This window comes from Shewanella sp. 5S214, from assembly GCF_041439795.1.
Classification (GTDB): Bacteria; Pseudomonadota; Gammaproteobacteria; order Enterobacterales; family Shewanellaceae; genus Shewanella; species Shewanella vesiculosa.
The window spans coordinates 1-49670 of sequence record NZ_JBGOOV010000034.1 but is presented as its reverse complement, the minus strand read 5'-3'; the positions used below and the strand labels follow the sequence as shown (position 1 = coordinate 49670).

At 40.4% G+C, this 49670-nt stretch carries 43 protein-coding genes and 1 other annotated feature; of the genes, 14 read left to right on the top strand and 29 right to left on the bottom strand.

The genetic code is table 11. The features are described from left to right. Positions 1-186 precede the first annotated feature (186 nt). From ACED29_RS18560 to murJ, 12 genes are all read right to left on the bottom strand, one after another. The gene (locus ACED29_RS18560) at positions 187-504 is read right to left on the bottom strand and encodes a TapY2 family type IVa secretion system protein (RefSeq protein WP_273057703.1); all 318 of its coding nucleotides are present in this window, start codon (positions 502-504) and stop codon (positions 187-189) included. Continuing rightward, positions 504-908 (bottom strand): type IV pilin protein, encoded by a 405-nt coding sequence (locus ACED29_RS18555; protein ID WP_273057702.1) that lies wholly within the window; start codon positions 906-908, stop codon positions 504-506. The genes ACED29_RS18560 and ACED29_RS18555 overlap by 1 nt, the downstream gene beginning before the upstream one ends. A gap of 1 nt (position 909) precedes the next feature. Then, positions 910-4428: a pilus assembly protein gene (locus ACED29_RS18550; RefSeq protein WP_371698353.1), complete on the bottom strand. Its 3519-nt coding sequence runs from the start codon at positions 4426-4428 to the stop codon at positions 910-912. 2 nt (positions 4429-4430) lie between these two features. Continuing rightward, positions 4431-4865: a PilX N-terminal domain-containing pilus assembly protein gene (locus ACED29_RS18545; RefSeq protein ID WP_371698352.1), complete on the bottom strand. Its 435-nt coding sequence runs from the start codon at positions 4863-4865 to the stop codon at positions 4431-4433. A 62-nt stretch (positions 4866-4927) separates the two neighbouring features. Then, entirely contained in the window at positions 4928-5872 is a 945-nt protein-coding gene (locus tag ACED29_RS18540; RefSeq protein ID WP_371698351.1) for a PilW family protein, read from the bottom strand. After that, positions 5869-6423, bottom strand: coding sequence for a type IV pilus modification protein PilV (gene pilV, locus ACED29_RS18535; protein WP_182722539.1), 555 nt, complete (start codon positions 6421-6423; stop codon positions 5869-5871). The genes ACED29_RS18540 and pilV overlap by 4 nt, the downstream gene beginning before the upstream one ends. Positions 6424-6706: 283 nt before the next feature. Next, entirely contained in the window at positions 6707-7636 is a 930-nt protein-coding gene (gene ispH / locus ACED29_RS18530; RefSeq protein ID WP_182722572.1) for a 4-hydroxy-3-methylbut-2-enyl diphosphate reductase, read from the bottom strand. Positions 7637-7677: 41 nt separating this feature from the next. Beyond that, positions 7678-8121: an FKBP-type peptidyl-prolyl cis-trans isomerase gene (gene fkpB / locus ACED29_RS18525; protein WP_371698350.1), complete on the bottom strand. Its 444-nt coding sequence runs from the start codon at positions 8119-8121 to the stop codon at positions 7678-7680. A gap of 2 nt (positions 8122-8123) precedes the next feature. After that, positions 8124-8627: a signal peptidase II gene (gene lspA, locus ACED29_RS18520; RefSeq protein WP_371698355.1), complete on the bottom strand. Its 504-nt coding sequence runs from the start codon at positions 8625-8627 to the stop codon at positions 8124-8126. Positions 8628-8648: 21 nt separating this feature from the next. Next, the gene (gene ileS / locus ACED29_RS18515; protein WP_371698349.1) at positions 8649-11471 is read right to left on the bottom strand and encodes an isoleucine--tRNA ligase; all 2823 of its coding nucleotides are present in this window, start codon (positions 11469-11471) and stop codon (positions 8649-8651) included. A 33-nt stretch (positions 11472-11504) separates the two neighbouring features. Then, the gene (ribF, locus tag ACED29_RS18510; RefSeq protein WP_371698348.1) at positions 11505-12440 is read right to left on the bottom strand and encodes a bifunctional riboflavin kinase/FAD synthetase; all 936 of its coding nucleotides are present in this window, start codon (positions 12438-12440) and stop codon (positions 11505-11507) included. A 136-nt stretch (positions 12441-12576) separates the two neighbouring features. After that, positions 12577-14136, bottom strand: a complete 1560-nt coding sequence (murJ, locus tag ACED29_RS18505; protein WP_124017145.1) for a murein biosynthesis integral membrane protein MurJ — start codon at positions 14134-14136, stop codon at positions 12577-12579. 258 nt (positions 14137-14394) lie between these two features. Here murJ and rpsT point away from each other — a divergent pair, with 258 nt between their 5' ends. Then, positions 14395-14661, top strand: a complete 267-nt coding sequence (gene rpsT / locus ACED29_RS18500) for a 30S ribosomal protein S20 (protein ID WP_124017144.1) — start codon at positions 14395-14397, stop codon at positions 14659-14661. Between the two features lie 528 nt (positions 14662-15189). Here rpsT and ACED29_RS18495 read toward each other — a convergent pair. Next, on the bottom strand, positions 15190-15486 hold the full coding sequence (locus ACED29_RS18495; RefSeq protein ID WP_124017143.1) for a metalloregulator ArsR/SmtB family transcription factor: 297 nt from the start codon (positions 15484-15486) through the stop codon (positions 15190-15192). A gap of 133 nt (positions 15487-15619) precedes the next feature. Here ACED29_RS18495 and ACED29_RS18490 point away from each other — a divergent pair, with 133 nt between their 5' ends. Further along, positions 15620-17065, top strand: coding sequence for a M28 family metallopeptidase (locus ACED29_RS18490; protein WP_371698347.1), 1446 nt, complete (start codon positions 15620-15622; stop codon positions 17063-17065). Positions 17066-17166: 101 nt separating this feature from the next. On the opposite strand, the gene yaaA is transcribed toward ACED29_RS18490, so the two are convergent. Both yaaA and ACED29_RS18480 read right to left on the bottom strand, forming a co-directional pair. Next, positions 17167-17943 (bottom strand): peroxide stress protein YaaA, encoded by a 777-nt coding sequence (yaaA, locus tag ACED29_RS18485; RefSeq protein ID WP_182698340.1) that lies wholly within the window; start codon positions 17941-17943, stop codon positions 17167-17169. Positions 17944-18059: 116 nt separating this feature from the next. Further along, positions 18060-19496, bottom strand: a complete 1437-nt coding sequence (locus tag ACED29_RS18480; RefSeq protein WP_124017221.1) for a sodium:alanine symporter family protein — start codon at positions 19494-19496, stop codon at positions 18060-18062. 521 nt (positions 19497-20017) lie between these two features. Between ACED29_RS18480 and ACED29_RS18475 the strand changes: the two genes are divergently transcribed. From ACED29_RS18475 to ACED29_RS18455, 5 genes are all read left to right on the top strand, one after another. Next, entirely contained in the window at positions 20018-22384 is a 2367-nt protein-coding gene (locus ACED29_RS18475) for a phosphoketolase family protein (RefSeq protein WP_124017140.1), read from the top strand. 394 nt (positions 22385-22778) lie between these two features. After that, positions 22779-23897, top strand: a complete 1119-nt coding sequence (locus ACED29_RS18470) for an OmpA family protein (RefSeq protein WP_165870136.1) — start codon at positions 22779-22781, stop codon at positions 23895-23897. Positions 23898-24193: 296 nt separating this feature from the next. Then, positions 24194-25147: a transaldolase gene (tal, locus tag ACED29_RS18465; protein WP_124017138.1), complete on the top strand. Its 954-nt coding sequence runs from the start codon at positions 24194-24196 to the stop codon at positions 25145-25147. Positions 25148-25162: 15 nt separating this feature from the next. Then, positions 25163-26800 carry a glucose-6-phosphate isomerase gene (gene pgi / locus ACED29_RS18460; RefSeq protein WP_371698345.1) on the top strand — a complete coding sequence of 546 codons (1638 nt, stop codon included), beginning with the start codon at positions 25163-25165 and terminating at the stop codon, positions 26798-26800. A 254-nt stretch (positions 26801-27054) separates the two neighbouring features. Further along, entirely contained in the window at positions 27055-27240 is a 186-nt protein-coding gene (locus ACED29_RS18455; RefSeq protein ID WP_124017136.1) for a DUF3545 family protein, read from the top strand. A 134-nt stretch (positions 27241-27374) separates the two neighbouring features. On the opposite strand, the gene ACED29_RS18450 is transcribed toward ACED29_RS18455, so the two are convergent. From ACED29_RS18450 to thrA, 4 genes are all read right to left on the bottom strand, one after another. Next, the gene (locus tag ACED29_RS18450) at positions 27375-27917 is read right to left on the bottom strand and encodes a hemerythrin domain-containing protein (RefSeq protein WP_124017135.1); all 543 of its coding nucleotides are present in this window, start codon (positions 27915-27917) and stop codon (positions 27375-27377) included. A 179-nt stretch (positions 27918-28096) separates the two neighbouring features. Then, a complete protein-coding gene (thrC, locus tag ACED29_RS18445; RefSeq protein ID WP_371698343.1) occupies positions 28097-29380 on the bottom strand; it encodes a threonine synthase in 1284 nt (427 codons plus the stop codon). Positions 29381-29428: 48 nt separating this feature from the next. Continuing rightward, positions 29429-30388 carry a homoserine kinase gene (gene thrB, locus ACED29_RS18440; protein ID WP_371698341.1) on the bottom strand — a complete coding sequence of 320 codons (960 nt, stop codon included), beginning with the start codon at positions 30386-30388 and terminating at the stop codon, positions 29429-29431. Next, entirely contained in the window at positions 30385-32853 is a 2469-nt protein-coding gene (gene thrA / locus ACED29_RS18435; RefSeq protein WP_371698339.1) for a bifunctional aspartate kinase/homoserine dehydrogenase I, read from the bottom strand. The genes thrB and thrA overlap by 4 nt, the downstream gene beginning before the upstream one ends. 727 nt (positions 32854-33580) lie before the next feature. Here thrA and slyD point away from each other — a divergent pair. Both slyD and ACED29_RS18425 read left to right on the top strand, forming a co-directional pair. Next, the gene (slyD, locus tag ACED29_RS18430) at positions 33581-34147 is read left to right on the top strand and encodes a peptidylprolyl isomerase (RefSeq protein ID WP_124017131.1); all 567 of its coding nucleotides are present in this window, start codon (positions 33581-33583) and stop codon (positions 34145-34147) included. Between the two features lie 269 nt (positions 34148-34416). Further along, a complete protein-coding gene (locus tag ACED29_RS18425) occupies positions 34417-34794 on the top strand; it encodes a hypothetical protein (RefSeq protein WP_371698337.1) in 378 nt (125 codons plus the stop codon). Positions 34795-35093: 299 nt separating this feature from the next. On the opposite strand, the gene trpR is transcribed toward ACED29_RS18425, so the two are convergent. Then, the gene (gene trpR, locus ACED29_RS18420) at positions 35094-35372 is read right to left on the bottom strand and encodes a trp operon repressor (RefSeq protein ID WP_124017129.1); all 279 of its coding nucleotides are present in this window, start codon (positions 35370-35372) and stop codon (positions 35094-35096) included. Between the two features lie 267 nt (positions 35373-35639). Here trpR and ACED29_RS18415 point away from each other — a divergent pair, with 267 nt between their 5' ends. Further along, positions 35640-36089, top strand: a complete 450-nt coding sequence (locus ACED29_RS18415) for a cytochrome c (protein WP_124017128.1) — start codon at positions 35640-35642, stop codon at positions 36087-36089. Between the two features lie 395 nt (positions 36090-36484). On the opposite strand, the gene ACED29_RS18410 is transcribed toward ACED29_RS18415, so the two are convergent. Next, positions 36485-37150 (bottom strand): cytochrome b/b6 domain-containing protein, encoded by a 666-nt coding sequence (locus ACED29_RS18410; RefSeq protein ID WP_371698335.1) that lies wholly within the window; start codon positions 37148-37150, stop codon positions 36485-36487. A 394-nt stretch (positions 37151-37544) separates the two neighbouring features. Here ACED29_RS18410 and hpf point away from each other — a divergent pair, with 394 nt between their 5' ends. Further along, the gene (gene hpf / locus ACED29_RS18405; protein ID WP_124017126.1) at positions 37545-37898 is read left to right on the top strand and encodes a ribosome hibernation-promoting factor, HPF/YfiA family; all 354 of its coding nucleotides are present in this window, start codon (positions 37545-37547) and stop codon (positions 37896-37898) included. Positions 37899-38022: 124 nt separating this feature from the next. Beyond that, positions 38023-38144: a sequence feature (Phe leader region), on the top strand. Positions 38145-38202: 58 nt separating this feature from the next. Continuing rightward, positions 38203-40149, top strand: coding sequence for a prephenate dehydratase (pheA, locus tag ACED29_RS18400; protein ID WP_182698335.1), 1947 nt, complete (start codon positions 38203-38205; stop codon positions 40147-40149). Positions 40150-40267: 118 nt separating this feature from the next. Here pheA and ACED29_RS18395 read toward each other — a convergent pair whose 3' ends face one another. The 8 genes from ACED29_RS18395 to ffh form a co-directional block, all read right to left on the bottom strand. Further along, complete coding sequence (locus ACED29_RS18395) at positions 40268-40612, bottom strand: hypothetical protein (RefSeq protein ID WP_124017124.1); 345 nt, start codon at positions 40610-40612, stop codon at positions 40268-40270. A 293-nt stretch (positions 40613-40905) separates the two neighbouring features. Continuing rightward, positions 40906-42045 (bottom strand): bifunctional chorismate mutase/prephenate dehydrogenase, encoded by a 1140-nt coding sequence (tyrA, locus tag ACED29_RS18390; RefSeq protein ID WP_371698334.1) that lies wholly within the window; start codon positions 42043-42045, stop codon positions 40906-40908. An 11-nt stretch (positions 42046-42056) separates the two neighbouring features. Then, positions 42057-43148: a 3-deoxy-7-phosphoheptulonate synthase gene (locus ACED29_RS18385; RefSeq protein WP_124017122.1), complete on the bottom strand. Its 1092-nt coding sequence runs from the start codon at positions 43146-43148 to the stop codon at positions 42057-42059. Between the two features lie 377 nt (positions 43149-43525). Continuing rightward, positions 43526-43879, bottom strand: coding sequence for a 50S ribosomal protein L19 (gene rplS, locus ACED29_RS18380; protein WP_011638365.1), 354 nt, complete (start codon positions 43877-43879; stop codon positions 43526-43528). Between the two features lie 33 nt (positions 43880-43912). Further along, entirely contained in the window at positions 43913-44659 is a 747-nt protein-coding gene (gene trmD / locus ACED29_RS18375) for a tRNA (guanosine(37)-N1)-methyltransferase TrmD (protein ID WP_124017121.1), read from the bottom strand. A gap of 15 nt (positions 44660-44674) precedes the next feature. Continuing rightward, positions 44675-45205 carry a ribosome maturation factor RimM gene (gene rimM / locus ACED29_RS18370; RefSeq protein WP_124017120.1) on the bottom strand — a complete coding sequence of 177 codons (531 nt, stop codon included), beginning with the start codon at positions 45203-45205 and terminating at the stop codon, positions 44675-44677. 21 nt (positions 45206-45226) lie between these two features. Further along, positions 45227-45478, bottom strand: coding sequence for a 30S ribosomal protein S16 (gene rpsP / locus ACED29_RS18365; protein WP_124017119.1), 252 nt, complete (start codon positions 45476-45478; stop codon positions 45227-45229). A 229-nt stretch (positions 45479-45707) separates the two neighbouring features. After that, positions 45708-47081 (bottom strand): signal recognition particle protein, encoded by a 1374-nt coding sequence (gene ffh / locus ACED29_RS18360; RefSeq protein ID WP_124017118.1) that lies wholly within the window; start codon positions 47079-47081, stop codon positions 45708-45710. 283 nt (positions 47082-47364) lie between these two features. Here ffh and ACED29_RS18355 point away from each other — a divergent pair, with 283 nt between their 5' ends. Both ACED29_RS18355 and ACED29_RS18350 read left to right on the top strand, forming a co-directional pair. Next, the gene (locus ACED29_RS18355) at positions 47365-48153 is read left to right on the top strand and encodes an inner membrane protein YpjD (protein ID WP_124017117.1); all 789 of its coding nucleotides are present in this window, start codon (positions 47365-47367) and stop codon (positions 48151-48153) included. Positions 48154-48306: 153 nt separating this feature from the next. Then, positions 48307-49587: an HlyC/CorC family transporter gene (locus ACED29_RS18350; protein ID WP_182754364.1), complete on the top strand. Its 1281-nt coding sequence runs from the start codon at positions 48307-48309 to the stop codon at positions 49585-49587. Positions 49588-49670 lie beyond the last annotated feature (83 nt).

The window sequence follows — 49670 nt, the reverse complement described above, 5'->3', positions numbered from 1 at the left end:
ATTAAATGGAATAGCTTTTCCCAGCGTGCATCGGTTAGCATAAGTCTTGGCATGGTTTGAGGTTATAGTTACTTTTGGCGAAGCAAATTATAACGCCTTGCCATGCTGTCTAAAAATCACTCTCGAAAGATCAACAGACCCTAGTAAAGAGGGCTTATAATCGTAAGCCCCCTTCAAACTAAAAAATCAATCGTCTAAGTCAGTTCTTTGTTCATCAAGGTGCCGAACAAACTTATCTTTAAACTTTTTATCTTCTGTAATGCATTCAATAACACGCTTAACCATTAAACGTTCATTAGTTACCGTTGCAACAGAATTTGCGAGTAGTCGGCTTTGTTCTTCTATAAGCAATTTAGGATCCCAACTAAATACAGCAACATTTGGTCCATTAGCCGTTTCAATATGGCATTTAAAAGTCGACAGTGACAAATAAGTACTCTGTTCAGCAGTAGAGTAAAAACTAGTCGATATTAACAAAACAACTAAACCTGTAATTATTTTCATTACCAACACTCCGTAGGTGACTTGGTACCTGTTGAGGTTAACGATATCGTTGCACAAGCGGAATCACGTGTTGCTTGTACACCAACAGCTGTTGCTGTCACGGTGTAATCATCCCCACTCAAAGTTGTATCAACCTTATAATAGGTATTTTCAACAATCCAAGGATCTGCTTTCAGCCCAAGTTTAGTCATATCAGTTGCAAAGCTTCGATGATCTAAATAGTATTGTTCTTGTAAATTAGCTACATGCATAACGCCTGCTAAGCCATCGGCACGCGCCCCCTTAGCAACAAATTGAGTGTAATTAGGGTACGCAATTGAAGCTAAAATACCTACAATCACAACGGTAATCATCACCTCAATTAATGTGAATCCTTGCTGGTATTTCATTACATTTTTACTCATTCTATTCATCTACATGATAATATATTTTATTGACTTTTAAACCGCCACGAACACACTTATTGTCACCATCAGCACATCCATCATCTGGACCTGGTTTAAGCTTAACAAATAACTCACTGCCTGCACCTACCAGATACATATATCCATCCTCACTAGAACTATGGGGCGGAATAATTACCTGCGGAGTATCTGGAATAGTATAGCCAGTTTCATAACTTGTCTGAGAGTATGAACGAGTCCCTTTATGCAAATCAAATCCATAAATACGCCCCTGACCAGTAACTAAACATTGGTTAGTTGATTGTGCTGTACCTGGTTCATAAGAAGTGAAAAACACCCGCCCTTGGATAATAGTGCCTGCGGATAAGCTTTTTTCCCCGGTGCCTGGAAAGCTATAATACCAACCTCTTTTAGTACCAAAAGCAATATTTTGTGCTTCGGTGCTTGGCGGAGTGGTTGTTACATCATAAAGATCATTTATGGTTAATGCAGCGGGGATTTCTTTACCCGTTGCCCCCGTAAATGACTTTGTAAGAATATTTCGATCTTGCAACACAAAAAACTTATCATTTCGAGCTTTGTCTAATGGATGTGGTCTGTGACCAGAGCCTACAACCACAGCATCATATGCAATCTTTTGATAAGCATTTGTTTTTGTGGTTACCCCTGATACGGTTGATGTTACTTCTGATATATTATTAAAATAGGTTTGCACAACCGTCGGTTCCGCAAAGAAACGACGATCAGTTGCCGGAGTATCACCACCTAAGCTGGCAAATTTAAACGCTGTCCACGGATTAGTAGAATCACTTGGGTTTGCTGTTGGTAAGTCCATTCGCCAAATATTGGCTCCAGTATCTGTTGCGTATATACGATCAGTCAATCTGTCATTATTACTATCAAGAACTGCGACACTATTTGGGATACTATCAACAATACCGGCCATTTTTGTCATTCCAGTCCCGCTTGCTGAACCGAATTGATGCACTAATGCACCAGTGTCAGCATTGACAATGAATACTCCACGACCTTTTGCATCATCAGAACCAACAGCAGAGCTATCTTTGGTAGATGGAGAATAACCTGCACCGAAAATAAGCACTGGTGATGCTGTGCTAGCTGAAGTATTACCACTTGGCACACCTGGAATAAAAGTAACAATAGGCTCAGCCCAAGTTTGACCAAGCTCAGCCATACCGGCAGAACTTGAGTCTATTTTCCACTTAAAAGAAGGTGAGTCGGGATTAGTAATATCAAGTGCATAATATGACTGACCACCACGTCTCATCCCGATAAATAAATAAGCTTTTTGTATTGCGCCCGAAGCAGACCGTTTTACATATGTCACAGGTGGTGTATCCATTCCATATACAGAATGAACCCCGGTTGGCACATTTGCCCTAAGCTCACGTAAATTGGGCAATAATTCATAGGGCATAAATCCCCAAGACTCAGTTACGGTATCACCAGCATCCTTAAACATGTGTACAAAGCCAGCGTTAGTTCCAACTATAATCCGTAAATCAGGTGAGCCTGCAGTACCATAATTGATAGCAAGTGGCTTAGAATGTAGAGGATCGCCCATAATATCAACACGCTTATCGATTTTTGAACCATCGGAATCTTCATCATCGACATCGACACCTTTAGCCCAATCAAACAAACCAGATAACTCAGTTTTATCTACACCCATAAATAAAGCTAATTTGTCTTCGTTGCCAATATTTGGAATGTTTATCGCAGTATTCTTTGTGAAATCTGTCAATGCTCCACCACTGCCAAAATTCCCCAAAAGCTTACGATTCGCGGTAACTTGCAGCACTGATGACGCTCCACCAATATCAACATTATTACCATCACCGCCGGAGCTTGTCGCATCACAAATAGATTGTAATGTCCAATATGAGCATGCTGAATTTTTTAAGCTCCCTGTGGCATCAAGTGCTGGATTACCATTTTTATCGACAATATCTCCAGACTTGGTGACTTTGAATTTTTTAAGGTTGCCTAACCAACGGGGGCCCTTGTTCGGTAAAAACATCGCATAGTAAACAGAGTCTAAACTCTGAGTACGGTCAAAGTTATTACTGGCAATAGAGGGAGAGGTAAAACTTGAATTAACTTCTAATATGTTTGAGAAAATCTTTTGTAATGCACCTTGAAGTGCTTGAGCACTTTTTGCAGAATAATAGTCACCGCCACCTCTTTTAGCTGTTTCTTTAAGTATAGGTGCGGCACTATCAGCCCCATCACTAAAACCAATGGTATAAGTAGTAATTAACTGATCACCCGTTATATTTGGATTGACATCATTTTTATGCATCCAACCAGCTAAAGCGGGAAGATAGTTACTAGCGTACCTATCAGATGTTTTCAAACCAGATAGTTTTAACACCTCACTGTCAGCATCGGTATCAGATGTCGGCTCACCGTCAGTAACATAGATAATATAAGCATCATTTTGACATTGTTTACCTACAAAAGGTGAAGTATATTTACCATTCACTTCTATAGTAGTATCTCTCAACGGAATTCGAGTTGGATCATCATTACCATAATAAACACCTCCACCAGCAAAATATCGATAGGCTTCATACAGATTTTCACACAACGGAGTATTACCGCCAGGTGATAATGACGAGATGGTAGTTAATAACCGCTCTTTGGTTGCATTGGTGGTGGTTGAAATACCATAAACAATCCGTCCTCCGTTACGATTGTTGGTGTTATAATTAAATACACTTAAACCAAAATCAACGCCAGGAGTCGTAACAATAGTATCTTCAATTACTCGTTGTGCCACAGACATTCGAGAATAGTTATGCTTACTTTTAGTCGAATTATACCAATTTATATACTTTTCAGTATAAATCGTGATGGGCTGACCAATACCAAAATTGGTCAATTTAGATTTAGCAATCGCGTCATCGATTTCAGACTGAGTTGATGAGTTATTAATTGGGGTATACATAACCGGTGCAGCACTGGTGCCTAAACCATCAACAGGAAAACCATTTTGAACCCCAGGATTTTTGTAACTTTGTTCCGCTATATCTTCATAACAGTCTATGATAGAAATCGCACTACCATCCGTTAATGGTAATTCTTCCCAAGCACCACTCTCACCAGTATATCGATGCTCGCGTAGAAAGCCGGTAAACATCCCATAGTTAATCAAATACTCTTGAGAGGTAGCGCACATATTTACCGAGTTTTTAAATGTTTGTTTACTTGCCGAAGTTGGTATGTTTGTACTGCTTCTTGTATAGAATAGATTGGTATTATTGGTCAGTTTGGTACCATTATTATTCACGTCCTCATTACCTCGAGGATAAGAGTCTTCAGTATAAAAGTTATTCCCCATACTTCCTGATGTATCGAAAATAATCAGTACTTGTGGTCTCGCGCCAGATCTAGCTGAAGCTTCAAATACATATAACTCAGTATCATCAGCAAAACTGATTGATGAGTAAACCAAAATAGCAAATAGTAATGCCGACTGTAATTGTTTAAAAATCATGACTAGTTATCCCCCATCAATTCTTTTTCTACACCAACAACCACAGTAACTTGCCCCATATTACTGCGGCCAAATGTTGCGGCACTTGATATTTCGACTCGACGACAAGAGATACCTTCAGTAGGCGTAATGCTTGGTTGACAACCTGTATCACCATCAGCCAAAGGAGTTAATGTACTTGACACCCCTAAATCATTATCGACAGTGGTTAACACCGCAGTCATTGTAGCCATAACGCCTGAATTGGCTAAAATAGCTTTGTCTTGAGCACCTTGTGCTGATGCCATAGCATCTATACGTTCAGCTCCGGCACCAGCCATTCTTAATGACTGCGTAGAATTAACCGCTAAAGCGACACCAATAATTGTCATCAACACCAATATAATTAAAGAGAAAAATAGCACAATACCTTGCTGTTTTTGATAAGATTTTATCATATTGTCACCTTAAAATTTTTTCACTATTTGGACCATAATATTGGCCCGAATCCATATTTTTACTAGTTATTAAGTATACGGTTTTCTAATACAATCGTTGTTGAAACAATTTTACGACGATAATTATCTTTTAATGGGCCAATTTTTTTATCACCGAGTTGATACGTTGTGTCATTGGTATAACTGCGATCTTTATCACTTGAACGTACTAATAAAAAAACTTTTAAAGAGACGATTTCATTGTCATTATCCCACATTAATGTGGTCACATTTTCTGCGGGCATATAGCTATCTGCAGTTCCGTCAGCATTGCTATCGACACCATACAGTACTCGCATATTTTCGATGCCTTCAACTAGCTGCTCCTCATTATTCATACCATTATTTATCGACAATGTACGTCGTCTTAGTACCGGAATGTCACCATCATCGCGAATAAAATAGACATGATGTTGATATTCCCAATTCCGACTATTTACAAGCCCTGGCGCTGCAGCATTGCCATCAAAAAAAACGATAGCTTTTAAAGTAGAGGCTACATAATAACGAGTAGCTGTTAGAAAGGTTGCTGGCGGGCCAATTAAACGCTTAATTTGAATCACATCGGTTTTACTATTAGGAGAAATACAAGCTAAAGATTGAGGGCTCACGCCCTGTTCATAACCCCATAGGTAACGAAAACCTGTAGGCTGAGCATTGGGAAAACTAGCATTATTTAAACCTGCGCCAACACAGTCATTTGTTACGGCTGTTGAACTAACAGTAATATTACCTGGAGTTCCAGTAAAGTCGCCCATAAAACCTAATTGGCTAAGGTCTCGCTCCAATATAGCTAATGCGATACGCCCATTTTCTTGCAGTTGGTTAAATTGGCTTGTGGTTGTGACGTTACTAGAAGACATACTAAACATGGTAAAAAGACCAGCCGTTAAAAATAGACTAATCAGCATCGCAACCATTAATTCAACAAGCGACATGCCTTGTTGACATTTAAATACTCTTATCATGTTATTATCGCCGTATTGATAGCCAAGGTACGTCGTCGATCACTGCTGCTGCCACAGTCTTTAACCACATTGGCTTGGCCTTCAGCGCCATCAGATGAAGTACGTACCCCCTTCCATGTAATAACAACGGTAACATTAGGAGCATTGACACTAATGCATGCTGTTGGTGAATCTAAGCCACCGACATTTGTATTGTCTGACGACTTTTCACTTGTGCCTAAAAATGCACGCTCCCATTGAAATAAGTCCCAATTTCTAGTTTCAATATTAGTGCAAATAACGTTTGCTCCAACCGCAACATCACAAGATTTTGCCGATACTATCGTACTGCCAGTATAGGTACCATTGTAAGTGGCTAATTGACTGCTATTGATGCGCATTCGATTAATAATATCATTGGCATAATACGAAGCTTGAGTTTGCTGGAAAGACTCAAAACTGCCTTGTTTAGAAATAATATGAAGATTAAAAATGCCAATAAGGCCTATCACCAGAATAACCAGTGAGACCATAACTTCAATCAAGGAAAATCCATTCCTTTTAGGTGACATAAGCGTCAAACCTCCTGCAAAGATCAATATTAGAGAATACGACCTTAAATTTTGTTGCGCCAAGCTAGTATTACTTAATATATAGATGATAGCTGAGTTAAATGTAATCAGATAGTATCAATTTTGTATATTAAGCATGATTAATAGCTCGAAATATTTTATTGGTATTATACTCGGTTCATTTTTTAAGTACAAAAAACCCGCAACCTAAATTAAGTTGCGGGTTAATATTTTTATCGTATTGAAATTAAACAAATAACTAACGTTATTGTGAACGTAACAATTAACGCAATTCTGCAGGTACGGCGAAAACGGTATCTTCTTTACGGCCTTCAACTTCAGTTATCACACTCGGTGCTAATGTCGCTATCGCGTTAACAACTTGTTGAACTAACACTTCAGGCGCTGAAGCACCGGCTGTGACAGCGACTTTCTTTACGCCGTTAAACCATGCAGCTTCTACATCAGCAGCGGTATCAACTAAATAAGATTGAGTACCGTTTTTTTCAGCCAGTTCACGCAAACGATTTGAATTAGAACTGTTTTTAGAACCAACAACAATCAGTAAGTCCACTTCTGCAGACATACTACGTACTGCATCTTGACGATTTTGAGTTGCGTAGCATATGTCATCTTTACGGGGCCCTTCAATTGAAGGAAAACGTTGCTGTAATGCACTGATGATATCTAAAGTGTCATCAACAGACAGTGTGGTTTGAGTAACAAAACATAAGTTCTGAGGATTATTAACCTGAAGATTATTAACATCTTCAGGTGATTCAATAAGATAAACACCACCTTTAGGGTTATCGTATTGTCCCATTGTGCCTTCAACTTCTGGGTGCCCTTGATGGCCAATCAAAATGCACTCGATACCTTTACGACTTGCACGAGTGACTTGCAAATGCACCTTTGTTACTAAAGGACAGGTAGCATCAAATACTTTTAGACCGCGATCTTTGGCTTCTTTTCTTACTGCCTGAGATACACCATGGGCACTAAAAATAACAATGCTGTTATCTGGAACCTGATCAAGTTCATCGATAAAAAGCGCACCACGCTGTTTTAGATTTTCAACCACATAGCGATTATGTACCACTTCATGGCGAACATAAATTGGTGGTTCAAATAATTCTAAAGCACGCTCAACAATACTGATTGCACGATCAACCCCAGCACAAAAACCGCGAGGATTAGCCAACAAAATACTCAGTTCAGGAGACGTCGGATCAACTTTTAACATGTGATACCTTTTTAATCAGTTATAACACTGACCACTTCAAGCTCAAACGTAAGCGTGCGTCCAGCAAGTGGATGGTTTAAATCGACAGTAATTGAGTCACCAGCCGTATCACGAACAATACCCGGTATTTCACTACCACCAGGGCCTGCAAAACTGACGATGACACCGTCTTCAAGCTTCATATCAGCTGGAAAACGGCTTCTGTCCATATAATGGATTGCATCTGGATTTGACTCACCAAAAGCATCTTTTGCCGCTAAGGTAAACTTGTGCTTATCACCTTCACTCAAGTCTTTAAGTTCATCTTCAAAAGCCGGACTTAAGCTACCGTCACCAATATTAAAACGCGCCGGTTTGCCCGATGCTTTAGTACTGTCGGCGGTCGATCCGTCTTCTAATAAAATATTCATATGGCACACCAATGAGCGACCATCTTGTTTAGTTAAATCTGTCACAGTTAATCTTGCTCCTTTGGTGACTTTGCATCTGGTCTAAATGATTCCCAAATGATCAGTACTGCACCCACAAATATACCTGAATCGGCAATGTTAAACGCTGGATAATGGTTGGTTTGCCAGTAGAAATCGATAAAATCAACGACAAAGCCATGCATTAAACGATCAACTAAATTACCCAATGCGCCACCAATAACTAAGGTAAAGGCTAAATTACTCCGCCACATCGTGTGTGACTGTTTACGTAGCCATATGGTGAGTAAAGTACTAAAGCCGAGGGCTATAATAGTAAAGAACCAACGTTGCCAGCCACCAGCATCACTTAAAAAACTGAACGCAGCGCCATAGTTTCGCACATAAGTGAAATTAAAAAATGGCAGCAGTTTGATAGACTCATACAATTCAAAATTGGCCAAAACCCATTGTTTAGATAGCTGATCGGCTAAAAACACCAATGCAGCTACCCAATACCAACGCAAGCCACTGTCTTTCCATGTTAATGGCACAGTACTCATTGTGTTACTTCCTTAAGCAAAATTGCGTTGTTCGCCTTCACCTTCAATATTGGTCACACAGCGTTGACACAATGTTGGGTGAGATTCAATGGTGCCAACTTCTTCACGATAGTGCCAGCAACGCTCGCACTTCTCTGCCGAACTTTTGGCTACCACTAGCTTAAGTGAGCTTAATTCTGTTTCGATGGCGTCATCACCGGCTTGTGACATATCCGCCACGGCCGCTTTTGAAGTAATAAGGATAAAACGCAACTCATCACCCACCTTGGCGAGTTCAGCCGCTAAATCAGCATCAGCAAACAATGTGACTTCAGCTTCTAATGAACCACCAATACGCTTGTCACGACGCGCTTGTTCAAGCACTTTGTTGACTTCATTACGGACAGTTAATAGTTTTTCCCAATAATCATCACTTAAATCACTGTCAAGCGTTACCGCTTCTAGGCCTTGATACCATTCTTGAGTAAACACATACTTTTCACGCTTACCTGGTAGCTGCTGCCAAACTTCGTCGGCGGTAAAGCTTAAGATTGGCGTCATCCAACGAACCATAGCTTCGGCAATATGATAAAGCGCAGATTGACAACTACGACGAGCATGACCTTCTTGCTTCGCGGTGTACTGGCGATCTTTAATAATATCAAGATAAAAACTGCCTAGCTCAACAGAGCAGAACTGCATCAATTTTTGGGTCACTTGGTGGAAGTTGTATTGATCATACGCTTCGATAATTTCTTGTTGCAGTACCGCTGCACGGCGAACAACCCAACGATCTAATGCGACCATGTCTTCTGAGGCAATCATGTCTGTTTCTGGGTTAAAACCATTTAGATTCGCTAACAAGAAACGAGCAGTATTACGAATACGACGATATGCGTCAGCACTACGATTTAAAATTTCATCAGATACGGTCATTTCGCCACTGTAATCCGTTGCGGCAACCCATAAGCGTAAAATGTCAGCCCCAAGCTTATTGATCACTTGTAGTGGCGCTATCACGTTACCAACAGATTTTGACATCTTACGGCCTTTACCATCAACGGTAAAACCATGAGTCAACACTTGCTTATAAGGTGCAGTACCATTCATCGCCGTTGAAATCATCAATGATGACATAAACCAACCACGGTGCTGATCGCTCCCTTCTAAATACAAATCAACGCCATGACCATGAAACTCTGGGCGCGCAGCAACAACAGATGAGAATGATGAACCTGAGTCAAACCATACATCTAATGTGTCAGTCACTTTACGATACTGTTCTGCTTCATCACCGAGTAACTCACTGGCATCTAAATCCCACCAAGCTTGAATACCCTGTTGTTCAATGCGATGCGCGACACGTTCCATTAGTGAAACACTGTCTGGATGCAATTCATCGGTTTCACGGTGAACAAATAAGGTGATCGGTACGCCCCAAGTACGCTGACGAGAAATACACCAGTCGGGACGATTTTCAACCATTTTTTCGATACGGCTTTGACCCCAATCAGGGATCCACTTGGTTTGCTCAATTTCTTTTAATGCTTGCGAGCGTAAACCATGGTTATCCATAGAGATAAACCACTGTGGCGTAGCACGGAAAATAATCGGTGTTTTGTGGCGCCAGCAATGTGGATAACTATGACGATAAGCAACATGCAGCAATAACGCGCCTTTTTCTTCTAACAGCGCAACCACATTGGCGTTGGCTTTAAAGACATGCTGACCGGCAAAAAATTCAGTATCAGCTTTATAAACCCCATTATCGCCAACGGGGTTTGCCACTTCTAAACCGTATTTTTGACCAACGATAAAATCGTCCTGACCATGCCCTGGTGCGGTATGTACAATACCAGTACCCGCGTCAGTCGTAACGTGATCGCCTAAAATGGCTGGCACATCGAACGCATAAAATGGGTGGTTAAAACGCATTAACTCAAGCTCTGCGCCCTTTACTTCACCTAAAATGATGTGTGACTCTGCAGCGTAACGCTCAAGGCAAGACTCGACTAAAACTTGGGCTAAAATCAATGTGGTGGTTTTGCCATCTTTAACAAATTCCACCAAGCTATAATCTAGCTCAGGGCTTAATGCTAACGCACGGTTAGCAGGAATCGTCCAAGGAGTTGTAGTCCAAATAGCCATGGCCACTGGTTTAGCATAATTTTCAACGCCAAATTTAGCTGCAACTGCTTGGCTATCAACTGCCACAAAAGCCACGTCGATGGCTGGCGATGTTTTATCTTCGTATTCAACTTCTGCTTCAGCTAGCGCTGAACCACAATCGGTACACCAATGCACAGGCTTAACACCTTTGTGCAAATGACCGCTATCAATCACTTTTGCCAATGAACGAACGATATTTGCTTCAGTTGAAAAATCCATTGTGAGATATGGGTTTTGCCAATCACCTAATACACCTAAACGAATGAAGTCATCACGCTGACCTTCAACTTGAATAGCGGCATATTTACGACATTCTTCACGAAACTCTGCCGCAGAAATTTTGACGCCAGGCTTGCCGACTTTTTGCTCAACTTTTAGCTCAATAGGTAGTCCATGACAATCCCACCCAGGAATATAAGGCGCGTCAAAACCAGACATGGTTTTTGACTTAATAATGATGTCTTTAAGAATTTTGTTTACAGAGTGACCAATATGAATGCTGCCATTGGCGTATGGAGGGCCATCGTGCAGAATGAAAGGTTTACGGCCGATACGGCTTTCACGGATCTGTTGATACAGTCCATCTTGCGTCCAGCTATTTAACATTTCTGGCTCGCGATTTGCCAAATTACCGCGCATCGGAAACTCTGTTTCCGGCAAATTCAAAGTAAATTTATAGTCGCTCATTGATCCCATACCATTATTTAAAGCTGATTCATTTCAGCTAGCATCGTTGCTAAATAAAGCGCGAGCTTCATTTGCATCATTTAAAATCTGTTTTTTTAGCGCGTCCAGTGACTCAAAAGGTTGTTCATCACGGATCTTTGCCACTAATTCTACTTCCACTCGTTTACCGTATAAATCACCGGTAAAATCAAACAAATGGACTTCTAATCTGCAGGTTTGACCATTAACAGTGGGCCTGAAGCCCACATTAGCCACTCCATCATATATATCACTGCCATCCCAGTACAAACGAACGGCAAAGACGCCTCGAATCGGTACCACATGTCGCTTTAACGCGATGTTAGCGGTTGGAAAACCGATCGTACGGCCTAATTTTTGTCCGTGAGCAACCTTACCACTTAAAATGAAAGGATGGCCAAGTAAACGCCTTGCTTGCTCCAAGTTTCCTAACGCCAATTGCTCTCTTACCGCAGTAGAGCTTACTCGCGACGAGCCAACAACAAAACTTTGGGTACTGACAACGGTAAAGCCAAACTTCTTACCCGCTGCAACAAGCATTTCGAAATTACCTAAACGACGTTTACCAAAGCAAAAATCATCACCAACAACCAAATATTTAACGCCAAGCTTATTGACTAATAACTCTTCAATAAAGGCTTCAGCAGGTTGATTAGCAAAAGCTTCAGTAAAATTGATACAAAGTAGTCGATCAATCTTCAGCTCGTCTAGTAACCTTATTTTATCACGAAGGAGACTAAGTCGAGCCGGTGCATCAGCACCTCGGAAGCGTTCTTGCGGTTGAGGCTCAAACGTCATTAACGTTGCGGGTAATTGAAAGTGATGCGCTTTACTCACCAAGCTACTGATCACTTGCGCATGGCCACGATGGACACCATCAAAATTCCCAATGGTCAAAACACAACCATGATGAGAAGGTAAAATATTGTGTATACCGCGGATTAATTCCATTACGCTCAATACTGCCTATTGCAAATCGGCAGATTATATACCCAAACCAATGTCAGATGCGAGTTTCAACCTGAGATTATTACAGCCGATTTAGGATATTCTGCCGATACTCGCCCTGCCATTCGAATAGGATAATTTATCTCTGACGTTTAATTTTCCAAGGTCGAACACCCAACACAAGCAAACTCAACAGATAAATAACTGCGCCGCCAACAATAAGCTCAATTAACATAAACATCCGCTCAAAAGTGTGCCATTCAAGCCATATGCTTTGTTGTGGCATAAAATACACAAGTGCAATAGTCATCAATGCTGTAGAAATGATCACTTTAAATGAAAAAAACAAGGTTTGTCGGCTCATTTGATAAACGCCCGCCTTATGCAAACCTCTGTATAACAAGCCAGCATTCAACAACGCAGACATTGATGTCGCAATAGCTAACCCCACATAACCAAATGGAATCGCAAAAATAAGGTTAAAGGCCATATTACTCACCATGGCAATGATGCCATATTTAACCGGTGTTTTAGTATCTTGGCGCGAATAGTATCCCGGCGCTAACACTTTAATCATCATAAAACTTAATAAACCACAACCGTATGCAACCAAGCTGTACGATGCCATTTCAACGTCATTAACGCTAAATGCACCTCGCATAAACAGCACCATTAACATGGGTTTAGCCAGAACGATTAATCCTAACATAGCCGGAGTCCCCAGTAGCAAAATGGCTTTAACCCCCCAATCCATAGTGTGATTAAAGCCACTGCCTTCGGCATTCACATGTTTTTGTGACAGTGCAGGGAGAATAACAGTCGCGATCGCAATACCAAATAAGCCTAAAGGAAACTCCAATAGTCGATCGGCGTAGTAGAGCCAACTTATCGACCCTGTCATCAAAAAACTGGCAATAAAAGTGTCAAACAATAAATTGATTTGTGATACCGACACCCCGAATAATGCAGGGATCATCAAAGTTCTGATTTTCACTACGCCAGGATGATTCCATCCCCATGAAGGTTTAACGAGCGCTTTCTCACGGATCAAAAATGGGATTTGGAACAAAAATTGAATAAGGCCGCCAAAAAATACCCCCCAAGCTAAGCCAATCTCAGGATTTTCTAACGTATGTGCATACCATAAAGCCACGGTAATGATGGCCACATTTAAGAAGACCGGCGTAAACGCTGACACAGCAAAGCGTCCGCGAGTATTGAGAATTGAGCCCGCTAATGCAGTGAAGGTAATAAACCATAAATACGGGAAGGTAATTTTTAACATCACTGAAGCAAGTTCAAACTTTTCAGCATTAGGGCCATCATTTAGCCAATCGACAAACCAGCCACCGCCAAAAAGTGCTGCAAGCACTGGTGAACACACAACGCCAACTAAGGTTACAATCGTAACCAGTACCCCTAAGGTACCTGCAACCTTACTTAACAACTCACGAGTATCTTCTGGAGTCATTTTTTCCTGATACTCAGTCAGTACCGGCACGAACGCCTGTGCAAAAGCACCTTCAGCAAATAAACGTCTTAAAAAATTAGGGATTTTATTAGCAAAAAAGAACACATCAGCACTACTACCGGCTCCCATAAGATTCGCAATAACCACATCACGGACCAAGCCTAATACTCGAGAAATCAATGTCATAACACTAACTATTAGACCTGATTTAAATAATTTTTTGCTCAAACAGCCCCCTGAAACGTGGTTACTTCTAAGAAATTAATGGGATTTATAACAAATATTCTATTCTAACCCTGTCACACAGACCAAAGAGCTGGTAGAATTGCGCCACATATTACACGAGTTGGGTTGAAGTTTGGCATGCTAGGTTGGATTAATTTATCTTTATGATGATTATTCAGCTGTAGTCGTTGACAAGGCGACAAAAAGCAGGCATATTCCTCGGCCTTAAAAGTATCAAATCCAGTTTTTAGGAGTTGCACCTTGGCTAATAGCAAGTCTGCAAAGAAGCGCGCGCTTCAGTCTGAAAAGCGTCGCCAGCATAACGCTAGCCGTCGCTCTATGTTACGTACATACGTTAAAAAAGTCATCGCTGCTATCAAAAGTGGTGACCATAAAGCGGCTACAGAAGCATTCGCTACTGCACAACCAATTGTTGACCGTATGGCGACTAAAGGTCTTATTCACAAGAATAAAGCCGCTCGTCAGAAGGCACGCTTAAACGCAAAGATCAAAGCTATCGCAGCTTAGTTTTTTGTAGTTTAAGTTTCCAAAAACCGGCTTAGGCCGGTTTTTTTATATCTACATTTTACCCGCTTGTTTTTCCTTATGATAATTTAACACTCCTCAATTAATACAATCGCTCACCATGAGTATCCGCAGCCTCTTTAACACTTATCTAAAAATAACCACTCATTGTTTAGCGGTAAATTGATTTACTCATTTCTAACAGTTCTAACAGTTCTAACAGACACATAGACCTAAGCGCTCTCAAAAGAATGATATACAGGCTCATTGAACGGATAACAGATGGTAAATAGCAACGCTAAATACTGAAAAGATATTGAATTTATTAGAGTACGAGATAATTGATTTGATCTCATTGATAACGATAATCAATGGTAGTAATCATCATGCTATAGAATATAAGGCTTGTAAGAAAAGGCAGTATTCGATTGATGTGAAAGAGTAAAGCATAATATTAGTAGCAAAAACTAAACGTCTTAACTAAGGCATCAATAAATAAGATGTGCCCGTTAAGACGTTTGCGGAGTCAGTTTAATAACAATACATATTATTTAATACTTGAATTAACTCTTTTACCTCATCACTTTTTAACGAATAAAAAACGGTTTGCGCCTCTTTCCTAGTACAGACTAATTTGTCTTTACGAAGCCATGCCAAATGTTGAGATAAAGCAGATTGACTTAGCCCCAACTTCTTATTCATTTCACCAACACACATTTCACCTTCATTAAGAAGATGACACAAAATAAACAGTCTACGTTCATTTGCTAATGCTTTTAGCAATACGACCGCATGATCTGCTTGCTGTTGCATTTTATCTATATCCATCACGCGCTCTTCTCCTTCATCTAACCCCGCACTAATATAGCGTTCCCTTACAAATAGAGTCGGGACATAAAGCACACTTTTTGGTAGATTGTTGTAAAAAATGAGACTTAGCTAAAATAATCAAAGGAAACTCATGAAAAACTATCAAAGAGCAACACTCATCGGAGCCATATTTACCACTCTACTCGGGTGTCAAACCCCCGTACCCACTAAAATGAGTGATGCCAGTTTAGTTATCAATAATTCAGATGATGCCAAAATCAGTCAACAATTGGCTAAGCAAGCTTTATCATCACGTTTAAGTTATGACATTGTTGAATCGCTTACCGTAGAAGTAGGTCCACGATTAGCGGGTACAGACAAAGACATCATGGCCGTTGATTGGGCGATGGAAAAACTGTGGTCGCTAGGATTTGATAAAGTATATAAAGAGTCGGTTCAAGTTCCTGCTTGGTCTAGAGGCAGCGCACACGCGAGTATCGTAGCGCCTTATGAGCAACCTTTGGTCGTGACAGCTTTAGGTGGCAGTGTTGCAACCCCAGTTAACGGAATTCAAGCACAGATTGTACGCTTTGACAGTTTAGAAGAGTTATCCAATGCATCGCCTGGGCGCATTGAAGGCAAAATAGTGTTTATTGACCGTAAAACTGAACGCCACATTACTGGTAAAGGTTATGGCAAGGCTGTTGGTGGCCGCTCTCGAGGAGCCATTGTTGCGGCCCAAAAAGGAGCCTTAGCAATTGTTATCCGTTCCATTGGCACAGATCATGACAGAATGGCACACACAGGAATGATGCGTTACGAAGAAGGAACGCCTAAAATTCCTGCCGCAGCAATGTCTAACCCTGATGCAGATTTGATTAATGCCATGTTAAAGCGTAATCCTAACATCACCCTATCACTGAATATGACCTCAGAAAATTTAGGTATTGCGACATCTTATAATGTTATAGCCGAAGTCACTGGAAGCAGTAAACCAGATGAAATCGTTCTTATCGGTGCTCATCTTGATTCGTGGGATGAAGGCACAGGTGCAATTGATGATGGTGCAGGTGTGGCGATTGTTACCACCGCAGCTAAACTCATTCAAGACTTACCGCAAAAACCTGCACGTACTATTCGAGTGGTATTATACGCAGCTGAAGAAGTGGGTTTAGTTGGTGGTAAAGCCTATGCAGCGCAACATGCTGATGAGTTAGGCAAGCATTATATTGCGGCGGAATCTGATTTTGGTGCAGGACCTATTTATAAAATTGATTTTAATGTTAACCCCGCCACATTCGAGCAAGTGAAACAACAACACTCTGCCATAACACTTAATGGGGTTGAGCTTGGCAATAATAACGCTTCAGGCGGACCGGATGTGTCGATGCTACCCGCATTAGGTGTACCGGTTGCTTCATTGAACCAAGATGGCACGGACTACTTTGATTATCACCACACGCCGAATGATACATTAGATAAAATTGATCCTAAGAAACTGGCACAAAGTGCAGCAGCTTATGTCCAATTTGCCTACATGATGGCACAATCGGAAATTGATTTAAGACCTGTTACCGAGCAAAAAGACCAACACTAGCGAGTTGTAGCGCTATTAAGTTCAATTGAGCTCAGAATTTGATGACTAAAAAGCCCTTGTTTAAGGGCTTTTTTATTGGCTAATCCATTGGACTTAAAGTTTTACTTTTGTTCGGCGCGTAAAAATACAGGCTCTGTGGGAGTCGACTGCGCTTCGCTGTAGTAATAGCCTTCAAGATCAAACTCAGTTAATTGCTTAACAGAAGTGGGATTAGTATCAATAATATAGCGCGCCATCAAACCACGAGCTTTTTTGGCATAAAAACTAATCACTTTAAATTGGCCCTTTTTGCAGTCTTTAAACACAGGGGTAATTAGCTGACCTTGAAGTTGTTTTACTTTGACAGACTTAAAGTACTCATTAGAGGCTAAGTTAACAATGATATCATCGCCCTGCTCTTTCAATGCTTGATTAACAGCTTCTGTAATCGTTTCTCCCCAGAAAGCATACAAGTTATTACCTTCAGGGTTTGCCAGTTTAGTGCCCATTTCTAAGCGATACGGTTGGATTAAATCTAGTGGTTTAAGTAAGCCATACAAACCAGATAAAATACGTAAATGTTTTTGACTAGAAGCCATTTGTGACTCAGATAAATTATCTGCATCAAAGCCTGTATACACATCACCTCTAAAGGCAAAAATGGCCTGCTTAGCATTATCTAAGGTAAACGGTGGCTGCCAATCAGCAAACCGAGCGGCATTCAGCCCTGCTATTTTATCACTCACCTTCATCAAGCTGGCAATATCCATGGGAGTTAATTCACGGCAAACATCAATCAACGCTTGGCTTTGTTTTAGAAAGCGCGGCTGAGTATGGGTATTAGAAATAGGTGAATGTTCAAAATCTAATGTTTTCGCAGGTGAAACTAAAACCAACATAAGTAAGCTCCGGATAAAATCATAACGTCATCATACTGAACTGATATAAAAAAACCATGCCGCATTAGCATGGTTTTTTCGATTGAGCTATTCGAGTAAACACTCTATACCCGAGTTTATTTCTTTATAGGCTCTGAAGAATTAGGCCAAATTTTTTCTTCTAATTGATCGGCTAACTCTGGAAATTTACTGGTATCAAATACCGGATCGATACCCGCATCAATCTGTTCCCGATAGTCGTTAATAACTCGAATCGCTAGGCCAGACAACAACAATAAGGCCACAATGTTAACAATAGCCATTAATCCCATTGATACATCGGCTAAATCCCATACTAGACTGATTTTAGCCAGTGAACCGAACATCACCATACCTAAAACAACTACGCGAAATATAGGCAAAGCTTTTTTACTATTACCAGACAGGAACATGACATTAGTTTCTGCGTAAGAATAGTTCGCAATAATAGACGTAAAGCAGAAAAGTAAAATGGCAAAGGCAATAAATGCTCCCCCCCAATCACCCACATGGCTGGTAAGTGCACTAATCGTTTTCGCAATGCCATCTGAACTAGATGCTGCATCACCAGACAATAAAATAATTGCAGCCGTTGCAGTACAAATAACAATAGTATCGACAAATACACCCATCATTTGCACAAAACCTTGCGATGCTGGGTGATTAGGATTTGGAGATGCGCTGGCAGCCACGTTTGCTGCACTTCCCATACCTGCTTCGTTTGAAAATAATCCTCGAGCAATACCGGCTTGCATTGCTTGAGCAACACTATAAGCAACACCACCAGCAGCGGCTTCTTGCCAACCAAATGCACTGTTAATAACTAACATGAAAATGTCAGGTAACTTCTCAATATTCATCCCAACAACAACAAATGCTATAGCAATATAAGCAATCGCCATAACAGGTACAATGAGCTCAGATGCTTTAGCCACTTTTTTAAGGCCACCTACAATGACAAACGCACTGCAGATAACAATACCAATACCGATATATAGTGGTTCAAAACCAAAAACTTGAGTCATTGCACCAGTAATGGTATTGGCTTGAACAGCATTAAATACAAGACCAAATGCTAAAATTAGGAAGATAGAAAAAACCACGCCCATCCAACGCTGACCAAGGCCTTTCTCCATATAATAAGCTGGACCGCCACGGTATTGACCATCACCATCTTTGACTTTATAAACCTGAGCAAGAGTCGACTCTATCATCGCAGTAGCCATACCCAATACTGCTATAGCCCACATCCAAAACACGGCACCAGGCCCTGCTGTTCCAATTGCAACCGCGACACCAGCCATATTACCAGCTCCGACACGTGCAGCCATACTGGTACAAAAAACTTGAAATGATGATAAGCCATGCTTACCTGGACGGCGGCTAATCGCGAGTACTTTAATACCGTGCACAAAATGGGTAATTTGAATAAAACCAAGACGAATAGTAAAAAATAACCCTGCTCCCACCAACCCATAAACCAATAATTTGCCCCAAAGCAGGCTATTCATGAAATTAACAATCGTCTCTAACATTGCCATATTGTCTAATCTTCCCCGTTATAAGGTTATTTTTCTGTATCAGGCCATTGCACTGAATATAAAACACATAAGGCACAGACCAAGCACGTCATGTGCAAGCTGCTATGTGTAAAACGGTAATACTAATAAAAGTACCTATATAAAGTCGCCATTATAAAAGGTTATGGTCGTGGATTAATAGGTATTGATCACTCAGGACTACGAATGCTAAAGCTACGTTACCTAGCATACACATCGATTAAGTAAATGAAACGTTGCAATAACATCAACAAAACAAAAATTAACAAGTGATCTCAGTCACACTTTATCATTTCTACTATTAATGCTCTATGTTTAAAAAGCATTTGAATCGTTATTAAATTTCAAGTAATTAGCGACAAATCAACAATAAATGCGATCGAAACCAAACCTCATTACTCAGAAATTAGATAAAGGCCACATTATTGTAACTAAATTACAGATACAGTGTTCTCAAAGAAGGTTAAATAAGTTTTTCACTTTTAATAGAGGTCACTATGACTAACCCAAATGAAATCATCGCGCTAAAAAAATACGTAAGAGCAACGAACTTCCTTGCGACATCGCAGATTTATCTGAAGCAAAACGTACTTTTTAAGCGTCCGTTACAACATACAGATATCAAACCTCGTCTACTCGGTCACTGGGGAACATGTCCTGGTATTAACTTTGTCTACGCGAACGTTAACCGTCTTATTGTTAAGCATAAGCGTGAATTCATTTACCTTGTTGGTCCTGGCCACGGTTTCCCAGCGGTGCAAGCTAACTTATTTGTTGAAGGTTCACTTAGTCATTTCTATCCTGAGACCATTCCATTCACAGAAACAGGTATCGAAGATATCTGTAAAAAATTCTCAGCAGCCTACGGCTATCCATCACATGCAAACCCAGAAGCTCCAGGCCAAATATTAGAAGGTGGTGAGCTTGGTTATTCACTTTCTGTCGCTTGGGGCTCTGTATTAGATAACCCAAATCTTATTGCCGCTTGTTTGATCGGTGACGGTGAAGCGGAAACCGGCCCATTAGCGGCATCTTGGTATGCTAACCGCTTAGTCTCTCCTGAGCATAACGGTGCGGTTCTGCCAATCGTCCATATTAACGGTTATAAGATCTCAGGTCCAACCCGTATGGGCCGCATGAGCCATGAAGAACTGGATCTCGAATTCCGTGGCCTTGGTTATCACCCCATCATAGTTGATGATGAAATGGAAACGGACATCTTTGAACAAATGACAGCGGCAATGGACTTGTCTTATGAAATGATCACTGACATTCAACGTCGAGCTCGTTCCGGTGAAGACGTTGTCAAACCCCGCTGGCCAGTTATTTTAATGAGAACAGCTAAAGGTTGGACGGGTACAGCTGAATATGATGGCAAAAAATTAGCCGGTAACTGTGAATCTCATCAAGTGATTGTCAGCAACTGTGCTAAAGATAAAGGCCATTTAGAAGCACTCAATACATGGTTAGCCAGCTATAAGTTTGATGAGCTAGTACAAACGACTGAAAGCGGCGAACTGATATTTGATAAAGACATCATGTCATTAATGCCACCAAAGGATTTATGCTGTGGTCGCCAACGTTTAAGTTATGGCGGTGAAGTCGTTCGCGCTTTAACGAATCCAGATTTAAGTAAACTAGGTTATGGTGCTGAAACACCTCGTGGCCATCGTGGTTTTTCAATGTTGAAAATGGGAGAATGGATGCGTGATGCATTCAAACTGAACCGCGATCAACGCAACCTACGTATTTTCAGTCCAGATGAAACTTATTCAAATCAGTTACAAGCTGTATTTGAAGAAACAGATCGTTCATGGCAATGGCCTATAGAAAGCTGGGACCAAGATATGTCGCGCGATGGCCGCGTGATTGAGTTGTTATCTGAAAACTTGTTATTTGGTATGTTACATGGCTACACAGTAACCGGCCGTCACGGTATGTTCCCTACTTATGAATCTTTTTCTCAGGTAGTGTCATCAATGGCTGACCAATACTGTAAATATGTCCATGCCAGCCAAGGGATCCATTTCCGTAAGCCAATTCCAGCATGTAACGTAGTATTGTCATCGTTATTAGAACGTCAAGATCACAACGGTTACTCTCATCAGAACCCATCATTCCTAGGCGCGATGTTAGAGAAGCACCCAGAAATTATCTCTGCTTACTTGCCAGCAGATGCAAACAGCACCTTGGTATATACCGAAAAAGCTTATGCTGACAGAGACAAACTGAATATTATTGTTGCGGGTAAAAAATCTTTACCTCAATGGTTATCTTTAGCTGAAGCTCGTCAACAAGCTAAAGATGGCATGATGGTATGGGATTTCGCCTCAGATACCAATCCTGATGTGGTACTAGCTGGTTGTGGTGATTATGCAACTCAAGAATGTATGGCTTCTTTAGTTCTCATTCGTGAAATACTACCAAGAGTACGTATCCGTTTTGTCAGCGTGTCAGAACTTCACAGTAGCGGTTTAGGCAGCCTTGAATTTCAAAGCAAACCTTGGATGATGGATGAAGTATTTACCCAAGATAAAGGTGTGGTATTTAATTACCATGGTTATCCAAATACCATCAAGAAATTGGTCTTTGATTATAAAGGTAACCGTCGTTTCCGTATTAAAGGTTATGAAGAAGAAGGTTCAACGACGACACCATTTGATATGGGAGTGCGTAACGGTACATCTCGCTATCACTTAGTGATCGATATGGCTTACAAATTATTCCAGCAAGGTGTGATTGATGAAACACAACATGTGACCATCACCACAGATATGTTGCAACGATTAGTTGACCATAAGAACTACATCAAAGCCAATGGTGTGGATCCAGAAGAAATCGAAAACTGGGTATGGACTCGTTAAACTAACTTATTATTAGACCAAAAATACGCCTTCTGGGCGTATTTTTATTTTCACCCCCCAAATATGCTCATTAGAGGCATAAAAAGCAAAAACATTAAAAATCAGTACTATATTCACAATTACTCCCCAATCAATGCCAAAATAAAACAATCACACTTAGCTTATGATTTTACTTACTTTTTCTATGTCGCTTCAATTTTATTGCACTGGTATTTTACCGACCATTACCAAAAATTAATCTTTTTTACTATGGAAAAACATCTAATTACCACCCATACTTGCGCCGCTGACTAAAATACAAAGGAACACCACATTAAGCGTCAGCAATGCATGAAGATAACAACTCCGTTACATGCATATTTGGTGGAGTAAAATAACAATGGACTATAAAAATATGATGAAGAACACATTAAAAGTAGTATTACTCACATCTATGTTGCCTTTCGCTGCATCTGCTGCTCAAGAATTAACACCTTGGTACGTTGGTGGTGGTTTAGGCGTCAATAACTATGAACCAAACTGTGACCAAAAAACCATGAAAGTGTGTGGTGAAGATGACCCATATGCTTGGGACGTATTTGGTGGCTATTTATTTAACGAATATGTCGGAATTGAATTAGGTTATCGTGACCTTGGCCGCGCAGAATGGACTGATTATTCAAACAAACGTAATGATGTTGGTGTTCGTGGTATGTCATTAGGTTTTGTTGGTTTTTACCCATTAGCTGACAAGTGGAGCTTATCTGCTGAAGCCGGTGCATTAAACTACTTAATCTCCAACAAAAAAGAATACAACACTGAATATTATAGTGATAGCGGTATTGCACCATATTTAGGTGCTGGTGTTGGTTATAACTTTACTGATAACCTAAAGTTACAAGCTAAATACCGTCGTTATGAAAATCTTGACGAAGAAAAGTGGAATACACTTTCAATGGAAAGTAACTATTGGGGTCTTGAGCTAAGTTATCGTTTTGGTACTAGCGCTCCTGCTGCAGTTGTTGCTCCAGTAGTGGCTCCAATTGTTGCTGTAACACCTGGTGATGCTGACAAAGATGGTGTTAAAGATAACATGGACAAATGTCCAAATACTCCTTTAACACACAAAGTTGATGCTACAGGTTGTACTGTTTATGAAAACATCACCACTAAGCATGACTTAGGTGGTATTTTGTTTGCTAATGACTCAGCAGAGATCCGTGCAGGCTCATTTGCTGATTTAGAAAAACTAGCAGATTTCATGAACAAATACCCACAACATACTGTATCTATCGGAGGCCATGCGTCTAACGTAGGTAAAGCAGAATACAACATGAAGCTTTCTGAGCGTCGTGCTGTAGCGGTTGCAAATGCACTGAACACAAAGTATGGCATTAGCAAAAGCAGAATCAATGCTGTTGGTTACGGTATCACTCAACCTGTTATGCAAGGTAGCTCAGCTGAAGCTAACCGTGTTAACCGTCGTATCGAAGCTATCGTGACGGGTACCGAAAAACGCGCAGTATTACGTTAATTGTAATATTGATACGCTATACTTTAAAAGTCGCTGCTTGCAGCGGCTTTTTTATTTTAAGAACAACCTAATAAGCCTTACAACAGTGGCTGACACTGACACTCAGGTAATAGAATTGGAACTCTGCACCGTATAAACTAACCAATTCTGTCTATTTAACGACAATAATGGCTTTAAATAAGCGAAAATAACGGAAAATTTGGTAATTTTTTTACAAATAAAGTTGGAATAATCCCTAAAATCGCTTCTAATAAAGGCATTGATCTATTTTCATTGCTTATCGAGAGGAAATTTCCATGGCCAATGCACTCGCGCAACTCAAATCATTCACTACCATCGTTGCTGATACTGGCGACATAGAGGCAATTAAGCGTTATCAGCCTGAAGATGCCACAACTAACCCGTCGCTAATCTTGAAAGCCTCACAAATCCCTGAATACGCTTTTCTTATCGAAAATGCGATTGAATGGGCAAAAACCCAAAGCCAAAATGTTGAACAACAGATCGAAGATGCTGGTGATAAACTGGCTGTCAATATTGGTGTTGAAATTTTAAAGTTAGTACCAGGCCGTATCTCAACGGAAGTCGATGCTCGCTTATCATTTGACAAACAAGGCTCAATTGACAAAGCGCACAAGCTAATCAAATTATACCAAGACGCTGGTATAGACAAATCGCGTATTCTGATAAAACTAGCTTCAACTTGGGAAGGTATTTGCGCTGCAAAAGAACTTGAACAAGAAGGGATAAACTGCAATCTAACATTACTATTTAGCTTTGCTCAAGCAAGAGCTTGTGCCGAAGCTGGCGTATACTTGATTTCACCTTTTGTTGGTCGCATCTTAGATTGGTATAAAAAAGACACAGGTCAAGATTACACAGCACAAACCGATCCTGGCGTAGTCTCTGTTACTGAGATATATAACTACTACAAGCAGCACGGCTATAACACTGTTGTAATGGGTGCCAGTTTCAGAAATATCGGTGAAATTATTGAGCTTGCTGGTTGTGATCGTCTAACAATTGGCCCTGCGTTACTAGAAGAGTTAGCGAATACTGATATTGAAATCAGCGAAAAGTTAGTGGCAACTGCAGCAACACATTCGGCTCCAGCAGCACTCACTGAAGCACAGTTCCGCTGGGCATTTAATGAAGATCCAATGGCTGTGGATAAATTAGCTGAAGGGATTCGTAACTTTGCCATCGATCAAGGCAAACTAGAAGTTATGCTAAAGACAAAATTAAGCTAGTTGGAGGCTTTACTCGTGACTACACTGACTCAAAGCACGACTTGGAAAGCGCTACAAACGCATTCAAGTCAACTACCTCACATGCGCGAATTATTTGCCCAAAACCCACAACGTTTTGAACAAATGAGCGTTGCGGCTTGTGGTCTGTTTTTAGATTATTCTAAAAACCGTGTGAACGATGAAACACTTAAGCTGCTATTCTCTCTCGCTAAAGAAGCAAAACTGAGTGATAAAATTACCGCGATGTTTAATGGTGATGTGATTAACAACACTGAACAACGCTCGGTATTACATACTGCACTGCGCAGTAAATCAACTCAAACTATCATGGCTGAAGGGGCAAACATCGTTCCTGAAATACAACAAACATTAGCTAAAATGGCTAAATTTGTTGGCTCTGTTCAATCTGGAGTGTGGAAAGGTTATACAGGTAAAGCGATTACTGACATTGTGAGTATTGGTATTGGAGGTTCATTCCTTGGCCCCAAAATTGTATCGCAAGCGCTAAGACCCTATTGGCAAAAAGGACTTAACTGTCATTTTGTTGCCAATGTTGATGCGACCTCTATATGTGAAAAGCTAAAAAATCTCAACGCTGAAACAACCTTGTTTGTGATGTCATCGAAATCATTCAGTACCCAAGAGACACTCACTAATACTCTGAGCGCTAAAGACTGGTTTTTAGCTCAAGGTGCAGGCCAACAAGATGTCGCTAAGCACTTTGTTGCCGTGACATCAAATGTGACTAAAGCAACAGAGTTTGGCATGGACGCTAGCAACATATTCCCAATGTGGGACTGGGTTGGCGGCCGCTACTCTTTATGGTCAGCGATTGGTTTACCTATTGCGTTACTTATTGGCATGGATAACTTTAAAGCCTTGCTGGATGGCGCACATCAAATGGATGAGCATTTTTCCAATACACCTGTCGAACAGAATATGCCAGTGATCATGGCAATGCTATCGGTGTTGTACGGCAACTTCCATGGTGCTCAAGCACACGTCATTTTGACTTATGATCATTATCTACGGGGTCTGCCTGCTTATTTCCAGCAATTAGATATGGAAAGTAATGGAAAATCAGTCACCTTAGACGGTAGTGATGTTGATTACAGCACGGGTCCTGTTATTTGGGGGGGTGAAGGTACTAATGGACAACATGCTTACCACCAGTTACTGCATCAAGGAACATCACTGATCCCTGCGGACTTTATCATGCCACTTCAGAGCCATAATCCGTTAGGTGAGCATCATGACCAACTTGCATCAAACTGCTTTGGACAAACTCAAGCGTTAATGCAAGGCCGAACTTATGCTGAAGCACTAGCAGAACTGAGTAATAGTTCATTAGACGCGGCTCAAATACCGCTTATTGCTAAACATAAGGTCATGTCAGGTAACAAACCCAGTAATACTTTATTAATGAATAAACTGACGCCAACGACCTTAGGCGCGTTGATTGCGCTATATGAACATAAAACATTTGTTCAAGGTGCTATATGGCAAATCAACTCATTTGATCAATGGGGAGTGGAGCTCGGCAAGCAGCTAGGTAATGATGTATTGGAGCGTATTGGTGCTAAAGAAGAGGCAACACAATTAGACTCATCAAGTAATGCGTTGATCAATCTTTATCGTCAGGGGAAGCTTTAACGCCTGAGGCAAATTAACGCTCGCCCACAAAGCCTTTGTATCAAAACACCCTCAATAGTCTTGAGGGTGTTTTTTTATGTTCAGGATATGTATTTATTGATCATTTATTAACATCGTTAATCACTAGCTAAAAACATCAATATGAAGCATAAAAAAACAGCTGACATGTAACACTAATGAAACACAAGTGTTGCATCCTATAGCTGTTATATGATATTTATCTGCAGAGACATCATAATAAAAGGGAGGTTACCATGGATCGATTAGACTATGGTGGTGCGCTAGACGAAGTTGTTGAAAGACCAAGCCGCTCAAAAAGTTCGCCTAAAAAACGCAAATGGCGTGAGATTGAAGCCATTAAGGATAAACAGCGTTTGCTTAGGGAACTGCAAGATATTGATGATTCATTCGATTTTGATGTTAACACACTAGTGCTTTAATTGGGTTATATCACCATTAAAGCCTAACGATAAAATCAATTAAAAGAGCGCTTAATGCGCTCTTTTTGTTTAACAAAATCGTGTCAGATTAGGCATTGATAACTTTCAATATCTCTTCATCAAAGTAAAACATTTTATTTATTGTCTGCATGCTCAATATAGGCACGTAAATCTTCAAAAACCGTTTTATTGCTGTCATTGAATAATGGGTCTTCAATTAAGCGTTTTTCACATAATACGGTGACTTTTTGCCAATCCTTTTCATCAAACACGTTAACAAAATTCGGAAACACATCCCGCTCTTCGTACTGCATATGCTTCTCTTGAAGTTCGATATATTCTTGCAGATCTTTAACAAGTTGATCTCGTGAAATCACCACATCAGATAAGATCATGTTCAAGCTATAAACTAACGCGCTAGATGCTTCAGCTAAACGATGATGTTCATTATACAACTGGCCACTATTTGCCTGGCCGGTTTTATTACTATAGTAATCGAAAATAATGTCTTCCAAAGGATGATGGCTGTGTTCTGCATAACTCTGCATGTACTCAACAATATCTCTAACCAGATTAAAATTGACTCCTTGGCCATCTGCCAATCGAGTCAATTTATTGGAAAGAATATTCAACAAAATAGCAATATGCTTGTGGTCGTGCATTAAACGTTGCAACATAGTCTTCTCCCGTAATCTATTTACCAAACGATAATGTTTAAATAATAGTCAAAAATGCACTATTTACTAATCTACACTGGTATAAAGCTTTTGGGGTATGATTAAGATCATATTATTGAAATATAAAAAAACACCTTATAGCGATCTGATCGATATAAGGTGCTAGATATTGCAAAAAACTATTGTAATACTGCAAACATATGTGACTTAAGCTGTTCAAAGTCTGCTGGTAACTGCGCTGACAAGATATCTTTTTGTGCAACTGCAGCCAATTCAGGAGGCAAGGACAAATTAATCGATAACTCACGATCAACCACATCCTTGAACTTAGCAGGATGGGCAGTACCAAGAAATATACCGGTTTCGTTGCTCTCCAGACCTAGAGTTAATGCATGGGCTGCGATAGCGGCGTGTGGCTCAGATTGATAGCCTGCTTGATATAACTGAAGCAATGCGGCACGAGTATCAAACTCTGAAAGTGCAACACCAGTAACCAATGATAGCGGCCACCCCATCTGCGCGCAAATAGCCTCAACACGAGGCCAGTTACTCGGTTCAGACACATCCATAGCATTTGACATGGTTGCCACTGTTTTATGCGGCTGCCATTCTCCATCGACAAGGTAACGCGGTACAGTGTCATTACTGTTAGTGGCGGCAATAAAGCGTTTAATGGGGAGGCCCATGGCTTTAGCAAATAAACCTGCGGTTAAATTACCAAAGTTACCACTGGGTACGGACAATACAATATCATCTTGTCCAGCTTGCTTGGCTTGCGCTACCGCTTCAAAGTAGTAACAGATCTGGGCTAACAAGCGGCTAATATTAATTGAGTTCGCCGAATTTAAGGCTAAGTCTTCGCGAATATTACTGTCATCAAATGCTTGTTTTACAAGATGCTGACACGCATCAAAGTCAGAGGTTACCGCCACCGTATGGATATTTTGGCCTAAAGTAGTAAACATTTTTTCTTGCAGCTCACTGATTTTACCTTTGGGATACAACACCATCACGTTGACGTTATCTAAACCGTAAAATGCATCCGCTACTGCGGCACCAGTATCACCGGATGTCGCCGTTAAAATAGTCAGTTTTTTGTTTCCAGCAAGTAAGCCGATGCATTGCGCCATAAATCGAGCACCAAAATCTTTGAATGCTAAGGTTGGGCCATGAAAAAGCTCTAAACAAGCACGCTTATCGTCAACCTTAACGAGTGGCACATCAAAGGTAAATGCTTTATCAACCAGTGTATCTACACTGTCCTGCCCCAACTCATCGGCTAACCATGCACCCAACACTTTTTTACTGCGCTCAGCAAAAGGTAACGCCAATAATGCATCCATATCGGCTAGCACCGGAATCGATGTTGGGAAAAATAATCCTCTGTCTTTACCTAAGCCAAGCTGGACGGCTTGGCTGAAGTTTACTAACTGCGATGGGTGTTTTAAGTTATATAATTCCATTGCGACTGCCTTTTAAATTTCAATATAAATAATGCGAAAAATTAAACGTTACACGCAGCGCGTGCCGAGTTGATCCAATTTACAAATATGAGCAAAGCCACCTGGCTCAGAGATATAATGCTCCATTAACCAAACTTTGGCTTTTTCTGCAGTGGCTAAATCGTCAGTCACACTAAACAGTGTTGGACCACTGCCAGAGATACCTGTGGTGAGCATGCCTAAGTCAGTTAATGCTGCCCGAGCATCCGTATAACCTGGAATCGCTGCGGCACGATAAGGCTCAGCTAAAACATCTTTTAGCATTTCAATCGCTAATGCTGCATCTTGCTGATAACTTGCGTGAACAAAAGCACTCAAGTAGCGACCAAAATCAATCGCAACCGATTTATCATATTGTTGAGGTAGTAATGCGCGCATTTTGGCAGTCGATAACGAGATACCAGGATACGCGACCACCCAATACCAATTGTCAAAGCTCGGGATGGTTGCACATGCTTGCTTATCAGAGTTAAGCATCAATTGCATGCCTCCTAAATAGCAAGGTGCAACATTGTCGTAATGCACACTACCCGATATTTTACCTTCAAATTCGCCCATCAAAGCTAACAAAGCTTGCTGGTCAAACGGCAGTCCAAAATGTTCATTTAGAGCATATAATGCGGCAACAACAGAGCTTGCACTTGAGCCTAAGCCACTGCCTACAGGAAGGTTTTTTTCTAGGCAGATAGTTACTCCATCATGTCTTTGTAATTTAGCTAAAAAGAACTCCGCACATTGATAAACGATATTGTCTTTGCCGTCAGCGGGTAGCTTATGCGCCCATTCCCCCACCTGACTATAACTGATGCCGCTAACCGCACTACTAATTATTACCCTATCACCCAGTAATGATCCATCGATTGGCGCTAAGGCAGCACCAAGCAAATCAAATCCCACCCCCACGTTGCCCATTGATGCTGGCGCATAAACCGTAAGCGTGTCTTGGCTTACCTTTAACGTTTGCTTCATAACCCAACCTCACGAGTCCAATTTAGGGTTCTTAGCACGTCTGCAAAGGCGCCAGCTGCTGTCACTTCAGTTCCTGCACCATAACCTCTTAACACGAACGGGATCGGCTGATAATAACGGCTATAAAATGCTAGGGCATTCTCGCCACCTTTAACACTATAAAGCGGATTGGTTGCATCCACTTCAATAATTCTGACATGGCATTGGCCTTCATCGATTTGGCCAACATAACGCAGTACTTTACCTTCGGCTTTTGCTGCTGCGACTCGGGCTGATATTTCTGCATCTAATGAAGGCAGATTAGCCATAAATTGATTTACATCACCAGAGTCATCAAAACCTACAGGCAATACCGACTCGACATGAATGTCCTCAAGCTCTAAAGGTAGACCGACTTCACGGGCTAAAATTAATACCTTACGCGCAACGTCCATACCGCTGAGATCATCGCGAGGATCGGGTTCAGTAAAACACTTATCACGAGCAATGGCTGTTGCTTGCGATAAGCTCATACCTTCATCTAACATGCCAAAGATATACGATAACGACCCAGATAATATACCGTTAAACTTATGTAGTTTATCTCCCGCGTACATAAGCTTTTTCAGGTTATCGATGACAGGCAAACCAGCACCAACCGTGGTTTCATATAAAAATTGACGGCGCTGAGTTAACGCTGTTTTACGCAGCTCTTGATAGTAAGCATAATCACGAGTATTAGACTTTTTATTGGGTGTCACAACATGGAAGCCGGCATTCATGACATCAAGATAACGATCTGACACTAACTCGCTCGAAGTACAATCAACCAGCACAGGGTTGAGCAATTGTTGTTCTTGACCCCACTGCAGCAACTTAGCTAAATCATATGGTTGACCTTTTTCGGCCAATAATGATTGCCATTCAGTAAGCTCAAAACCTTCACTGTTTAATATCATATGACGAGAGTTAGCAATGCCACAAACACGAATGCTAATGTGCTGATCTTTTAGCATCGAGCCTTGTTGCTTAATTTGTTCTAATAAACCCGTCCCCACATTACCGCTGCCAACTAAAAATACATCGAGATACTGCTGTACATCAAAAAAGGCTTGATGACATGCGCCAATGGCATGTTTAGTTTTCTTCTGTTGGATAACCGTTGAAATAGAACGCTCTGATGAACCTTGCGCAATAGCAACAATATTGACACTGGCTTTAGCTAACGCGGTAAAAAACTTAGCCGCGACTCCCTTGTGGGTTTTCATGCCATCGCCGATCAGAGACACAATCGACAGGTCATGACGTAACTCTATTGGTTCAAGTAATTCACTCTTAATTTCTAGTTCAAACTCTTGCTCTAATGCCCATTTCGCTTTATTGGCATCTGAAGTGGCTACACAGAAACTGATACTGTACTCAGATGAGCTTTGAGTAATTAGAGATACTGAAATACCACTGCGAGAAATAACCGCTAATGTTCGGCTTGCCATACCAACCATGCCTTTCATACCAGGACCAGAAACGTTAAACATGGTTTGATTATCAAGGTTTGAAATCGCTTTAACTTGTAAACCAGTTTTATCATCGTCATTAGACACTAACGTGCCAGGGGCAGATGGATTAAAACTGTTTTTGATATAACAAGGGATATGATACTGAGCAATCGGTGCAATAGTTTTAGGGTGCAACACTTTGGCACCAAAATAAGATAATTCCATCGCCTCTTGGTAGCTTAATTGTGATAATAATTTTGCATCAGCAACTACTCGCGGGTCAGTATTATAAACCCCATCAACGTCAGTCCAAATCTCACAACTAGAGGCATCTAAACAGGCCGCCAGCACAGCAGCGGAATAATCAGAACCATTGCGACCTAATGTCACCACTTTGCCATGAGCATCTGCAGCAGTAAAACCAGGCATAACCCATACGCGACATTGTTCAAGCTTAAGTAAAGCAAAGCGTAGTTTACTGACTGTGATATCAACCACAGACTCCAACGGCTGTCCGTGAGCTAAAAATAGCGCAACAGGATCAAGTTGTGCTGAAGTGATGCCTTTTGCCAACATCACTTGCTCCATTAATGCCGCCGACAATCGTTCACCTGTGACTACGATTTCAGCGCGGACACTGTCAGGGCATTCACCTAGTAATTTAATCCCATACAGTTTGTCTTGCCAAACTTGCATTTGTACGGCTAGTTTTTCAACCAGCAACTGATGCTGAAAAGACGTGATCAGTGATGCTGCGGCATCTGAAAAGAGTCCACTATAGACTGAACTAATATGGTCTAATACTGGCTGGTAATCTTGCTGATTAACGGCAATATCGACCATTTCTAAAAGCGCATTGGTCACAGTGGCAGGAGCAGAAAGTACAGTCGCAACAGATTCCGTTAATGCAGTATCAGCAATAATGTCTGCCGCCATAGAAAAACGAGGCCAATTCGCTAGTGATGTTCCACCAAATTTCATTACTTTCATGTCAATCTCCATGTCACTAATAGAGTGACAACATTAAATTAAAACCAAATGATTAGAATTAAAACAAAAAAGCCCGCTTCAGATGTTAGAAGCGGGCTTGTTGTACAAATCTTTTAGGGTGTAATCAGCCCGCCCCCACTATGGTAATAGTGGTGGTTGTAATGGTAGTAATTACAACGAGCATGAGGGTAAACATTTGATGATTCTCTTTTTATAATAAATGTTAACTGCTGATAATTATTGAATCAGATTCAATAATCTGATTTTCCTTGGCTAACAGAATCACTTTTTTTACCTAAGGTTGTCAACCCCTGCTTACAGTTTATTTACAAGTTATTTTTTAGGCTAAGTTGATTTTCTGAGTAAAGAGGTATTATAACGTCACAAGTCACTACTGGTAACGTTAATCAATAGCGATCTCCCACCTTAACGTAAACGTAAACAGAAAAGACAAAAACAATAAAATATAATAAATACAGTACTATAGAATTAAAAAAATGATTAAATCCTCAATAGTCGACTGTCGATAGAGATACCAGAAAAGTGAACGAGAAGCCTTTGCAACGCTATGACAAACATACTGATTTATTTTCAGCATTCAGGTAATTAAACCTGCAGCATAAGACAAAATACAAAAAGCTGTGATTGAATAAGCAAAAACTGATGTTAGCCATCGCAGCTTGATAGCAAAATACGCTATCATGCACACATCACAATTGGAGGCGATATGAAAATTACAAAACATGCGGCGGTCACTATTCATTACCGCTTATCTGATGAGCAAGGTTTATTAGTTGAAAGTTCATTTGAAAGTGAGCCTATGGTTTACTTACATGGTACTGAAAATTTAATTCCTGGACTTGAATCAGTTTTAGAAGGTAAAACTGTCGGTGAAACTATCGAGGCGAAAATCCCTGCTGAACAGGCTTATGGCGAATATCATCCTGGCTTAAAGCAAGAAGTTCCTGTCAGTGCATTTGGTGATGTCGAAGACATTGTTCCGGGTATGCGTTTTATCGCTGAAACTGAAATGGGCCAACGCCCAGTTCAAGTGATTGAAGTCAAAGACGATGTTATTGTTGTTGATGGAAATCATCCATTAGCAGGTCAGTCACTGCATTTTAGTGTTGAAGTCATTGCAGTAAGAGAAGCGACAGCTGAAGAACTTTCTCATGGTCATATCCATGCTGAAGGCGGTTGTGGCAGCCATGAGCACGGACATGACCACGATCATGAATCATGTGGTTCAGAAAAACCTGGCTGTGATGGTAATGGCGGTTGCGGCTGTCGTTAATTCGTCACGCATAAATTATTTGCTCAATAGACCTTATCTGGTGTTATGTTTAAAGTCTATTTGTCAGTAGAAAGATTGAAAAACCTCAAGGCATTGTCTATTAACTAGTCAGTGCCTTTTTATTTAGGTTACACTAACTAGATTAGTAGCATTAATTTACTCGCATCAATTAGTTAGATTTATTGCGACTCCCTTTATGGATTATTTGGAGTGCGATCCTAACTAGTTGACAACAAATATAATAATTAATACGTAGCGACGGAGTGCTTATGTTAATTAAACCGCTATACGAATTATTACCTTTCTCTTACATGGTTATAGGCTGTGTCAGTATTTTTTTGCTTGAACCCAACTATGCCCTGATTGCCTCTGTTGTTGTGTATTTGTATGGTGCACATATCTATAACCTGAGGTCCAAAAACCGTCGCACTGATGCTAAACGTAAGAGAAAATCAGGCTTAATCCCTGAAACACTCTATGGATTGATGCCATTTATCTATGTGTTAACCGCTGTGAGCCTTTATCGCTTTTACCCTAGAGACTCCAGCACACTGTTTGCGTTGTGTTTAATCGCTTATGGCGTTTACCTAATCTTGAGACGCTCAAGCTATCGTCACCACAGACTCCCGAGAAGCATCAGTCAATAAGCTGTATTGGTAAATACTGGATAAAATAGAACAGCTCAATTGGGGCGATAAATTAGTTATCTCGTTACAATCTGAGCTAAGCACATCCAAGATAATGAAAGCCATTCGAATACCAATGAGCTGTACTCCTCCCCCCAATCAGACACAGTAAGTTAATGAGACTATTTATTTGTGCTGGTCATTTTTGGTAATTCTAAAATTAATGATATGAATAACCATTGAACAGCAATGCTATCTGTTATCGATAACAAAAAAGCTCTGATAATATGATTAATAAAGAATATTTCTATCAAAATAAACTAGTCTAAAATTAATTTTTTGACTGAATCTCTTTGTTTTACGGACATATTTTTCAAATAATTTGAACAACGCGTAATGGTTGCAATACTGACCTGATGCTCTGCTGCGATTTGTCTTTGACTTAATTTCCCCGCCAATAAGGTTTGAAATACCTGTAAACGCCCAGAAACAGCGCTGCGCTCTTCTTCCGTTAATAATAATTGAAACAACACAGATAAATCATCTTCGTTAGCATGAGTTAAAATTTTTTCTACCACTAAATTCCAATTGGCACGCATTGTATTTCTCTTTATAGTAATGCCTAGACATTACAAGTGTATCAAGGAACTACGCAAATTAGCAAAACAGCCGTTGATAAACATGTAATAAAACATATCGCAAAATGATAATAAAATTGTGTAGAATAAAGACTAATACACTGAAACTTAGCGCTAAATATTTGGCTAAGTGGCAAACGTTAGAACACGCTAGCTTAATATTAAGTATGACTAATGAGTATTAGTGCTTATGGAACCGGTACCATCAACAAAAAGTGAAGGATAACGATGAAAAAGATATTACTAACAGTTGCGGTTACCGCAATGATGATTCCTGCTGTATTTGCGAATAATTTCAAAGAAACAGCTGATGCCATTGAATACCGTCAAGCTGCTTTCGGCTTAATTGCTTATAACTTTGGTGATATGGGCGCGATGCTAAAAGGTAAAAAACCTTTTGATGCAGCGGTGTTTAGTTCTCGTGCAGATAATGTTGCCGCACTATCAAAACTACCACATGAAGGTTTTATTGACGGTTCTGATAAAGGCGATACTGAAGCTCTTGCAAAAATTTGGCAAGATAAGGCTGACTTTGATAGCAAAATGACTGCATTCCAAGATAATGCCGCAGCGTTAGCTATTGCAGCTAAAACAAGTAATGAGAACAGTATTAAACAAGCTTTTGCTAACACTGGTAAAAGTTGTAAAGGTTGTCACGACGTTTACAAAAAAGACTAAAGTTACTTGGAGCTGAACAAGATTTAAATCGATTAGTTTAAGCAAGTAATAAGTCGTTCAGACCTGTAACCCAAAAGAGTAAAGCCCATGCATATGGGCTTTTTTATTGCTGATTAACGAGTGATCGATGAGTTTTTGGTTCGATTTCGTTCGAGATAAACATGAGATAATCAAGCGAGTGGAACACTACCTAGCAATCTAAGCAGCATTTCGCTCAACACAGAATAAGACGCTTTTAACCTACACCTTAGGGCAATGTTTATTGGTCATATCTACTAGGGTATTGGCTTTTCATGTCAAATGACGACACAACAAAGCTCCCACCTTAATCACTGACAACTACAAACCAACAATTCACAGCAAAAAATTAAAAATCAACAAACCCTAATATAAATTTATAAATAACTGACTACAGGTTCAAGCAACCACCACCATACACAGACAAATATGGCTAATACGATAATTAACGCTATCCAAGGCGAACGTAAGCTAGGTGGGGTTATCTGCTTGCTAGCCAGTTTATAACCACTAAACATTGCTTTAAGTATATTGTCACCTTTAGCGACATGGACAACTACCGCAATGATGTGAATCGCGGCCATAGCTAAAATAATATTGAAATTGGTTTTATGTAACCAAGTTAACCATCCTGCTGTATCTGACGATACAAGATACATCAATGGACCTTCGGTAAAGATATCATCGGTAGCAAATAATCCGCTAATTAATTGCAGCATAATGATGCTTAACAATAAAATGACCATATACCCACCTAGTGGATTATGGCCTATCGACTTGGGTTTGGGTTGTGCTTTTGCGTAAGCAATAACTTTTTTAGGTGCAACAAAAAAATGTGTAAACTTAGCGGTATCGCTTCCTATAAAGCCCCAAATTAATCTAAATATAATCAGTGTCATCAACAGGTACGCTAGTATCTGATGCCACTGCATTTCTCCTATTTCAGCTGTCCACCATAACCCGCCAACTAAACACACCATGGCCCAATGAAAAAAACGGGTTGGAAAATCCCATACCTTTATTTTTTGTTGTTCTATACTCACTAATAACAGCCCTTATAAATTTGCTTATAAGTCGATTATAAGCCAATCAAAAATGAATTAAATCACATCATTAAGAGTATTGTGTTTAATGTTGGAAATATTTGCTCAGCAAAATAAGCATTTTGAGCGGATTACGGAGATTGAGGGCAGATTCTTGGCTGTTTTGTTTAAAATACCAGCAAAACAAATAATATATCATCAACTTATCTATTCAAATATGGCGCAATTTATACCGTACCACAAGTAGATTTTAATGCTTTTTATTGAAAAATGTCTAAGAGATCAAATAAGCTGTGTTCGATGTTTTTTGCCATCTAAAACGTGATCAAGATCACAATACTTATGGTTAATCTTGGTAATCTGGAGTTAAGCAAACAACAAGAAGGTTCTAAATATGCTGAAAATCACTAGCAAACAACTTGAAGTCACTGCCCTTATCCGTGAACGTATCGAAGGACGATTAGAAAAATTAAGTCGACATGATATTCAATTAATTAATCCGCACATTATTATCAATCAAGAAAAGCAGTTGTTTAAAATAGAGGCATCAGTTGGATTACCTAGTGGAGATTTATTCGCCCAGGCAAAAAGTGAAAACCTATACGCAGCGATAACTGCAATGGGACAAAAGCTGGAAAAACAGCTAAATCGCCTGACCCATAAACCCCAGGCTCAACGCCATGTATCATTACCAAATGATACAGAAAGCGAATTTGAGTATGTCTATAAGGAGGAAAACGCAGCTTGATGTTATTTATCTCTCACCAGCGCACCCTCGGGTGCGCTTTCTTTTGTCTGTAATTAACGCAAGTCTGTATTAATGAATAAAATTACATTGACAGCAGTCTGCTAGGGCTTTAGTTTTAACCCATGAACAAAAATATATTCAGCCTTTTTATTTTCTTTTTTATTCAGCCCACCCCTGGAGGCGGATTTTCTGTGTAAAAACGAAAATGAAAATTCTAAAGCCTCCCAAATGGGAGGCTTTTTTGTCTTATAAGCGCTGCTGTATGAATCAATACACCAGTATATAGCGTTATATTGAGGTCTATATGCAAAAACCACCCGCGTTAAGTCAAACTCGCGAACAGATCACTGCTCTTGATAAAGCGCTATTAGAGTTATTATCTAAACGCCGCCAATTAAGCTTAAATGTAGCTCGCAGCAAAGAAATTGATGTTAGGCCAATACGAGACACTCAAAGAGAAAAAGAACTGCTCGAAAGACTCGTGCTACAAGGTCGAGAACAAGGTCTTGATGCTCACTTTGTCATCTCACTTTATCAAAGTATTATTGAAGACTCAGTGTTATTTCAACAAACCTATCTTCACGGCAGAGCAAATCCTGACACTCAAAAACAACAATATACTGTGGCTTATTTAGGAGCGAGAGGCTCTTATTCATACTTAGCAGCTAGCCGTTACTGCTCTCGGCGCCAAGTAGAAATGCTCGATTTTGGCTGTAAAAGTTTTGATGACATCGTTAATGCCGTCGAATCAGGTCATGCTGATTACGGCTTTCTGCCGATTGAAAATACCTCTTCCGGATCTATCAATGAAGTGTATGACGTGCTGCAACATACAACGCTATCGATTGTCGGCGAAACAACCATTGAAGTCAGTCACTGTTTACTCACGAAACCTGACAGTAAGCTAGCTGATATAGAAACTATCTATGCGCATCCGCAGCCAATTAGCCAATGTAGTCGTTATTTAAGCCAGCATCCTAATATTAAACTTGAATATTGCTCCAGTAGTGCTGAGGCAATGACAAAAGTTATCGAAGCAAAGAGTAACACTGTCGCAGCAATAGGCAGTGCAGAAGGCGGAGCCTTATATCAACTGATTGCAATGGAACAAGGTTTAGCAAACCAAAAGATTAACCAAAGTCGGTTTATCGTTGTCGCCCGCAAAGCCTCTGCAGTACCGTCTCAATTACCCGCTAAAACCACCTTAATCATGGCAACAGGACAAAAGCCTGGTGCATTGGTAGAAGCATTACTGGTTCTTAAAGCGCATAATTTGAATATGAGTAAATTAGAATCTCGCCCTATTCCAGGAACGCCATGGGAAGAGATGTTTTATCTCGACATTGATGGCAACTTAGCCACAGCAGAAGTTCAACAAGCGATTAAAGAGCTAGAACGCCTTACCCGTTTTATTAAAGTATTAGGCTGCTACCCCTGTGAAACGGTTAAACCAACCCAGCTATCGCAAGCCCAGCTATTGATTGAACCAGGCAGTTCAAAACAACAACCAATCAAGTCTTTACCCAATAGCCAAGCAAAGCATTCACGCGACTATAAATCACAAGACACTCAGTTATTTTGCCAACATTTACAAATAGGTGCCGGACAGTTTAGCGCATTACAGCAAATTAATTTGCCGATAGATAATACCGAACTAGCCACCCAAGCTAAGATTATCAAAGAATCAGGTTTTCAAGCTATTTTGCTCAACGATTTAAAACAACAACTGAATGAACAAGAGCTAAAACAGCATGCACAAGTGATTGAGCAAGCCGGCTTAGTATGCATAATGCAAGTAGATCATGAACAAGAGTTTAGTATCGCAAGCCAATTAGCAGACATGTTGATTTTGAGCGGTAAACAAATGTATAACACCGACATGTTAACCTTAATTGGTTCAGTCAATTTGCCGGTGATATTAGAGCGAAATACCATGGCTAGTGTTGACGATTGGCTACAAGCCGCCGATACGGTCCTTAGCCACGGTAATCAACAATTAGGCCTATGTGAGTCAGGAGTGCGAAGTTTTACTCATCCTGAGCAGTTAAGCCTCGATTTAGCGGGGCTAGTTGAAGTTAAATTACGCAGTCATTTACCCGTTATTGTTAATACTTGTTTTAGCAGTAATGCTGCGCTGCTGAGCACTAATGCGATTGCCGTAAAACAGCTAAAAGCCGATGGCATCATTATTATCCATCAAACGCAGTTGTCATATGCTGAGTTGCTCCACGATTTATACCAGATAAAATAAAACATCTACTATAAGTTAAAGGTATCAAACTATTTTATCTTGAGCCGACCTTCACTCAAGCCAATAAAAATGCCGAGATATTATCTCGGCATTTTGCTTCACTAGTCGCTTCTTTTACTTAAACTGCAAGACCATCATTAAGACTGATCCAGCCTTTGAAAATACGATAACTAAACCAACTAACACCTAGGATGTACATTGGTAAACTTAACCATAATGGACTTAACCAATAACCGGCAATAAAAAATGGACACAGGCCGATTATACTCATGCGTTGCCAGCGTAAATGACTACCTAGCACAGAATCTGGATTAATATTTTTCTGGATCAAATTAAACCAAAGGCTCAATAATACGGGAACAAAAAACAATGGAAAGGCACTCATTAAACCATAAAGAAAATGCCCTAAGGAATTATCTTCAACCTGTTGAATAGGCAGTGTATTCGATGGCATCATCGACATAGGGTTATCCTCCAAATGCAACTACGTTTACTGAGCTAACACGGTTTTATTACACTACGGTGCTAGTTAAACATAAGCTTTGTGTCACTATTTCGCAATATTTAGATTAATTAATAATGCTTCATTTAACAGCAATTCACTTCGACTCGGAATACAAAAAGACAGTAAAGAAATAAAAGTAAGTGATTTTACCGAGCCCTACACCGCTGCATCTGTTTGTTTTTTACTGTTCAATACAACAATAATGATGGGGTAAAACAAATTTGAAAACGGTTTAGTACCCCAAATACAAGTTAACTGCTTTTCATATCGTTAACAGATTGCAACATGGCGCGACTTTCGTGTTGGAACTGAGGAGCAAAATCACCAAACCATTTTGCCACTCGCTGAAATTGCTCAACAAAGGCTTGTCTATTTCCAGTTTGCAACATGGTTAATGCATCACGATAATTATCAAGATAATCACTTATCGCATGTTGACTACCAGCTTGTGCAAATATGATATCGGCATAAAGCTCAGGATCTTGAGCAAATAAACGTCCAACCATGGCCAACTCTAAGCGATAAATAGGTGAGCTAAATTGCAGTAGGTTTCCAATATCAGCTGCTTCTTTACACAGGTTGACACCATATACAAAGGTTGAAAAGTGACGCATAGCTTGCACTAGTTGCATGGCTTTATCATGACGTTCGGCTTCAGCTTCGACAATACGAGCCCCCCAAATCTCAATCTGCTGTAGCAACCATTGGTAGGCCTCTTGATGACGACCATGACACACTACCACCACTTGTTTAGCAAGACTGCCAACATCAGGACCAAACATAGGATGTAGACCAACCACTGGACCGCTATGGGCTGCTAACATTGCTGCTACGGGCTCTTCTTTAATTGAAGTAAGATCAGCTAAAATACAATTGTCAGGTAACTGAGTTAATTTTTCTCGAATAACCTCGCAAGTCACATTTATAGGCACGGTAACAATCACCAGTCCAGCACCATCAAAAATAGCTGCGGCCTCTTGCCAATCATTTTTATCGATACTTTTAACTTCATAACCAGAAAGAACTAACATCTGGCTAAATAGCTGTCCAAGTTTGCCCTGACCACCGACTATCACCACATGACCCAGATCTTGTTTAACCTGCTTGAAACCAACATCTTTCTCATTTAAATAAGATTCACGCATAAGCCGGCGTAATATATCTTCAATTAACTGTGGTGAAATGTTCATGCTTTGCGCTTCATTTCGCCGCTTTGCTAACATGGAGGCTTCACGTTGTGGAGCATAAATAGGCACACCAGCGGCATGTTTTACTGCGCCAACTTGTGCAACTAAATCAAGGCGTTTACGTAATAAATGCAGTAATTGTTGATCAACGCCATCAATTAAATCACGAAGATGCTCTAGGCCTGCTGTGGTTTTTTCATTCATCTGTTTATCCATTAACCGTTGACGACCTGCAGCGAATCAAAACGTGTTGGTAACACTACAGACAACTGGTTAGCGCCTTGTCTTAAAATAGTTTCAGTGGTTTCCCAGTCAATGCAGGCGTCAGTAACAGAAACACCATATTTTAGCTCTGCTAAGGGTTTATCCGAACTCTGATTACCTTGATTGAGGTTACTTTCAAGCATAACACCGATGATAGATTTATTACCTGCTTCAATTTGATTAAATACATCTTCACAAACGTTTTTTTGACGTAAATGATCTTTTGATGAATTACCGTGACTACAGTCAATAACTAACCGAGCACTGAGCTTGGCTTTATGAATTTGAGCCTCACTTTCAGCAACACTGTGCGCGTCATAATTAGGTGATAAGCCACCACGTAAAATAATATGACCATCAGGGTTACCAGCAGTTTGTAGTAATGACACTTGGCCCTCTTGGTTAATCCCCATAAAGCGATGACTACTAGCAGCAGATTTAAGTGCATTAATAGCCACCTCCAATTTGCCATCGGTACCATTTTTAAAACCAACAGGCATTGATAGACCAGAAGCCATTTCACGATGAGTCTGAGATTCAGTGGTTCTTGCGCCAATAGCTGACCAAGTAACTAACTCAGACATATACTGCGGGCTTATCGGATCAAGTGCCTCAGTAGCAATGGGTAGTTCAAGCTCAGCAAGCCAAATCATCAGCTCACGAGCCATTCTAAGACCTTTCTCTACATCAAATGACTCATCCATGTCAGGATCGTTAATCAAGCCCTTCCAGCCCACTGTTGTACGAGGCTTTTCGAAATAAACTCGCATTAAAATGTAAAAGTCATCGCTGAGCTCATCATGTAACTTTTTAAGTTTTAATGCATACTCTTTTGCTGCTGCAATATCATGAATAGAACAAGGTCCAGTGACCACAAGCACGCGATTATCCCGTTTATGAACAATATCTGATACTTGCTTGCGTGCATTAAGGATATATTGATAAGCATGAGTTGATAATGGTAGTTCTTGCTTTAACTCTGCAGGAGTGACTAGCACTTGCTCTGAACTAATGTGCACATTATTAATGGTATCTTGTTGCATACTTATCACTCTCTTTTGACGACAGACCTAAGGTCACTAATAGATTAATATTCTAGATATCTGATGGCTAAACTCAGTAACACTGTAACGCTACACCATTACAAGTTAAAAGCAACTATGCCTGTGCCATGGCATTAGAGCAAGGGTTATTTATACAAAAAGTTAAAAATCATTTAATCGATGATATTTTATACAAAACGATACATCTAACCGACATTAATTACGGGATCCGCTTATATCTTATTATGGTTAGGTCACTCTTATCGCTAACCCGGAACTGTTTTTGATCTTTACTTTTTTAAAGCGCTACAAACAAAAACCCGCCTTTCGGCGGGTTGTTGTGCGAACACTGCATCTTTATTCTGTATCGGTAACTATTACTTAGTTGCCAATTTTTCACGGATACGTGCAGACTTACCTGAACGCTCACGTAAATAGTACAGTTTAGCACGACGTACACGACCGCGACGCTTAACTTCGATGCTAGCAATTAACGGGCTATGCGTCTGGAAAGCACGCTCAACACCTTCACCATTAGAGATTTTACGTACTGTGAATGCTGAATGCAGACCACGGTTACGCTTAGCGATGACCAAACCTTCAAAAGCCTGAAGACGCTCTTTTTCACCTTCTTTAACACGTACTTGAACTACTACTGTATCACCAGCACCAAAATCAGGTACATCTGTTTTCATTTGCTCATCGTTGAGCATTTTAATGATGTTGTTCATAATTACTCCATCCTAGTAATAACTGAGCGTTGACTATGCGGACTTGTCCGTTTCATTCACGAACTGCGCTAATAAAGTCGATTGTTCGTCAGTCAGAGCTAGATTTTCAAATAATTCTGGCCGTCTCAAAAAAGTTCTTCCGATACTTTGTTGTAAACGCCAGAGTCTAATTTTTTCGTGGTCACCGCTTAACAGCACTGCGGGTACGTCAAGACCATCCAATTGTTCAGGGCGAGTATAATGAGGACAATCCAGTAGGCCATCAGAGAAAGAATCTTGCTCTGCTGACGCTTGCTTGCCAAGTACACCAGGTACTAAACGAGCCACTGAATCGATTAATGTCATTGCCGGTAACTCGCCACCCGAAAGTACGTAATCACCGATAGACCATTCTTCATCTACTTCAGTTTGAATAATGCGCTCATCAACACCTTCGTATCGACCACACACTAAAATCAAACTCTCTGATTTAGCTAACTCAGTAACGCCTTGCTGATCCAGCTTGCGTCCCTGAGGAGACAGATAAATCACTTTTGCCCTATCACCTGCAGCAGCTTTTGCCGCATGGATAGCATCACGCAAAGGTTGCACCATCATCAACATACCTGGTCCACCACCATAAGGGCGATCGTCTACAGTATTGTGTTTATCATGGGTGAAATCACGAGGATTCCACGTTTGCAACTCAAGCAGGCCGTTTTTCACGGCTCGACCCGTAACCCCAAAGTCTGTAACAGCACGAAACATCTCTGGAAACAGGGTTATTACCCCTAACCACATATGTTGTACCTCGACTTAGAAGTCAGGATCCCAATCCACTAAAATCTGTTTCCCTTGCAAATCCACCTGTTTGATGAACTGCTCAGGGACAAAGGGGATCATACGTTCCGCTTTGCCGAAGGCATCTTTGGCATTAGCTTTAACTAGTAGTACATCGTTTGATCCTGTTTCCACGATCTGTTCAACAATACCCATGTTATAGCCGTTTATATTGGTCACTTCGCAGCCGATAAGATCACGATGATAGAATTCACTGTCATCCAATTCTTTCATTTGCTCAGACTTGATAGCAATCTCACAATTTGTGAGCATTTGCGCATCTTCTCTGGTAGCAACACCCTCAAGTTCAGCCACAACAGCTTTACCTTGAAAACGCCACTGAGCAACCTTAACTTCACGCCAAACGCCTTGTTCTTTTATAAGCCAAGGCGAATAATCGAAAATACCTTCAACAGAATCGGTATAGGAAGTGATTTTTAGCCAACCTTTAATACCATGACTGGAGCCTAACTTTCCCAGTACAACTAGCTCTTGGTTACTACTCATCTATCTATACCTTATACGCAATTAAGCAACAGCTTTACGCGCGTCTTTGATCAGTTTTGCAACACGGTCAGATGTTGCAGCGCCAGTAGCAACCCAGTGCTCAACACGATCAAGATCTAAACGTAATGTTTCTTCTTGGCCACGAGCCAATGGATTGAAAAAACCTACACGTTCGATGAAACGACCGTCACGAGCATTGCGGCTATCAGCAACAACGATATTGTAAAATGGACGCTTTTTTGCGCCGCCACGAGCTAAACGAATGGTAACCATGCGTTTTATTCCTCTAATGATTTGCTAGAAGCAAAAATAAAAACTGGAACTCCGTGTTCGCAAAGAGTCCCAGAAAGAAAGCCGGAAGATTTTACCTGACTTTTGAACTAATGCAACCAAAACTGATGATTTTTAGCTCACCCGTTTTGTTGTAATAAAGTCAAAAATATAACCTAACCAACTGATTGAATTTAAAATTAACTAATTTAGCACTCGAAAGATGCTTATATTATCGGCCCGGAAACTTCATTCCAGGCGGTAACATTCCACCCATTCCACGCATCATCTTCTTCATTCCACCTTTTGCAGACATCTTTTTCATCATTTTCTGCATTTGGGTAAATTGCTTTAATAAGCGGTTTACATCTTGAATTTGAGTCCCCGAACCGCCAGCGATTCTACGTTTACGCGACCCTTTAATCAAATCTGGGTTTTTACGCTCTTTGGCGGTCATCGAATTAATGATGGCTTCCATTTGTCCAGTCATCTTACCGTCTTGAACCTGAGCTAATGCTTCTGGTGGTAATTGACCCACACCAGGAAGCTTCTCAAGCATGTTCATCATTCCACCCATGTTTTTCATTTGCTGTAATTGCTCACGAAAATCTTCTAGGTCGAAACTGCCACCTGATTTTACTTTTGAAGCCAGTTTCATCGCTTTGTCTTTATCGACACCGCGTTCAACTTCTTCAATTAATGACAATACGTCACCCATACCGAGAATACGCGAAGCAATTCGGTCTGGGTGGAAAGGCTCTAATGCATCGGTTTTTTCACCAACACCTAAAAACTTAATCGGCTTACCGGTAATACTGCGGATAGATAAAGCAGCACCACCGCGAGCATCACCGTCAACTTTGGTTAAGATAACCCCCGTTAAAGGCAAAGCTTCATTAAATGCTTTAGCCGTGTTGGCCGCATCTTGCCCTGTCATGGCATCGACGACAAATAATGTCTCGATTGGGTTTACAGTAGCATGCAGCTGCTTGATTTCATCCATCATGGCTTCATCAACATGCAGACGACCTGCTGTATCGACAATAACCACATCAATGAATTTTAATTTTGCATAAGTGATTGCTGCTTTAGCAATATCAACTGGCTTTTGGCTCACATCAGACGGAAAGAATTCAACGTCGACTTCAGTTGCTAATGTTTCAAGTTGTTTGATTGCCGCAGGACGATAAACATCCGCACTGACCACAAGTACCGATTTTTTATGGCGTGTGCGTAAAAACTTACCTAATTTAGCAACCGAGGTCGTTTTACCTGCGCCTTGAAGACCCGCCATCATGATTACAGCTGGAGGAATGGCCGCGAGATCGAGGGCTTCATTCGCCTCGCCCATGGCTTTTTCAAGTTCGTTTTGAACAATTTTGATAAAAGCTTGCCCTGGGCTTAAGCTTTTTGACACTTCTTGACCCACAGCGCGTTCTTTTACGCTGTTAACGAAGTCTCTAACAACAGGTAAAGCGACATCCGCCTCAAGCAGCGCCATACGCACTTCACGCAGAGTTTCTTTAATGTTGTCTTCTGTTAAGCGACCACGGCCACTAATATTTTTTAGTGTGCGTGACAGTCTGTCAGATAAATTCTCAAACATTGAGCGGCTCTTTTAAGCATAACAATAATTGCGCCCATTATACCCAAGCCACTCTAAATTACGATACTTGCAACGAGAAGAACTCAAACACTAGCCAATTTTGTACAAAATAATTATCGAAAACGCGATGAAACTGTTAAATTTTGGGTCTTAGGTCACTGCCATGTTAGGCCGTGATCATGTTAATCTAATACAAATAATGAAAAGGTCATGCTTTAATAGTATTGTTCATTACTCAGGCGCAGTTTTTTCAGCATTAACGACTAAGATAGGTTGATTCTAAATGGTTATTTTTTCCGCGGCAGCCATGCTTTTTTATTGTTTAGCATTGGTTTTAGTAACGAGCCGACTTTTTCATGTTGAAGGGCCTAATCGTAAGGCCGTTATGGTGGCTTCTGGTATTGCCGTCATCATGCACGGGTTTGCGCTTTCGAATGCAGTGTTTACCGTCGATGGACAAAACTTTAGTTTAACTAATGTGATCTCCTTGGTTAACTGGATTATTGCATTAACGTTCACTATCACAATGCCTCGACTTAAAGTCATCATTGTTGTACCCGTTGTGTATGCCTGTTCAATTATCTCTGTAGCACTTCTATGGTTGGTGCCACCGCAGTTTATTACTCACTTTGAAATACACCCGGAGCTCCTAGCCCATGTAGTATTATCATTAATGGCCTACAGCGCATTGATGATAGCGGCTATGTACGCCATTCAACTGTTATTCATCCAGAATAAACTGAAGAAAAAACAGATGATGATGAGCCCTGCTATGCCGCCATTAATGACGGTAGAAAAACAGCTTTATCATCTAATCATTATTGGATTTATTTTACTGAGTTTATCGCTGGTAACCGGCTTTATCTTTTTAGAAGATATGTTCGGTGACGGTAAAGGGCACAAGGCCATATTATCAATAATCGCTTGGGTGGTTTACGCTGTTATGTTGTGGCAACAATATACTGTCGGCTGTAGGATCCGCACCGCAGTGATTTACAGCTTATCTGGCGCAAGTTTACTTTCACTTGCATATTTTGGAGCAAGAATTGTTAAAGAATTGATATTAAACTAATTTTAATTATTTTTAATGTGTATAGCCTAATCTATACAATTTAAAAATAACCGAGATAACTTGACTCTAACGGCCAATAATAAATAATGGCCGTTAAATTAATGACAATTTGGCCTTTAGGCCAATTTCACACTACTTCATGGGGCCCCTTTTTTGGACGCTATATCTACCAGCGCACTCCTTATTTTCCTTTTGGTTTTAATCGTGATTTCTGCTTATTTTTCGGGTTCAGAAACCGCAATGATGAGCCTCAACCGATACCGCTTACGACACCTTGCATCCAATGACCATAAAGGCGCTATACGAGCCTTAAAGTTACTCGATCGCCCTGATAGGCTTATTGGGCTTATCCTTATCGGTAATAACCTGGTCAACATCCTTGCCTCAGCCATTGCCACTATTATTGGTATGCGCTTGTTTGGTGATATGGGTGTTGCGATTGCTACTGGTGTACTCACCATTGTGGTGTTAGTGTTTGCTGAAGTTACTCCTAAAACATTTGCCGCCTTACATCCTGAGCGCATTGCCTTCCCATCTAGTATTTTATTAGGTTGGCTATTAATTTTATTGTCGCCTTTTGTTAAAGCAATCAATTTAATTACGTCACTTTTTTTACGCTTGATGGGCATCAAAACCGTCAAAACAAGTGATGCATTAAGCCAAGAAGAGCTGCGCACTGTTGTTCATGAAGCCGGAGCCTTAATCCCACAGCGTCACCAAGAGATGTTACTGTCAATTTTGGATTTAGAAAAAGTCACAGTCGAAGACATCATGATTTCACGTTCAGATATTTACGCAATTAACGTTAATGATGATTTCAGATTAATTAATAAGCTCGTGGTTCAAAGTCCTCATACTAGAGTATTGGTGTATCGCGATAATATTGATGATGCCGTTGGCTTCATTCATTTGCGTGATGCATTACGCTTACAATCAAAACAGCAATTCAGTAAATCGTCATTATTACGCGCAGTAAAAGAGTTGTACTTCATTCCAGAAGGCACCCCACTAAACGTCCAGTTGACTAATTTCCAACAAAATAAAGAGCGTATTGGCTTAGTTGTTGATGAGTATGGTGATATTCAGGGATTAGTGACATTAGAAGATATTCTGGAAGAAATTGTTGGCGATTTCACCACCTCAATGATGACCACTGCCAGTGAAGACATTAATATTCAGCAAGATGGTAGTTTCTTAATTGATGCCACGATTAACATTCGAGACCTGAATAAAGAAATGAAATGGAACCTACCCATAGATGGTCCTAAAACATTAAACGGTTTAATCATTGAGTTTCTTGAAGATATCCCTGCTGTAAACACCAGTTTGCGTATCGTTGATTACCAAATAGAAGTCATCGATGTGGCGGATAACATGATTAAGACTGTCAGAGTGTTACCGACTAATTTGGAGTTAATTGAAGATACCGACTAAACTCCAATCGATAAAAAAGGCGCTAATAGCGTAATGCCGATCAGTTAAGCGGTAAAACGAGAAAATTTAACTGATCGGTTGAC

Excerpts from the sequence above, each read along its gene's own strand:
- yaaA (WP_182698340.1), bottom strand. The coding sequence starts at position 17,943 with ATGTTGGTTTTAGTTTCACCTGCGAAAACATTAGATTTTGAACATTCA.
- ACED29_RS18355 (WP_124017117.1), top strand. The coding sequence starts at position 47,365 with ATGGTTATTTTTTCCGCGGCAGCCATGCTTTTTTATTGTTTAGCATTG.
- ACED29_RS18540 (WP_371698351.1), bottom strand. The coding sequence starts at position 5,872 with ATGATAAGAGTATTTAAATGTCAACAAGGCATGTCGCTTGTTGAATTA.
- ileS (WP_371698349.1), bottom strand. The coding sequence starts at position 11,471 with ATGAGCGACTATAAATTTACTTTGAATTTGCCGGAAACAGAGTTTCCG.
- thrB (WP_371698341.1), bottom strand. The coding sequence starts at position 30,388 with ATGAAGCAAACGTTAAAGGTAAGCCAAGACACGCTTACGGTTTATGCG.
- ribF (WP_371698348.1), bottom strand. The coding sequence starts at position 12,440 with ATGGAATTAATCCGCGGTATACACAATATTTTACCTTCTCATCATGGT.
- ACED29_RS18555 (WP_273057702.1), bottom strand. The coding sequence starts at position 908 with ATGAGTAAAAATGTAATGAAATACCAGCAAGGATTCACATTAATTGAG.
- ACED29_RS18550 (WP_371698353.1), bottom strand. The coding sequence starts at position 4,428 with ATGATTTTTAAACAATTACAGTCGGCATTACTATTTGCTATTTTGGTT.
- rplS (WP_011638365.1), bottom strand. The coding sequence starts at position 43,879 with ATGAACAACATCATTAAAATGCTCAACGATGAGCAAATGAAAACAGAT.
- ACED29_RS18385 (WP_124017122.1), bottom strand. The coding sequence starts at position 43,148 with ATGCAACAAGATACCATTAATAATGTGCACATTAGTTCAGAGCAAGTG.
- ACED29_RS18415 (WP_124017128.1), top strand. The coding sequence starts at position 35,640 with ATGAAAAAGATATTACTAACAGTTGCGGTTACCGCAATGATGATTCCT.
- tal (WP_124017138.1), top strand. The coding sequence starts at position 24,194 with ATGGCCAATGCACTCGCGCAACTCAAATCATTCACTACCATCGTTGCT.
- ACED29_RS18455 (WP_124017136.1), top strand. The coding sequence starts at position 27,055 with ATGGATCGATTAGACTATGGTGGTGCGCTAGACGAAGTTGTTGAAAGA.
- ACED29_RS18475 (WP_124017140.1), top strand. The coding sequence starts at position 20,018 with ATGACTAACCCAAATGAAATCATCGCGCTAAAAAAATACGTAAGAGCA.
- ACED29_RS18490 (WP_371698347.1), top strand. The coding sequence starts at position 15,620 with ATGAAAAACTATCAAAGAGCAACACTCATCGGAGCCATATTTACCACT.
- ACED29_RS18470 (WP_165870136.1), top strand. The coding sequence starts at position 22,779 with ATGATGAAGAACACATTAAAAGTAGTATTACTCACATCTATGTTGCCT.
- rimM (WP_124017120.1), bottom strand. The coding sequence starts at position 45,205 with ATGAGTAGTAACCAAGAGCTAGTTGTACTGGGAAAGTTAGGCTCCAGT.
- thrC (WP_371698343.1), bottom strand. The coding sequence starts at position 29,380 with ATGGAATTATATAACTTAAAACACCCATCGCAGTTAGTAAACTTCAGC.
- ffh (WP_124017118.1), bottom strand. The coding sequence starts at position 47,081 with ATGTTTGAGAATTTATCTGACAGACTGTCACGCACACTAAAAAATATT.
- ACED29_RS18545 (WP_371698352.1), bottom strand. The coding sequence starts at position 4,865 with ATGATAAAATCTTATCAAAAACAGCAAGGTATTGTGCTATTTTTCTCT.
- ACED29_RS18395 (WP_124017124.1), bottom strand. The coding sequence starts at position 40,612 with ATGTCGATGATGCCATCGAATACACTGCCTATTCAACAGGTTGAAGAT.
- rpsP (WP_124017119.1), bottom strand. The coding sequence starts at position 45,478 with ATGGTTACCATTCGTTTAGCTCGTGGCGGCGCAAAAAAGCGTCCATTT.
- trmD (WP_124017121.1), bottom strand. The coding sequence starts at position 44,659 with ATGTGGTTAGGGGTAATAACCCTGTTTCCAGAGATGTTTCGTGCTGTT.
- hpf (WP_124017126.1), top strand. The coding sequence starts at position 37,545 with ATGCTGAAAATCACTAGCAAACAACTTGAAGTCACTGCCCTTATCCGT.
- pheA (WP_182698335.1), top strand. The coding sequence starts at position 38,203 with ATGCAAAAACCACCCGCGTTAAGTCAAACTCGCGAACAGATCACTGCT.
- ACED29_RS18450 (WP_124017135.1), bottom strand. The coding sequence starts at position 27,917 with ATGTTGCAACGTTTAATGCACGACCACAAGCATATTGCTATTTTGTTG.
- ACED29_RS18425 (WP_371698337.1), top strand. The coding sequence starts at position 34,417 with ATGTTAATTAAACCGCTATACGAATTATTACCTTTCTCTTACATGGTT.
- tyrA (WP_371698334.1), bottom strand. The coding sequence starts at position 42,045 with ATGAATGAAAAAACCACAGCAGGCCTAGAGCATCTTCGTGATTTAATT.
- thrA (WP_371698339.1), bottom strand. The coding sequence starts at position 32,853 with ATGAAAGTAATGAAATTTGGTGGAACATCACTAGCGAATTGGCCTCGT.
- trpR (WP_124017129.1), bottom strand. The coding sequence starts at position 35,372 with ATGCGTGCCAATTGGAATTTAGTGGTAGAAAAAATTTTAACTCATGCT.
- slyD (WP_124017131.1), top strand. The coding sequence starts at position 33,581 with ATGAAAATTACAAAACATGCGGCGGTCACTATTCATTACCGCTTATCT.
- ACED29_RS18480 (WP_124017221.1), bottom strand. The coding sequence starts at position 19,496 with ATGTTAGAGACGATTGTTAATTTCATGAATAGCCTGCTTTGGGGCAAA.
- ACED29_RS18560 (WP_273057703.1), bottom strand. The coding sequence starts at position 504 with ATGAAAATAATTACAGGTTTAGTTGTTTTGTTAATATCGACTAGTTTT.
- ACED29_RS18495 (WP_124017143.1), bottom strand. The coding sequence starts at position 15,486 with ATGGATATAGATAAAATGCAACAGCAAGCAGATCATGCGGTCGTATTG.
- pilV (WP_182722539.1), bottom strand. The coding sequence starts at position 6,423 with ATGTCACCTAAAAGGAATGGATTTTCCTTGATTGAAGTTATGGTCTCA.